Source organism: Sphaerotilus sp. FB-3 (assembly GCF_023706025.1).
Lineage (GTDB): Bacteria > Pseudomonadota > Gammaproteobacteria > Burkholderiales > Burkholderiaceae_C > Sphaerotilus > Sphaerotilus sulfidivorans.
In genome coordinates, this window is sequence record NZ_BQWE01000034.1 from 110,845 (window position 1) to 161,669 (window position 50,825).

The following is a 50,825-nucleotide window of genomic DNA, read 5'->3' on the forward strand; positions in this document are numbered from 1 at the left end:
GCACCAGCAGCTCCCGCTGGCGGAAGCTGTGACCGAGACGCTGCGAGAAGGCTTCGAGGGACGGATTCAAGGTCAGGACCTTTTTACTTCGATCGACCGCTGTACTTGATCAGCAGCGCCACCGGACCGAAGAGTTCGATCTCCTTGGCATAGGCGAAGCTGATGACGATGCGGTCATTGTCCTTCGTCACGTCCAGATCCTCGCCACTGATCGTGCTGATGGCGTACTCGACGGACTTGATCTTGTCAAATTCCGCGCGGATGCCCGGTACGGTGCTGGCGCCGCTGTCGGCGATGCGGCTGACCACCCGCTTGATCGTCAGGTATTCGTTGACGGTCGGGATCACGCGCATGGCCAGCAGTGCGGCCGAAGAGATCAGCACGGCCCAGAAGACCAGGCCGATCAGGGTGATGCCGCGCTGGCTGCGGGCGTGCGGGAGACGGGCGTTCATCGGATGGCGTCCTCGATGGCGGCGGGTCGCCGCGGCCGCAGAGCCGGCCGCCGTCCCGCGGGATGGCTGATAGGGCGGATGGACGGGGGTCAGTGGAAGGGGCCGATGCGCTTGACGTTGCCGAAGTTCATCCACACGAAGAAGGCCCGGCCGACGATGTTCTCGTCCGGCACGAAGCCCCAGAAGCGGGAGTCCTCGGAGTTGTCGCGGTTGTCGCCCATCATGAAATAGTGTCCGGCCGGAACCTTGCAGGTCACACCTTCTGCGGTATAGCTGCAGTTCTCCGAGCCGGGAAACTGGCGCGCACGCATGCCGTAGCTCGACGGCAGCGAGGGATCGACCAGGATGCGGTGGCTGTCCTCGCCGACCTGCTCGCGGAACTGGCGCGAGTAGGTGCGGCGGTCCTCGTCGTAGTAGTCCTCGAGCTGCTCGAGCGGCACCAGCTTGCCGTTCAGGTAGAGCTTCTGGTTGATGTAGGCGACCTCGTCGCCGGGAATCGCCACCACCCGCTTGATGAAGTCGATCGCCGGATCGACCGGATAGCGGAACACCATCACGTCGCCGCGGCGTACCGGCTCGTTGTCGATGATCTTCTTGTTGATCACCGGCAGGCGCACGCCGTAGTGGAACTTGTTCACCAGGATCAGGTCGCCGATCTCCAGCGTCGGGATCATCGAGCCCGACGGGATCTTGAACGGCTCGAACAGGAAGGAGCGCAGCACGAACACCATCAGGATCACCGGGAACAGTCCGGCGGTCCAGTCCAGCCACCAGGGCTGGGCCAGGATCTTCTGGCGCGCGCTCTCGACCTGGCTGTCGACCTGCTCGATGCCCTGGCGGGCGAGCTGGGCGCGGCGTTCGCCGTCCTCGCGGGTCAGCGCCGCGGCCGCGGCCAGCCGGCGCGGCAGGAAGACGAAGCGCTCGGCCAGCCAGTAGGCCATCGTCACGACGGTCAGCGTGAACAGCAGCAGCGAGAAGTTGCCGCTCCACTTGCCCAGATACCAGCCCGCGCCGTAGAGCGCAAGCAGGCCGTAGAGAATGCCGGTGAGGGGTCCCATCGATCGTCCGGTTCGGGTTGTTCGGGCGCGAGGCGGCGGGCCGGGCGCTCAGTCGTCCACCTGAAGGATCGCCAGGAAGGCCTCCTGCGGCACCTCCACCGAGCCGATCTGCTTCATGCGCTTCTTGCCCGCCTTCTGCTTCTCGAGCAGCTTGCGCTTGCGGGTGATGTCGCCGCCATAGCATTTTGCCAGCACGTTCTTGCGCAGCGCCTTGACGTCCTCGCGGGCGATGATGTTGGCGCCGATCGAGGCCTGGATGGCCACGTCGTACATCTGGCGCGGGATCAGCGTGCGCATCTTGGCCGCCACCGCGCGGCCGCGGAACTGGCTCTGCGAGCGGTGCACGATCATCGCCAGCGGATCGACCCGGTCGCCGTTGATCAGGATGTCGACCTTGACCACGTCGGCGGCGCGGTACTCCTTGAACTCGTAGTCCATCGAGGCGTAGCCGCGGCTGACGGACTTCAGCTTGTCGAAGAAGTCCAGCACGATCTCGGCCAGCGGCAGCTCGTAGGTCAGCATGACCTGCTTGCCGTGGTAGGCCATGTTCATCTGCACGCCGCGCTTCTGGTTGGCCAGCGTCATCACCGGACCGACATAGTCCTGCGGCATGTACAGGTGCACCGTGACGATCGGCTCGCGGATCTCCTTGATGCGGCCGACCTCGGGCATCTTGCTGGGGTTCTCGACCTCCAGCACCGTGCCGTCGTTCAGCTCGACCTCGTAGACCACGCTCGGGGCGGTGGTGACCAGATCCTGGTCGAACTCGCGCTCCAGACGCTCCTGCACGATCTCCATGTGCAGCAGGCCCAGGAAGCCGCAGCGGAAGCCGAAGCCCAGCGCCTGGCTGACCTCGGGCTCGAAGCGCAGCGAGCTGTCGTTGAGCTTGAGCTTTTCCAGCGCATCGCGCAGCTGCTCGTACTCGCTCGACTCCGACGGATAGAGGCCGGCGAAGACCTGCGGCTGGATCTCCTTGAAGCCGGGCAGGGCCTCGCTGGCGGGGCCGGCGTTGTTCGGCAGCTTCTTGTCCAGCGTCACCGTGTCGCCGACCTTGGCCGAGGCCAGCTCCTTGATGCCGCAGATCAGGAAGCCCACCTCGCCGGCGCGCAGGCAGTCGCGGTTCTCGCTCTTGGGGGTGAAGACGCCCAGGTGGTCGATCGGATAGACCGTGTTGGTCGCCATCAGGCGGATGCGCTCGTTCTTGTGCAGCGCGCCGTCGACCACGCGCACCAGCATCACCACGCCGACATAGTTGTCGAACCAGGCGTCGATGATCATCGCGCGCGGCGGGCCGTCCGGATCGCCCTTCGGCGGCGGCATGCGGGTGATGACCGCTTCCAGGATCTCGTCGATGCCCATGCCGGTCTTGGCCGAGCAGGGGATGCCGTCGGTCGCGTCGATGCCGATCACGTCCTCGATCTCGGCCTTGGCGTTGTCCGGGTCGGCGCTGGGCAGGTCCATCTTGTTCAGGACCGGCACCACCTCGACGCCGAGGTCGAGCGCGGTGTAGCAGTTGGCCACCGTCTGTGCTTCCACGCCCTGGCTGGCGTCGACCACCAGCAGCGCGCCTTCACAGGCCGACAGCGAGCGGCTGACCTCGTAGGAGAAGTCGACGTGCCCGGGCGTGTCGATCAGGTTCAGGTTGTAGGTCTTGCCATCCTTGGCCTTGTACTGCAGCGCGGCGGTCTGGGCCTTGATGGTGATGCCGCGCTCGCGCTCGATGTCCATCGAGTCGAGCACCTGGGCTTCCATCTCGCGGTCGCTCAGGCCGCCGCAGCGGTGGATCAGTCGGTCCGCCAGCGTGCTCTTGCCGTGGTCGATGTGGGCGATGATGGAGAAGTTTCTGATGTGATCCATGGCGTGCAGGTGCAGTGCGCTTCTTCGACGCTGGCCGGCAGCGGCAGGTGTGGCGGAAACATGTCGCGCGGACCGACAGGCTTCGGCGCAACGAAAAAAGGCGCGTCGTCCGAGCGATGACGCGCCTTCCGGCAGGCATTCAAGGGGCGGTCAGCCCGGTCAGCCCGGCATTGTAGCCAAAACCCCTCTGGCTGGCGGTTCAGCGGGCGGGGTTGGGGCGGATCAGCACGAACTGGGCCTCGCTGCCTCGCCGCACCAGCAGGCTGGCCGGGCGGCTGCGGTCGAGGCGGGCCACCAGCGCATCGAACTGGCGCGCGTCGGTCACTTCCGCCTGACCCAGGCCCAGGATCAGGTCGCCCTCGCGCAGGCCGGCCCGTGCGGCCGGGCCGTCGACCGCCTCGACCCGCACGCCGGCCTTCACGCGGGCCTCGCGGCGCTGTTCCGCGCTCAGGTCGCTCACCGTCAGGCCCAGCACGCTGGCGGCGACACCGGCGGCCGGTGCCTTGGGCTCGGCCTTGCCGCTGCGCGCGGCGGCCGGCTTCGTTTCCGGCTCGAGCTCGGCCACCGTCACGCCCAGGTCGCGGGTGGTGCCGCGGCGCCAGACCTGCAGCGTCGACTTGGTGCCCGGCTTCGTGTTGCCGACCAGACGCGGCAGGTCGTTCCACTTCTCGACCGCCTTGCCGTCGAAGCGGGTGACGATGTCGCCGGCCTCCAGGCCGGCCTTCTCGGCCGGGCTGCCGGGCTCGACCGAGCGCACCAGCGCGCCGGCCGCCTTGGCCAGGCCGAGCGATTCGGCCACGTCCTTGGTCACCTCGCCGATCTGCACGCCGATGCGCCCGCGCACCACCCGACCGCCGGCCTTGAGCTGGTCGGCCACGCGGTTGGCCTCGTCGATCGGGATCGCGAACGAGATGCCCATGTAGCCGCCCGAGCGGCTGTAGATCTGCGAGTTGATGCCCACCACCTCGCCGCGCAGGTTGATCAGCGGGCCGCCCGAGTTGCCGGGATTGATCGCGACATCGGTCTGGATGAAGGGCAGCATCTCGCCGGTGTCGCGTGCCTTGGCGCTGACGATGCCGGCGGTGACGGTGTTGTCGAGGTCGAAGGGCGAGCCGATCGCGATCACCCATTCGCCCACGCGCAGCCGGTTCACGTCGCCGAAGCGCACGGTGGGCAGGCCGCTGGCCTCGATCTTCAGCACGGCCACGTCGGTGCGCTTGTCGGCGCCGACGACACGCGCCTTGAACTCGCGCTTGTCGGTCAGGCGCACGATCACCTCGTCGGCGCCGTCGATCACATGCGCGTTGGTCATCACCAGACCGTCGGCCGAGACGATGAAGCCCGAGCCGACACCGCGCGGCGTGTTGCCGCCGCTGTCCTCGTCGTCGGGCTGGGGCTGACCGCGGCGCGGCATCGGCACGCCGAAGAAGCGGCGGAAGAACTCCTGCATCTCCTCGTCGGGGCCGGCCTGTCCGCGCGCGGCGGTCGCCACCTTCGCGGTGGTGCGGATGTTGACCACCGCCGGGCCGACCTGCTCGACCAGATCGGCGAAGTCGGGCAGGCCGCGGGCCAGTGCCGCGCTGCCCGACTGGGCGGCGGTCGCGGTCACGCTGGTCGGCGTGCCTTGTGCGGTGGCGTCATGGGACGAGGTCAGCGCCGCGACGAGCGCGGTCGCGCCCAGCAGCGCGGAGCCGGCCATCAGCCAGCGTCGCGACGGGCGGGTGATCGGGTGCGGTGCGGAAGTGTCGGACATCGTGGATCGCTGTGAAGGAAGGATCAGGGCTTGCGCTTGCGCTCGAGGCTGCCGGTGAACTGCTGCAGCGTGGCCGGCGGCACGGCGCCGACCGCGGTCACCCACCAGTCGCCCAGCCGCCGGCTCAGCGCACTGGTGCTGCCGACGGTGGCGGGTGTCTCGCGGCGGCTCACGCCGGCGACATGGGGCTCGATGAAGAGGGAGACATTGGCCAGGCCGTCGCTGTAGACCGCCTGCAGCACGCTGGCGCCCGCGCCCGGGGGCTGCGAGACCGGCTGGGGCTCGGCCGTGGAACGTGGCGTCGGCCACGGCGTGATCGGTCGGCGCAGCACCCGCTGGGCGACGAAGCCCGACACCGGCGCGCGCAGGCTCCAGCCTTCCGCGCCCAGATCGGTCGGCTGGTAGCTGGGCCGGCTGATCTGGTAGCCCTCGAGCTGGTTCATCTCCTGCAGCAGCTGCTGGGGCTGCAGCTTGCCGCCGATCTGGAGCTCGCTGAAGGCGGTCGACTCGAGCACCTCGCCCTGCGGGCCCAGCAGGTCGGAGCGCAGCAGCAGGCCGGTGCGGCGCTCCAGCCAGAGGCGCCGGGCATAGCGCATCGTGTCGCGCGGCCGCAGCGTCACGACCTGGGCCTCGAGTCCGGCCACCCGGTCGTCCGCTTCCAGCATCAGCTCGTAGGAGTCGGCCAGCCGGCCGGAGTCGCCGGGCGGCAGTGGCTGCGGGAAGCGGCCGAGCAGGTCGCGCTGCTCGATCAGCGCGCTGCGACGGGCGGGCCAGAGCACATGGATGGTGTCGTTGTGGCGGAACACCCGGCGCATCTGGCCGTCGAGGGCCTCGATGCGCTCGATCTGCTCGCGGCCGTCGCAGTAGTGGGTGATGCGCGAGCTGCTGATCTGGCCGCCGCTGCTGGTCACATAGGTGCCGACATAGCTCTGCTGCAGGCCGGCATCCTGGATGCGGCGCAGCAGCGTGCCGAGATCGGCGGTGGCGGTGCTGCCGATGGTGGGGCTCGCCGGGTGACCGGGGGCCGCCGCATGCGCCCCAGGCATCAGCAGCGCGCCACCGAGCAGGGTGGCCGCCGCGGCGCGGGACAGGCCCGCCTGAAGGTGGATCCTCATGGATGCGTGCCGACGGGGGCGCTCAGCGTGCAGGCACCGTCTCGAAGGAGGTGCTGCGCAGATAGCCCGGAGCCGGGCCGAGGCTGGCGCCGTCATGGAGATGCTGGTGGTGGGCATTGACATAGCGGATCAGGTCGGCTGCATCGCCCTCGGGGCCGGTCGGGGTCTGCACCCGCACGGTCTGCACCTCAGGCGCCGTCGGTGCGGGCGTGCTGACCGCCAGCTGGCCTGCGCCGCTGGTCAGTGCATCGGGCCGGGTCACCAGCACGGCACCGGCCACCAGCGCCACGCCGGCCGCCATGCCGACCGGCGCGACCCAGCGGCGCATGCGCATGCCCAGACTGCGCTGCACCGGCAGGCCGACGACCTGGGCGGTGTGCTCGACCTGTTCGCGGGGCGGCTCCGGCTGGAGCATTGGCTGGGGCGCCAGCACGACCGGCTCGCGGGCCAGCCGCTCGCGCACGCCGGCCAGGAAGGCCGCGTCGCTGGCGCTGCGCTGTCCGAGATCCTCCGAGCGCAGCACGTCGCCGATCAGATGGTAGGCATGCCACTGGGCGCGGTCGTCCTCGTCCTGGCGCCACTGGCGGCAGACCGCCTGGACCAGGTCGCGGTCGGCCTCGCCGTCCATCAGGGCTGACAGTCTCTCGCGCGAGCGGACACGCTCCGCAGGCAGATCAGATTCGCTCATCACTCGCTCCAGGCCGGGCTGCAGGATTCACCAGCGCCGACCCTGTTGGGTATCCAGAAGAGGGCGCAGCCGCGTGGCAATCGCCTCCCGCGCACGAAAGATGCGCGAGCGCACGGTGCCGATCGGACACGCCATCACCACGGCGATCTCGTCGTACGAGAGCCCTTCGATCTCGCGCAGCAGGATGGCCTGGCGCAGGTCGTCGGGCAGGGCCGCGATCGCGGCGTTGACCGTGTCCGCGATCTCGCGGCTGGCCATCAGCGCTTCCGGCGTCTCGTCATGGCTTAGTTCATGTTCACGCCGTTCGGTTCCCTCGTCATCCTGGCTGGCGGAGGCCAGCGCGCTCTCGGTCATGACCGGATCGCGCTTCAGGTCGGCCAGCGCCTTCTTGGCGGTGTTGACCGCGATGCGATAGAGCCAGGTGTAGAAGGCGCTTTCCCCCCGGAACTGGGGGATGGCCCGGTAGGCGCGGATGAAGGTTTCCTGCGCGATGTCGGGCACCAGGTCGACATCGCGGACAAATCGGCCGATCAGGCGCTCGATCCGGCGCTGGTACTTGACCACCAGCATCTCGAAGGCCTGCATGTCGCCCTGGCGGACCCGTTCGACCAGTTGTTGATCGGCGTCGTCGCTCATCGCTCAGCAGGGGGCAAGGGGGTGGGGGAGGACGGCAGCGGCGCCGTGGCCGCCGGCCGGGCCTGCAGCGTGCAGCGCAGCCGATGCCACTCGTCGGGCTGATCGCGGCGAGCCAGCGCGAGCCAGCGTGGCCGCTCGGTCCGGAGCCTGATGCGCAGCAGCAGCCAGTCTCCGGCATCGACGTGGCAGACCGGTTCGCCGGGCCGGCCGTCGAGATGCCAGTCGGGATGGCTGTCCGTCGGCGGCTGCAGCTGGACGATCCGGCCTGACGGCAGCTCGCGCAGCATCCGGCGCACCAGAAAGAGCTGCCCGGCCAGGGCCGACAGCGCGGTCAGCAGCGGCAGAACGGGGAGTGCCGGCGGCACGGTGTCGACCGCGAGTCCGTGATGCCAGAGCAGCCAGCCCGCCACCAGCAGTGGTGGCGGCAGCAGACTGGCGCGCAGCAGGCCGGACCAGCGCGGGTCCGGGCGCAGCATGAAGGTCGCCGGCTCCAGCAGGGTCCGGGCCATCGCCGCCTGACGTCTTCGGCAACGGGGTGCGGCTCAGACGCGGCGGATGACCAGGGTGCCGTTGGTGCCGCCGAAACCGAAGTTGTTCTTCACGGCGACATCGATGCGCATCTCGCGCGCGGTGTTCGCGCAGTAGTCGAGATCGCACTCCGGATCCTGGTTGAAGAGGTTGATCGTCGGCGGCGAGATCTGGTGATGCAGACCGAGCACGGTGAACACCGACTCGATGCCGCCGGCGCCGCCCAGCAGGTGGCCGGTCATCGACTTGGTCGAGTTGACCACCAGCTTCTTCGCGTGATCGCCGAAGGCCAGCTTGATCGCGTTGGTCTCGTTGACGTCGCCCAGCGGCGTCGAGGTGCCGTGCGCGTTGACGAACTGGACCTCGTCGGCATTGACGCCGGCATTGCGCAGCGCCATCTGCATCGAGCGGCGCGGGCCGTCGACGTTCGGGGCGGTCATGTGATAGGCGTCGCCGCTCATGCCGAAGCCGGCGATCTCGGCGTAGATCTTGGCGCCGCGCTTCTTCGCGTGCTCGTACTCCTCGAGCACCATCACGCCGGCGCCTTCGCCGAGCACGAAGCCGTCGCGGTCCTTGTCCCACGGGCGCGACGCGGTCTTCGGATCGTCGTTGCGGGTGGACAGTGCACGCGCCGCGGCAAAGCCGCCCATGCCCAGCGGCGAGACGGTGGACTCGGCGCCGCCGGCCACCACCACGTCGGCGTCGCCGTACTCGATCATGCGAGCGGCCATGCCGATGCTGTGCAGGCCGGTCGTGCAGGCCGTCACCAGCGCCAGATTCGGGCCCTTGAAGCCGCACTGGATGGAGACATGGCCGGAAATCATGTTGATGATCGAGGCCGGGACGAAGAACGGCGAGATGCGGCGCGGGCCACGTTCGCGGTATTCGTCGTGGGTGTTCTCGATCATCGGCAGGCCACCGATTCCCGAACCGACCATCACCGCGATGCGCTCGGCGAATTCCTCGCTCAGCGCCTCGCCGGTGGGCAGGCCGGCATCCTTCACGGCCTGCAGCGAGGCCGCGATGCCGTAGTGGATGAAGGCGTCCATGTGACGCGCTTCCTTGGCCGGGATGTAGTCCTCGATCCGGAAGCCCTTGACCTCACCCGCGAAGCGCACCGACAGGTTCGATGCGTCGAAATGGGTGACATGGTCGATGCCGGACTTTCCGGCGACGATGCTGGCCCAGGACTCGTCCACGGTGTTGCCCACCGGGGTGACGAGGCCCAGACCGGTCACGACAATGCGGCGACGGGTCATGCGGATGCGGAGTGCGGTCGGTTGGGAATGGTGCGCGTCAGGCTCAGGCCTGGTTGGCCTTGGCGTAGTCGATCGCGGCCTGGACGGTGGTGATCTTCTCGGCTTCCTCGTCCGGGATCTCGATGCCGAACTCGTCTTCCAGGGCCATGACCAGCTCGACGGTGTCCAGCGAGTCGGCGCCCAGATCGGCGACGAAGGCCTTCTCGGCCGTCACTTCTTCCTCGGCCACACCGAGTTGTTCGGCAATGATCTTCTTGACGCGTGCTTCGATGTCGCTCATTTCTCTCCTCCGAGAGGGTTGGTGCAAAAACAGCCTGCGATTCTAAGGGCTTCGTGAGGCAATTCACTGAAAGCCCGTCCCGATGATCCGCGCAGGGCAGACGGATCACCCGGACATCAGTTCATGTACATGCCGCCGTTGACATGCAGCTCGGTGCCGGTGATGTAGCCGGCGGCCGGCGAGGCCAGGAAGGCCACCGCCTCGGCGATGTCCTGCGGCGAGCCCAGGCGGCCCAGCGGGATCTTGGCCAGCAGCGCGTTCTTCTGCGCTTCCGGCAGCACTTCGGTCATGTCGGTGGCGATGAAGCCGGGGGCCACGCAGTTGACGGTGATGTTGCGGCTGCCCAGCTCCTGGGCCAGCGAGCGGGTCATGCCCGCCACGCCGGCCTTGGAGGCGCAGTAGTTGGCCTGGCCGGGGTTGCCCGCGGCGCCCACCACCGAGGTGATGTTGACGATGCGGCCGAAGCGCTGCTTCATCATCGGCTTGATCGCGGCGCGGCAGGCGCGGAAGACCGACTTCAGGTTGGTGTCGATCACCGCGTCCCAGTCGTCGTCCTTCAGGCGCATGGCCAGCGTGTCGCGGGTGATGCCGGCGTTGTTGACCAGCACATGCAGGCCGCCATGCTGCTTGACGATGCCGTCGATGGCGGCGTCCAGCGCGGCGGCGTCGGTGACATTGAGCGTCAGGCCCAGGCCGCCGAACGGGGCCAGTGCCTCGCCGATCGCGGCCGAGCCGCTGTCGCTGGTGGCGGTGCCGATGACCTTGAAGCCCCGCTCGGCCAGCAGCAGCGCGATCGCGCGGCCGATGCCACGGCTGGCGCCGGTGACGAGAGCAACCTGTTGAGCTTGGGCGGGAGCGTTCATGCGAGCAGGGTCTTGACTTCGGCCAGGGTGACCGGATCGAGGATCGTGGCGGAGGCGAGTTCGGCGTCGATGCGCTTGACCATGCCGGCGAGCACCTTGCCGGGGCCGCATTCGACCACATGGGTCATGCCGCGCGCCTTCAGCGCGCCCACCAGCTCGACCCAGCGCACCGGGCCGAAGGCCTGGCGGTAGAGCGCGTCGCGGATCGCGTCCGCGTCGGTCGGCGTGGCGACGTCGATGTTGTTCAGCACCGGGATCTGCGGCGCCTGGATCGTGATCGAGGCCAGACGCTCGCGCAGCCGCTCGGCGGCCGGCTTCATCAGGCTGGAGTGGAAGGGCGCGGACACCGGCAGCGGCAGCGCACGCTTGGCGCCCAGGCCTTTCAGCACCGCGCAGCCCGCTTCGACGCCGGCCTTGGAGCCGGCGATGACGGTCTGCTTCGGGTCGTTGAAGTTGACGGCCTCGACCACTTCGCCCGATTCGGCCGCTGCCTTGGCGCAGCCCTCGCGCACCGTGGCGGCGTCCAGACCCAGGATCGCGGCCATGCCGCCGGTGCCGACCGGCACCGCGTCCTGCATCGCCTGGGCGCGCAGGCGCACCAGCGGCAGCGCATCCATCAGCGTCAGGCTGCCGGCCGCGACCAGCGCGGTGTACTCGCCCAGCGAGTGGCCGGCGACGATCGCCGGTGCGCCGCCGCCCTCGGCCAGCCACGCGCGGTAGTTGGCGATGCCGGCGGTCAGCATGACCGGCTGGGTGTTGGTGGTCAGGTCCAGCGCCTCCTTCGGGCCCTCGCCGATCAGGCGGGCGACATCCTCGCCGAGGGCGGCACTGGCTTCTTCGAGGGTGGCACGCACGGCGGGGTGGTCGCCCCAGGCCGAGAGCATGCCCACCGACTGCGACCCCTGGCCGGGGAACACGAAGGCGAACGCGGTCATGTGAGATCCGTGAGTTGTCGTGGAGGGAGCGGGGTGGTGCCGGGCAGCGGACTCAGAAGTCCAGCAGCACCGAGCCCCAGGTGAAGCCGCCGCCGACGCCCTCGAGCAGCAGCGTCTCGCCGCGGCGGATGCGGCCGTCGCGCACGCCGGCGTCCAGCGCCAGCGGGATCGACGCCGCCGAAGTGTTGCCGTGCTGGTCGACGGTGACGATCACCTTCTCCAGCGGCAGCTTCAGCTTGCGGGCGGTGCCCTGCATGATGCGGATGTTGGCCTGGTGCGGGATCAGCCAGTCGATGTCGGCCTCGGTGCGGCCGGCCTTCTCGAGGCTGGCGCGCGCGGTCTTCTCCAGCACGCCCACGGCGAGCTTGAAGACGGCCTGGCCGTCCATGCGCAGCAGCGGCACGCCGCTGATCCGGCCGCCCGAGACGGTGCCGGGAACGCACAGGATGTCCAGATGGCGGCCATCGGCATGCAGGTCGGTGGCCAGGATGCCGGGCGTGTCGGAGGCCGACAGCACCACCGCGCCGGCGCCGTCGCCGAACAGCACGCAGGTGGTGCGATCCTTGAAGTCGAGAATGCGCGAGAACACTTCCGCGCCGATCACCAGCGCATTGCGGGCGCTGCCGGCGCGCACCATGGCGTCGGCGACGGTCAGCGCATAGACGAAGCCCGAGCACACCGCCTGCACATCGAAGGCCGGGCAGCCGTGCAGGATGCCGAGCTTGCGCTGCACGATGGTCGCGGTCGACGGGAAGACCATGTCCGGCGTCGAGGTCGCGACGATGATCAGGTCGATGTCGGCGCCGGTGAGCTGCGCGGCCTCGAGCGCGCGCCGTGCCGCCTCCACCGCCAGATCGCTGGCGTTCTGGGTGTCGTCGACGAAGTGGCGGGCGCGGATGCCGGTGCGCTCGACGATCCAGTCGTCCGAGCTCTCGATGCCGTCAGCCGCCAGGCGGGCGACCAGATCGGCGTTGCTCAGGCGTTGCGGGGGCAGCGCACTGCCGGTGCCGGAAATGCGCGAATGGCGGGGTGTGGGGGTGGTCATGCAGCGTGACGGGCTGCCGGGGGCTCGTTCGCCGCCGACGTGCCGGCACCGGGCAGGGCCTGCAGCGTGGCGAGGATCCGATCATGCACCCGGTCGAGCAGGCGGTTCCGGGCGGCATCATACGCCCGATTCAGCGCGTTCTCGAAGGCGAGCGCATCGGCCGAGCCGTGGCTCTTGAACACCAGGCCGCGCAGGCCCAGCAGCGCCGCGCCGTTGAAGCGGCGGTGATCGAGCCGCCGCGAGAAGCGCTTGAGCATCGGCATCGCCAGCATCGCCACCATCTTGGTCAGCGGCGTGCGGGTGAACTCCTGCTTCAGGAAGCTGGTGATCATGCCGGCCAGGCCTTCGGCGGTCTTCAGCGCGACATTGCCGACGAAGCCGTCGCAGACGACGAGGTCGGTCGTGCCCTTGAAGATGTCGTTGCCCTCGACATTGCCGTGGAAGTTGATGTGACCGGCCGCGGAGACGGCGCGCAGCAGTTCGCCTGCACGCTTGATCGTCTCGTTGCCCTTGATCGCTTCCTCGCCGATGTTGAGCAGGCCCACGGTCGGGGCCTCCTTGCCGTCGACGGCCGAGACCAGCGCGCTGCCCATGACCGCGAACTGCAGCAGATGTTCTGCGCTGCAGTCCACGTTCGCCCCGAGGTCGAGCATGGTCGTGAAGCCGTCGTGCTGGTTGGGCATGACGCTGGCGATGGCCGGCCGATCGATGCCGTCCAGGGTCTTCAGCAGATAGCGGGCCACCGCCATCAGTGCGCCGGTGTTGCCTGCGGAGACGCAGGCGTCGGCCATCGTCACGCCATTGCCGTCGGGCTTGACCTGCTGGATGGCCACACGCATCGACGAGTCGCGCTTCTTGCGCAGGGCGACTTCCACCGGGTCGTCCATCTCGACGACTTCGGAGGCGATCACCATGCGGCAGCGCGCCCAGCCGGCGGCGGGCGCGAGCGCCTGTTCGGTGCCCACAAGCACCAGCTCGGCATCGGGATGCCGGTCAAGAAAGGAGCGGCATGCGGGCAGCGTCACGGAAGGGCCGTGATCGCCCCCCATGCAGTCCACCGACAGCCGGACCGTGCGGGTCGTGTCGTTCAAGGCAGGGCAGATTGGGTGTCAGTGCCGGCAGGCATGCCGGCAACCGGCAAGACTCAGGCGTCGGCCTTGGTCTTCAGGACCTTGCGGCCACGGTAGAAGCCGGTCGGGCTGATGTGGTGACGCAGATGGATTTCGCCGGTGGTCGACTCGACCGCGGTGCCCGGGGTGGTCAGGGCATTGTGCGAACGGTGCATGCCACGCTTGGACGGCGACTTCTTGTTTTGCTGGACGGCCATGTTGAGACTCCTGAATCCTGGTTTTCCGATTGGAAAAGCTTTCGATTGTAGCACGACCTCCCGCCGGGTTCCGAATGCTCCCGGACTCGAGGGGCATCGGGGTGGCCGGGTGTTGCTGTCGCGCCGCGTCAGCCGGTGCTGCCGCCATCGTCCGTGCCCGGATCTCGGCGCAGCCGGGCCAGCACCGCGAACGGGTTCGGGCGCCCTGAGGCGCTTTCCTCCGCGGCGGCATCGCCTGCCGGCGCGGGCGCCGCAGGCTGGCCGTCAGGCAGGGCTTCACCCCGGTCGAGCCGGACCTCGACTGGGCAGGTCTCATGGCGAGCCACCGGGGGCAGTTCCATCAGCAGTTCGTCCTCGACCAGCTCGAGCAGGTCGAAGGTGCGGCTCAGCGCCAGCACATCGTCCTCGCTGTCGGCGTCGAGTTCGGCCGCCTGGGTCTCGTTGGCGACGAACAGGAAGCTGCGCTCGAAGGCCAGTGCGGTGGCCACCGGCTCGAGACAGCGCTGGCAGGGCAGGTCCAGCTCGGCCGAGCCGCTCAGGTGCAGCCACAGTTCGGGCTCGGCGCCGCGGCGCGGGCGCAGTTCGGGCTCGGCATGCCAGCGCACTGCCGGCTGGTGCGCCGCATCGGCGTTCTCGTGCAGGCACTCGACCAGGCGCTCGAAGCCGGCCAGCGGCTCGTCGCCGCCCAGCGTCTCGCCCGACTCGATGAAGGCCCGCACGTCGAGGCGGCGGGGCTTGAATTCGCGTGCTTTCATGACGCGAAGTATGACGCGAAGTGTCGGGGCCGGCCTTCGGCGCGGCCACAATCCGGCCATGTCCGACACTGTCCTTCATCCCCCCCGCATGGCACGGCCGCCGCTGGTGCTGGCCTCGACCTCGCGCTATCGGCGCGAGCTGCTGGCCCGGCTGCGCCTGCCTTTCGAGGTCCGCGCGCCCGAGGTCGACGAGACGCCGCAGCCTGGCGAGACGCCCGCCGCCCTGAGCGAGCGGCTTGCGCTGGCCAAGGCGCGTGCGGTCGCCGCTGCGCATCCGCAGGCCATCGTCATCGGCTCCGACCAGGTCGCCGAGCTCGACGGCCAGCCGATCGGCAAGCCCGGTCACCATGAGGCCGCCGTCGAGCAGCTGCGTGCGATGCGCGGCCGCAGCGTGGTCTTCCACACCGCGGTGGCGGTGCTGCGCCACGACACCGGCTTCGAGGCGGTGCGCCGCGTGCCGGTCACGGTGCGGGTGCGTTCGCTCAGCGAGGTCGAGATCGAGACCTACCTGCGGCTGGAGCAGCCCTACGACTGCGCCGGCAGCGCCAAGTGCGAGACGCTGGGCATCACGCTGCTCGACGCGATCGAGTCGGATGATCCGACCGCGCTGGTCGGGCTGCCGCTGATCGTGACCTCCGCGCTGCTGCGTGCGGCAGGGCTCGATGCGCTGGCGGTGCTGGCCGGTCATGGAGGTGGCGCATGAGCACGACGACGAAGAGCGGGCCGAAGGGCCGTCTCTGGCTGGTGCCTAACACGCTGGACCTGGGCACGCTGCGCGAGGGCCAGCCGGTGCCCGACCTGCAGCAGGTGCTGCCGCTGGGCGCGATCCGCGTCGCCGCAGGCCTGTCGCACTGGGTGGCGGAGAACGCGCGCAGTGCGCGGGCGCTGCTCAAGCGGGTCGATGCGGTGGTGCCGCTGGCGCAGCCGCTGCAGGCGCTCTCGATCCGCGAGCTGCCGCGCCCGCCCAAGGGTCGAGCTGACCCGAAGGCCCCGGCGCCCGACTGGGCCGGGCTGCTGGCGCCGGCGCTGACCGGGCACGATGTCGGCCTGGTGTCGGAGGCGGGCCTGCCTGCGGTGGCCGATCCCGGCGCCGAGCTGGTGCGGGTCGCGCATGCGCAGGGCATCACGGTGATGCCGCTGTCGGGGCCCAGCTCGCTGATCCTGGCGGTGGCCGCCAGCGGCCTCAACGGCCAGAGCTTCGCCTTCGTCGGCTACCTGCCGACCGACGCGGCCGAGCGCACCCGGCGCCTGCGCGACCTGGAGGCGCACTCCAGGCGCTGGCAGCAGACGCAGCTGCTGATCGAGACGCCCTACCGCAATGCCGCGATGGCGCAGGCGCTGCTGGCCGCGCTCAGCCCGCAGACCTGGCTGAGCATCAGCTGCGGGCTGACGCTGGAGGGCGGGTCGACCCGCACGCTGCGGGTCGCGCAGTGGCGCGTGTCGCCGCCGGAGCTGCCCGGCGACGTGCCGGCGGTGTTCGCCTTCCTGGCCTGAACGGTCCGGGCCGCGGCGCGGGCGGCCTCAGGTTTTCAGACCCTCAGGTCGGCACCTTGCCGCCGAGCAGCGCGGCGACCTTGCGCCGCGGCTTGATGAAGCGCGAGATCGAGCTGCGCGAGCCCGGTGCGGCCGGCACCGCGGCCTGCTTCTCCCAGACTGGCGAGGCGTTCGGATCGGCCTCGTAGGGCTGGTCGAAGAAGGGATCCTTCGGCGCCTGGCGGGGCGCACGCACGGGCGGCGCCGACGGCACGAAGGCCGGGCGGCTGCCGTCCTCGGCGAACTCGCTGCGGGGCGCGGTGCGGCGAGGTGCGCGCTCCTCGTCGTCGTCGCGGTGGCGACGGCGCGGCCGGTCGTCCTCGATGACGAAGGGCTCCAGATCGATCTTGCGCTTGATCAGCTTCTCGATGTCGCCCACCAGGCGCGCGTCGTCGCGGGTGGCCAGCGTGATCGCGATGCCCGAGGCGCCGGCGCGGCCGGTGCGGCCGATGCGGTGCACATAGTCCTCGGCGTTGAAGGGCACGTCGAAGTTGAAGACCGCGGGCAGGTCGGCGATGTCGATGCCGCGCGCGGCGACGTCGGTGGCCACCAGCAGGTCGACCTCGCCGGCCTTGAAGGCGGCCAGCGACTTCAGGCGCTCGTCCTGCGACTTGTCGCCGTGCAGCGCCGCGGTGCGCAGGCCGTCGCGCTCGAAGGAGCGCGCCAGCCGGGCCGCGCCGAGCTTGGAGTTGACGAAGACGATGGCCTGGCGGATCTCGCGCTGGCGCAGGATCTGCACGATGGTGCGGCGCTTGTCCTCGTCGGCGACTTCGTAGAAGCGCTGCTCCACCGTCGAGGCGGTGGCGTTCGGGCGCGCTACCTCGACCAGGATCGGATCCTGCAGATAGCTCTGCGCCAGCTTCTTGATCTCGGGCGAGAAGGTGGCCGAGAACAGCAGCGTCTGGCGGGCCTTGGGCAGGAAGCTCAGGATGCGCTGCAGGTCGGGCAGGAAGCCGATGTCGAGCATGCGGTCGGCCTCGTCGAGCACGACGTACTCGACCTGGCCGAGGTTGCAGTTCTTCAGCTGGATGTGGTCGAGCAGCCGGCCCGGCGTGGCGATCAGCACCTCGACGCCGCGCTTGAGCTCGGCCGTCTGCGGGTTCATGTCGACGCCGCCGAAGACGCAGGCCACGCGCAGCTGGCTGTGCCTGGCGTAGGTCTTGACGTTGACCGCGACCTGGTCGGCCAGCTCGCGCGTCGGGGCCAGCACCAGCGCGCGCACCGGGTGGCGTGCGGGCGAGGCGCTGGCGTTCTCGTGGCGCATCATCTTCTGCAGCAGCGGCAGCGAGAAGGCGGCCGTCTTGCCGGTGCCGGTCTGCGCCGCGCCCATCACGTCGCGGTTCTCCAGCACGATCGGGATCGCCTTGGCCTGGATCGGGGTCATCGTCTCGTAGCCGGCGTCGACGATCGCCCGCAGCAGCTTGGCGTCCAGCGGCAGGGTGTCGAAACGGGCGGGTGCGGCGACGGCCTCGGGGGGCGGGGCGGTCACGGCGTCTTCGGGTTGGTGCGTCATCACCTCGCGATTATCCTGCGGTTGAGGGGCCTGCCGGCACCGGCGACGTGAATTGCCCACGACCGGGCCCTGCCGCTGGCCGTCGGCCGCGCGCGGAATCGGCAAATTGACACGCGATGCCCGCTCCGGCGCGGGGCCGGCCGCCCTGGGCACGATGCGTCACGGAAAACCCTAAGCACAATCCGGGAGAATCGACCGTGCAGGGCCGATGGGGCGGTGCCGCCGCCCGCTCGATGCCTTGCTCGATTGCTTTCTTGCGCCTTCTGAACCTTCTTCAACTTCCTTCTGATCCTTCGCGAGATCCTTCACCCATGAGCCAGACCTCTTCTTCTCCCATCGTCGTGCAGCCGGTGATCATGGCCGGCGGCAGCGGCACGCGGCTGTGGCCGCTGTCGCGCGCGGGCTATCCGAAGCAGTTCCTGGTGCTGGGCGACAGCAACCGCAGCCTGTTCCAGGAAGCGGCGCTGCGCCTGGCGGGGCTGGCGGCGGCGGACATCGCGCCGGCCGCACCGCTGGTGGTGGGCAACGAGGAGCACCGCTTCCTGGCGCTGGACCAGCTGCGCGAGGTGCGCCAGATGCCCTCGGCGGTGGTGCTGGAGCCGGCCGGGCGCAACACCGCGCCGGCGCTGACGCTGGCGGCGCTGCAGGCGCTCGAGGGCGGTCAGGATCCGGTGCTGGTGGTGACGCCGGCGGACCAGACGGTGACCGACGAGGCGGCGTATGCGGAGGCGCTGCGCCAGGCGGTGCGGCTGGCGGCCGACGGTCTGGTGGTGATCCTGGGCATCACGCCGGACGCGCCGGAGACGGGCTACGGCTACATCCGCACGTTGCCGGAGCTGGGCGCGGCGCGGGTGGCGCAGTTCGTCGAGAAGCCGGACCTGGCGACCGCCGAGCGCTATCTGGCCGAGGGCGGCTACTTCTGGAACAGCGGCATGTTCGTGCTGCGGGCCTCGGTGTGGATGAAGGCGCTGCAGACCTTCCGGCCGGACATCGCCGAGGCTGTGAAGGCGGCCTGGGCGCCGCGCCAGTGCGATGCGCAGTTCGTGCGGCCGGGCAAGGCGGCGTTCATGGCGGTGCCGTCGGAATCGGTGGACTACGCGGTGATGGAGCGCTGCCCGGGCAGCGAGTTCGACATCCGCATGGTGCCGCTGAGCGCGGGCTGGAACGACCTGGGCGCCTGGGAGGCGGTCTGGCAGGTGTCGGGCAAGGACGAGAACGGCAACGCCTGCGTCGGCGACGTGATCGCCAAGGACAGCCGCGACACGCTGGTGCACTCGAGCGGGCGGCTGGTGAGCGTGGTGGGCGTCGAGAACCTGGTGGTGGTGGAGACGGCCGATGCGGTGATGGTGGCCGACCGCAGCCGCAGCCAGGAGGTCAAGCAGATCGTCGCGCAGCTGGACAAGGGCGGGCGCACCGAGCACACGCTGCACCGCAAGGTGCATCGGCCCTGGGGCTGGTACGACTCGATCGACGCCGGCCCGCGCTTCCAGGTCAAGCGCATCATGGTCAAGCCGGGTGCCTCCCTGAGCCTGCAGATGCATCACCACCGCGCCGAGCACTGGATCGTCGTGACCGGCACCGCCGAGATCACCAACGGCGACAAGGTGCTGCTGCTGAGCGAGAACCAGTCGACCTACATCCCGCTGGGGCAGGTGCACCGCCTGGCCAACCCGGGCAAGGTGCCGCTGGAGATCATCGAGGTGCAGTCGGGCTCCTACCTGGGCGAAGACGACATCGTTCGCTACGAGGACACTTACGGCCGCAACTGACCTCCTTCATCCATGATCCTCATCACCGGCGCCGCAGGTTTCATCGGCGGCAATTTCGTTCATCACTGGTTCGAGCGCAGCGAAGAGCCGGTGGTGGTTCTGGACAAGCTGACGTACGCGGGCAATCCGGCGACGATCCAGTCGCACCTGGACGCGGGGCGCTGCACGCTGGTGCAGGGCGACATCGGCGACCGCGCGCTGGTGGCCGGACTGCTGACGGAGCACCGCCCGCGCGCGGTGCTGCACTTCGCGGCCGAGAGCCATGTCGACCGCAGCATCCACGGCCCCGGCGAGTTCATCCAGACCAACATGGTGGGCACCTTCGAGCTGCTGGAGGCCGTGCGGGCCTACTGGAGCGCGCTGGAGGCCGAGCCCAAGGCGGTGTTCCGCTTCCTGCATGTCTCGACCGACGAGGTGTACGGCTCGCTCTCCGAGACCGACCCGGCCTTCAGCGAGACCACGCCGTACGCGCCCAACAGCCCGTACTCGGCCAGCAAGGCCGGCAGCGACCACCTGGTGCGGGCCTACCACCACACCTACGGCCTGCCGACGCTGACGACCAACTGCTCGAACAACTACGGGCCCTATCACTTCCCCGAGAAGCTGATCCCGCTGATGATCCTGAATGCCCTGGAGGGCAAGCCGCTGCCGGTGTATGGCGACGGGCAGAACATCCGCGACTGGCTCTATGTGCGCGACCACTGCGAGGCGATCCGCCAGGTGCTGGCCAAGGGGCGGCTGGGCGAGACCTACAACGTCGGCGGCAAGAACGAGATCAGGAACCTGGACGTGGTGCAGGTGATCTGCGCCAAGCTCGACGCGCTGCGCCCCAAAGCCGACGGCACGAGCTACGCCAGCCAGATCACGTTCGTGGCCGACCGCCCGGGCCATGACCGCCGCTACGCGATCGACCCGACCAAGATCGAGGCCGAGATCGGCTGGACGCCTGCCGAATCCTTCGAGACCGGCATCGACAAGACGGTGAAGTGGTACCTGGAGAACACCGCGTGGATCGACTCGGTGCGCACCGGCGCCTACCGCGAGTGGGTGTCGAAGAACTACAGCACGCGCGACTGACGCCGGGGGCCGCAGACATGAAGATCCTTCTTCTGGGCCAGGGCGGCCAGGTCGGGTGGGAGCTGCAGCGCGCGCTGGCGCCGCTGGGCGAGGTGGTCGGGCTCGACCATGACAGCGCCGCCAACCCCGGCGGACTGCACGGCGACTTCAGCCGGCCCGAGGCGCTGGCGGCCACGGTCGCGGCGGTCAAGCCGGACCTGATCGTCAACGCCGCGGCGCACACCGCGGTCGACAAGGCCGAGAGCGAGCCCGAGCTGGCGCGCGCGATCAACGCCACCGCCCCGGGCGTGCTGGCGCGCTGCGCGGCCGAGACCGGCGCCTGGCTGGTGCACTACAGCACCGACTATGTCTTCGACGGCTCGGGCGATGCTGCCCGCGACGAGGAGGCCGCCACCGGCCCCTTGAGCGTCTACGGCCAGACCAAGCTGGAGGGCGAGCAGCTCATCCGCGCCAGCGGCTGCAAGCACCTGATCCTGCGCACCAGCTGGGTCTACGCCGCGCGTGGCGGCAACTTCGCCAAGACCATGCTGCGCCTGGCGGGCGAGCGCGAACGCCTGACCGTCATCGACGACCAGATCGGCGCACCCACCGGCGCGGACCTGCTGGCCGACTTGACCGCGCAGATAGTGCGCCAGGTCATGAACAGCGAGATCGACCTCTCCGGTGTCTACCACGCGGTGGCCGCCGGCGAAACCAGCTGGCACGGCTACGCCAGCTTCGTCATCGAGCAGGCCCGCCAGCGGGGCCGCGAACTCAAGGTCCAGGCCATCGACCCGGTTCCCACCAGCGCTTTCCCGACGCCGGCCAAGCGCCCGCACAACTCGCGCCTGTCGACGCAGAAACTCCAGCAGGTCTTCGGCCTGCGACTGCCGCCGTGGCAGCAGGGCGTCGAGCGCATGCTCACCGAGATCCTCTGACATGAACACTCCTCGCAAGGGCATCATCCTGGCCGGCGGCTCCGGCACCCGGCTGCACCCGGCGACGCTGGCCATCAGCAAGCAGCTGCTGCCGGTGTACGACAAGCCGATGATCTACTACCCGCTGACCACGCTGATGCTGGCCGGGATCCGCGACATCCTGATCATCTCGACGCCGCAGGACACGCCGCGCTTCGAGGCGCTGCTGGGCGACGGCAGCCGCTGGGGCCTGAACCTGCAGTACTGCGTGCAGCCCAGCCCGGACGGCCTGGCGCAGGCCTTCATCCTGGGCCGGGACTTCGTCGGCGGCGCGCCCAGCGCGCTGGTTCTGGGTGACAACATCTTCCACGGCCACGACCTGCAGCAGCTGCTCAACAGCGCCACCAGCCGCGAGACGGGCGCCAGCGTCTTCGCCTACCACGTGCATGACCCGGAGCGCTATGGCGTGGTCGCGTTCGACGACAAGAAGCGCGCGCTGAGCATCGAGGAAAAGCCCAAGGCGCCCAGGAGCAACTACGCGGTGACCGGCCTGTACTTCTACGACGAACAGGTCTGCGACATCGCCGCGAACATCGCGCCCAGCCCGCGCGGCGAGCTGGAGATCACGGACGTCAACGCCGAGTACCTGCGCCAGGGCCGCCTGAGCGTGGAGATCATGGGCCGGGGCTACGCGTGGCTGGACACCGGCACGCACGACAGCCTGATGGAGGCGGGGCAGTTCATCGCCACGCTGGAGAAGCGCCAGGGCCTGAAGGTGGCGTGCCCGGAGGAGATCGCCTGGCGCCGCGGCTGGATCGACGACGCGCAGCTGGACAAGCTGGCCGCGCCGATGCTGAAGAACGGCTACGGGCAGTACCTGAAGAAGGTGCTCGCCGAGCAGGTCTTCTGACCCGCGCAGAAAGGACCAGGACATGAACATCATCCGCACCGCCATTCCCGACGTGCTGATCCTCGAGCCGAAGGTGTTCGGCGACGCGCGCGGCTTCTTCATGGAGAGCTGGAACCAGAAGGTCTTCGACGAGGCGGTGGGCCACCCGGTCCGCTTCGTGCAGGACAACCACTCGCGCTCGAGCCGCGGCGTGCTGCGCGGCCTGCACTACCAGCTGCCGCCGCATGCGCAGGGCAAGCTGGTGCGCGTGGTCTCCGGCTCGGTCTTCGACGTCGCGGTGGACCTGCGCCGCGGCAGCCCGACCTTCGGCCAGTGGGCCGGCGTCGAGCTGACCGGCGAGAACCACCGCCAGTTCTGGATTCCGCCGGGCTTCGCGCACGGCTTCGTCGTCACCAGCGAGACGGCCGACTTCCTCTACAAGACCACCGACCTGTACGCGCCGCAGTGCGAGGGCGCGGTGCGCTGGGACGACCCGACGGTCGGCATCACCTGGCCGGACCTGGGCATGGCGCCGCTGCTGTCGGCCAAGGATGCGGTGGCGCCGCTGCTGGCCGACGCGCGGCATTTCGACTGACGCGGGCTTACCCGGCGTTGTCAGGGTCAGCCTCTACAATCTGATCGAACTGCCGGGTACCCGGCCGATTCTTTCAGATCAGTTCAGAACAGATCCATTCCGATGACGCCATCTCGCTCGGTCCTGCCGTTGCTGCGCGGCAGCGCGCTTGTTTTCGCTCTTTGCGGCCTGGGGGCCGGGGTTTCGGCCCAGAGCACCGCTCAACAGGGTGCCTACAGCACGTCTTCCTCTTCCGTCGACGATGGCTCGCAGCAGCAGGGCAGCGCGTCCGGCACGCAGGGCCAGGTCTCCGACACGGTCAATGGCGCCGGCGGCAGCGGCGCGGTGCGGCTGCAGTCGAACGCACGGCGCGGCACCGGCACCCTCGACGAGCGCCAGCGCCGCCTGAACGGTGATGAATTGCTGCAGCAGGACGAGTTGCTGCAGCCGGTCGACGGCCCGGTGCGCCCCGACGAGTTCGAGACCTATCTGCGCAAGCTGGGCTATCCGGGCATTCGCCGCTTCGGTCAGGAGCTGATGTCCGGCCGTGGCGGCTTCGATGCGCCCGAGACCAGCGGCCTGGTGCCGGCTGACTATGTGATCGGTCCGAACGACGAACTGCAGGTCACCATCTGGGGCTCGGCCGATGCCGATCTGCGCCTGCAGGTCGACCGCAGCGGCCGCATCACCATTCCGCGCATCGGTGCCATTCCGGTGGCCGGCGTGAAGTTCGGCGAGGTCGGTGAGGTGATCTCGCGCCGTGTCGGCCAGGTCTTCCGCAACTACCAGGTCAGCGTCACGCTCGGCCAGGTTCGCAGCGTGCGGGTCTATGTGACTGGCCATGTGAAACGTCCTGGCGTCTACAACGTCAGCGCGCTGTCCAGCGTGGTGAGTGCGCTGATGCGCAGCGGTGGCCCGAGCGCGGCCGGCAGTCTGCGCCAGGTCGATCTGCGCCGCGGCAAGGAGCTGGTCACCCGCTATGACCTCTACGAGCTGCTGGTCAAGGGCGATCGCAGCGCCGACCGTGTGGTGCAGAACGGCGACGTGATCCATGTCGGCCCGGTCGGCGCGCAGGTCGCGCTGGTGGGCAGCGTCAACCGGCCGGCGATCTTCGAACTCAAGCCCGGCGAGAAGGTCGAGGACCTGCTGACGATGGCCGGCGGCTTCACCGCGGTGGCCGACCGCACCCGGCTGGCGATCGAGCGTCTGGACGATCGCGCCAAGACCCGCGTGACCCAGCTCGAGATGCCGGCCGCTGCCGGCCAGGCGCCCGCCAGCGGCGATGTTCTGCGCGCCTTCAGCGCTGTCGAGGCCACCCAGCCGGTGGCGCGCCAGAACAAGCGCATCCGCATCGAGGGCGAGGTGGCCAAGCCGGGCGAATATGTGCTGCCGCCCAATGTGACGGTGCGCCAGGCGCTCGGTCTGGCGGGCGGCCTGACCCCGAACGCCTATCTCTACGGCACCGAGTTCACCCGCGAGTCGGTGCGCCAGCAGCAGCAGCTCAGCTATGACCGCGCGCTGCGCGACATGGAGACCGAGTTCGCACGCGCCTCGGCCACCCAGCGCGCGATCAGCGCCGACGAGGCCGCGACCTTCGAGCAGCGCAACACCGCCACCGGCCGCCTGATCGAGAAGCTGCGCCAGGTCCGCCCGACCGGCCGGGTCGTGCTGCAGATGACGCCCGGCTCCGACCAGCTGCCCGATCTGCCGCTGGAAGACGGCGACCGCCTGCTGGTGCCGGCCCGCCCGACCACCGTCAACGTCTTCGGCTCGGTCTTCAGCAGCGGCGCCTTCCTGCAGGAGCCGGGGCGCTCCTTCAGCGACTACCTGAACCAGGCCGGTGGCCCGACCCGTGGTGCCGATGCCGGCGCCGTCTTCGTGCTGCGCCCGAACGGCAGCGTGCTCAGCCAGCTGCAGCGCTCGTCCTTCTTCGGTCTGGTCGGCGACATCGGCGGCACCAAGGCCGAGCCCGGCGACACCATCTTCGTGCCGGAGCGCATGAACAAGACGACCTGGGTGCAGGACCTGAAGGAATGGACGCAGATCCTGTATCAGTTCGGTCTGGGTGCGGCTGCGCTCAAGACGCTGCAGGATTGAGCGGGAGTGCCCATGTCCATGAACGACGCGAACAGCAAGGCCTCCACGCGGGACAGCTCATCGTCCTGGGACGACGAGGATGACGGCATCAGCCTGTCGGAGCTGGCCGGGGCGATCCTGGGCCAGTGGAAGATCATTCTGGCCGGCTCGGTCCTGGCCGGAGCGGCCGGCCTGGGCGCGGCTTCGCTGATGAAGCCGGTCTTCACCGCGCGCACCGTGGTGATGCCGCCGCAGCAGCAGCAGAGTTCGGCTGCTGCCGCGCTCGGCTCGCTGGGGGCGCTGGCGGGCCTGGCCGGCGGGGGCATCAAGAGCCCGGTCGACCAGTACATCGCCCTGATGCAGAGTGCGACCGTGTCCGACCGCCTGATCGACCGCTTCAAGCTGATGGAGGTCTACGAGGAGGAGTTCCGCTCGGTTGCGCGCAAGACCCTGCTGACGAAGGCCATCATCACCGCCGGCAAGAAAGACGGCCTGATCGTCGTCGAGGTCGATGACCATGATCCGAAGCGTGCTGCCGACATCGCCAATGCCTATGTCGACGAGCTGCGCCTGATGACCAACACGCTGGCGGTCAGCGAGGCCCAGCAGCGCCGGCGCTTCTTCGAGCAGCAGCTCGAGGTGACCAAGAAACGACTGACCGAAGCCCAGGTCGCGCTGCAGGAAAGCGGCTTCAGCGCCGGCGTGCTGCGCGCCGAGCCCAAGGCGGCCGCTGACGGCTATGCCCGGCTGCGCGCCGAAGTCACCGCGGCCGAGGTCCGGCTGCAGACGATGCGCCGCACGCTGGCCGACAGCGCGCCTGAAATGCAGCAGCAGCAGGCCCAGCTCGAGGCGCTGCGCTCCGAGCTGGCCAAGCTGGAGCAGCGCGAGGCGGCGCCTTCGTCGAAGGATGCCGGCTACATCGGCCGCTATCGTGACTACAAGTATCAGGAAACCCTGTTCGATCTGTATGCCAAGCAGTTCGAGCTGGCACGCCTCGACGAGAGCCGCGAAGGCGGGCTGATCCAGGTGGTCGATGTCGCGACCGCGCCGGATCGCAAGAGCAAGCCCAAGCGGGGAATGATCGCTGCCGGCGTTGCTGTGCTGGCTGGTCTGTTGCTGGCGGTTCGCGCCATCGTGATTTGGCGGCGCGTTCGGCATTCGGCGTGACTCACGAGGGGGGGGGGCATGTCTCTGGGAACTACCATACAAGGCCGGTCGTTCTTGGCCATTGAGGGTGATGTGAAGAATGAAGAGTTCTTCTTCGCAAATGGCGAAGGAAAACTGGATCAGTTCACCGAATGGAGTCCACAAGTTAGCGCACAGAAAGACGTCTGGCGCGCGCTGGCATGGAGCTCAAGCATGCTTGCTGACATCTGATGAGTTCGAGAACTGCCGTCTTGGCTGGCTGGTTGGCTCGTGCCGTGGTTGTAATCTGTGGGCTTCTGAATACACGGTTACTACTGTCTATCATGGCAGTACCCGACTACGCGGCCTATGCAATCGTCATCTCGCTAGGCCCGTGGGTGAACCTACTCAATTTGGGCCTGCCAAATACGGTACAGAACGAGATTGCTGAGCGCCGTGCCAGGAGTGAAGACTTCGGTGCCCTGCATCAGACCGTCGTGAACGCCACCGTGCTCGGCGCGTTGGTCTTGTGCGTGTTCAGTTGGCCGCTAGGCGAGGTACTTCGGTACACTGTGCTGTCGGGCTACGATGGCCTGTCTGTGACAAGCATCGCTCTGATGTGTGTCGGCTTGAGCCTAAACGGGCTTGGCATGGTGGCCAATCAGGTTCTATTCGCGTTGCACCGCAGTTTCTGGCCTAACGTCATGCCAGGTATTCAAGCGCTGACTACGACGCTGCTACTACAGGCCTTCCGAGCGACTGACCTCACTGGATTTGACTGGGCCGCTCTGAGTTTCGTGTTGCCAGCTGCACTGTCATTCGTGCTGATGTCTCGAGTGGCGCGGGCACGCCCGTTGCACGGTGTCGATCTGACACTGCTACTTGAAATGTTGCGCCGCAGTCGTTCTTTCCTGTTGTTGGCCATTCTTACTGCTGCGACAGTTTCAGTGGACTACGTCGTTATGGCTCGCATGCTCACTGGCCCACAGGTGGTTGAGTACAGTTTGGCTGGAAAAATATTTGCTGTGCCGCTATCGGTGCATTCTGTGTTAATGGCTACGTCTTGGACTGGCCTCTCCGATGCTCATTATCAAGGTAATTATATATTGGTGCGCCGGCGTATCAAGCGGCTGCTGATAGTGGGTATTGTTGTCGTATTGGTTCCGTCGGCTGTAATTCTAATGTTCAAGGAACTTATCTTCGGGATCATCACCGGGCAAAAAAACTTTGCCATCTCGAACTCGCTGCTCGGCGCCTGGGTACTGTACCTAGTCCTGCGCATCTGGTGCGACACTTTCGCAATGGCGCATCTGAGTGCTGGCCGGCAGACGCTGCTCAACGGCTACATCCCGTTCCAGGCGGGGATCAGCATCTGCGCGCAGATTTTCTTTGGCCACCATTTCGGTGCGGTTGGGGTGATGCTGGGTTTATGTGCCTCTTTCGTGCTCACCGCCGCATGGATCCTGCCCATGCGCTTCTTTCAGCAGACCCGGTCCGTTCCATCACTCCCATGACTTGTTGTTCGGCTCGATTATTTCGATTGCAATAATGGCCTACAATTGCTAGCGCCGTCTCGAAGATAAATTATGTGGCTAAGTGAAAATATTGGGATATTCTGTGAATGGGTGAAATATGGCCTTCAGTGAATGCACAGGCAAAGACACAGTGATAAATTTTGGTTGCAACGTCAGCATTGTGCTCCGTTTTATATGGTTGAAATTTTCGGATGGGGCTCCTGTTCCCTCGTGCTGCCGCTGACGCGCTAATGTGTCTGAGTGGCAATTTCTCCAAGCTCTCGGGCTTCGCCTAAAGCCGCCACGTAGGCCGAAAATATGAATCCGCTGATTCACTTCCTGTCGCGCGTGTCTGAACGTGTGGGTCGCTTTTGGGTGCGTGTCGTCTCGCACTGGCATGCGAGACGTTTCGCCGCCTGCGGGCCAGGGGCGCTCATCCGCGCACCGCGTGTGATCGTGGGCGGGCGCCATATCCATATTGGTACCTACTTCGACGCCTTCCCAGGCTTGCGTATCGAGGCATTCGACCGCCACTTGGACAAGCAGTTCACTCCCTGCATTACCATCGGTGACCGTGTCAGTATTAACTATGACTGTCATATCGGCTGCGTTAATAAGGTAACTATCGGAAATGACGTGTTGCTGGCCAGTCGCGTCTACATCTCTGACCACAGCCATGGCGCGCCGGACTATCACGACATCGACGTGCCGCCGTCCGTGCGCAAGGTTTTCACCAAGGGCTCCGTTGTAATCGAGGACGGGGTTTGGATAGGAGAAGGTGCCTGTGTCTTGCCTGGCGTGCGCATCGGCAGCCACGCCATCGTCGGTGCAAACGCGGTCGTAGCCCGCGACGTTCCTCCATACACTATTGTCGGCGGTGTGCCCGCACGGCTCATCAGGACGCTGTCGCCCGGCGAGCGCCCCGCAACGTTGACCACGCCATGATCCATATTTTCACCATCACCGCCAGAAACTACCTCAGTCTGGCACTGACGCTGGGCGATTCGATCGCGTACCATCATCCCGAAGCATGTTTTACGATCTGCGTGTCCGACGGCCTAGATCAGCTCGACGGGCTGCTGCCTGCCACGCATCATCCTGGCCATCGCCTGCTATCTGCTCACGAGCTGATACCGCGTGAGCAACTCGAAGATCTCGCGTTCAAGTACAATATTACCGAGTACTGCACAGCGATCAAGCCCATGATGTTCAAGGCTCTTTTGGCTGAACCGTCCGTGGATTTTGTGTACTACATGGATCCGGATACGCATCTGTATCAGCGGCTGGATCCGATCACCCAGGGCTCACCCGACAAGACACTTTATCTCGCACCTCACCTGATCGACTGCCGACTCGCCGACGATCACCCGTATCCCGAGTACCACCACCTATGGGAAGGTATCTTCAATCTTGGCTTCTGCGCCGTGCGCCGAACAAAGGCTACCGATCGGCTGCTAAACTGGTGGGATGCGCGGCTGCGAGAGTACTGCTACGCCGACCATGTCGATGGGTTGCATACCGATCAGAAATGGATGGACTATGCTCCGGTTTTTTTCCACGACGAGTTGCGAATCGTGCGCCATTACGGCGTCAATACGGCACACTGGAATCTGTCAGAGCGTCCGCTGTCGCTGCGCGACGGGCAGTACCACACCAATACGCAACCGCTGATCTTCTTCCACTTCTCGGGCTTTGACTTCTGTGGCGAAACGCTGACCAAACATGTGCCGGTGGAGCGCCAAGCCAGTTACACGACGGACACTCTGCGCATGTTGGCAGCCGAGTACCGCGCTGCAGTGAAGGCCAACGGCTATGAGTGCTTGCTCGCGGTGCCTTACGCATTCGCAACATTCTCCGACGGCACGCCGATCACACAGTTGCATCGGCGTTTGTACCGCGTGAAGTCCCGAGATGCCGCGATTCCCTCGCCGTTCTCTTCTGACGGGCCCTTCTTTCACATGCTGTCAGAGGCTGGATTGCTAGATCGCAGCCCGGCAGCTAAAGCAAACTACTCAAAAGCAACTGTCAGTGATATCACCGGCAAGCTGCGCACTGTCGAACGTGCAATGCGGTGGATACTCGGAGTGGTCGGTGTACGCCGCTACGTGCAGTTGGTGAAGTTGGCAGCTTGGCTCGGGCGCATTGAGCATCACCACTTCCTGCTTGATAAGCGGAGCTGATATGGCTGAGCGTCTCGCCCCCTCCGTGCCACATCTACTGGTAGATGCACGCTCGCTCAACGGCGCACGCAATGGCATCACAAGGTTCGTCGAGCAGTTGGTAGCGGCATGGCCAGAAGCCCCTGGCTTCCGGACTACGCTCATTTCTAATCGCCCCATACGCAGCAACGCCACGCTGCCTACGAGCGTCGCGTGTCTGCACGATACGCATCAACTGAGTCTACTGCCCGGCACGTTGTGGATGACGCTGAGGGTTCCGGCGCTGGCGCGTCAATTGGGCGCAACGCACTTCCTCGGCACCGAGCACGTGCTGCCGCTCTGGCGCACCGGTAGACTGACGCAAGGTGTCATCGTCCACGATCTTGTTTTCAAACTCTTCCCTGGGACGATGGCGACATCCAACCGGTTGCTCACCGGATTCTTCGCCCCACGCTCGATCCGGCGCGCTGATCGGATCTTCTGCGTTTCCGAAACAACACGTACCGATTTGCGCTACCACTTTGGCAGTACGACAGCCGATGCCCTGGTTTGTTACCCTGGCCGCACGACGATATCTAGTGACGGCGTAGCGTTCCCCGGGTCCATAGATCTGACGCTCGACCGCGGTGCTGGAATCAGGTTGCTTGTGGTGGGTTCAATGGAGCCGCGCAAGAACGTAGCGCGTTTCCTGGAGGCATTTCTGCTGGCGGCCGATCAGGCTCCCCAACTCCGCTTGGACTTGGTGAGCGGCGACGCTTGGGGCAATGTGTTGGGTGAAAACACTTGGGCCAAAGTGCGCCAGCATCCGCGGGTCCGCATCCACCGACGTATTTCAGACCAAGTCTTGCTCAGCCTGTACAACGCCGCGGATTACCTTGTCTTCCCCAGCCTCTATGAAGGGTTCGGCTTGCCCCTCCTAGAAGCCGTCGGCCACTGTGCCGTCCTCGCTAATGACATTCCGGTGTTTCGCGAGATTGCCGGGCAGATAGACGGCGTACATTTGATGAACCTCCAGGCTGAGCCGGTGGCCATCGCCGCGCATCTTGTGGCCTTGGTCGACATTAATCCGCCGAAACCGGCGGATGATCGCGGAAAATTCTCTTGGAACCAGTGCGCCAGTCGCATTCTGGCTGGGCTGGACCTGCCCGCGCCCGCTCTGCGCGTAGCCTGACCCAGAGTGGCCATGTTCCGTATCCTGACACCCGATTCGCCCACGCCCGCGGCGCACCGTCCCTCGCTTGCCGAACGCATTGTCATGGACGAGACCTACCTCGGGTTAGGTGTTGCGACACTGGTCGCAACCCTGCTGATGCAGTTGCTTGTCTGCGGCAGCAACGCGTTGCAGACCGAATTTTTGGTGGCGCTCGGCACACTGTGGGCGATGATGCTGTTCGTGCGAGGACTGTATATCCGCGCCGAGCGTTTCCTTTTTTCGCCCACCTTCTGGTTGCTGATCAACTTTCTCTTCTACTTTGTGCTGAAGAGCCTAGATATCTCCGAGAAGGACGGTCTGACACCCACCCTCGTCAGGGTATTGTGGCTATGCACTTTATTCCTGATGATTTATGGCGTGACCTATGCATTGACGAATGCGTGGCTGCGAGGCTCGGGCGCCGCGCGGGCGCAGCCACGCGTTGAGGTTTTGATTCCAAAACGTGCGCTCTGGCTCCTGCTGGCTATCTACGGCTGTTTCAAGCTCTTTGGCATCGCACTCCTCGCTGTTGCAGGTGGCGGTGACGCACTGGAAGTTTCGGCAGCCACCCAGAATGCCGGCGCCGCCTATCTGTTCCGTATACCGACCGTGGGCAACATAATCCTGCTCGGGCTTATGTTCAATGCATTCAAAAACAACCGTGGATGGACGGTCACCGGGCTGGCTCTGGTGTTCTACCTATTCGAGGCTTTGCTGTCGACGAGCCGCCTTTCATTGGTGCTCGTTGTTATGTGGTCGTCTTTTCTTTATCATCGCTATCGGCATCCTATCTCACTGTGGCACCTGGCCCTGATCGGTTGTCCTCTGATCCTGGTGGTGGTTCTGTTCGGGTATGCGCGCAATATCGAAGTGGGTTCGGTTGCAGCTTACGCGGAAGCCGCTGTAATACTCACTGAGCAGCCCATACTAGTCAGTGACCTATTCCTCCAGCGCATGGATATGCTTCCAGAGATGGTTGAAGCCTTGAACCTTCATGAGGCGGGTGTACTACCAGACCTGTACGGCGGTTCCTACGTCTACACGTTTATGCATTCGATTCCTCGCAGTCTGTGGGAGGAAAAGCCACTGCTGACCGCCGCATTGGTTACCTCGGAGACTCATCCGGGCGCATTCGCCGACGGCGTCAATATCTTTCCATCGATTATCGTCGAGGGGTATCTGAACCTAGCGCTGGCCGGAGTGGTTATTTCTGGCATCTTGGTCGGTTTTTTGTCACGCCAGTTGGAACGCGCCATCGATGCGGATCGCTTAGTGCCTAGTGTGTGGGCGCTGTCAATGCTCACCTTTCCGATGGCGTTGTTCAATGAAGGCTTCCATAGCAACTTCACCGGTGGACTGCTTTACAGCACCGCCCTAAGCGCTGTCCTTTACCAGATCCTTTTGCTCATCGGCGCCGTGAAGCACCGACGCCTTGCTCCGTGATCCACCTCAACGGCAAATTCCTCGCTCAACGAACGACCGGCGTCCAGCGCTTCGCGTATGGCGTTGTCAGCGCCCTGGACCGTAGCCTGCAAACGACCCCCTGCGGGCAGGATGTCGAACTGCTGATGCCACCTGCCGCTACACCCATCGCCGGGCTGCAGGTTATTAGACAGCGTATCGTCGGGCGTCCAGGGCGCCGGCTGACAGCCTGGGAGCAGCTTGACCTGCCAATGCACGCTCGCGCTGGTACGCTGCTGTGCCTGTCTGGATCGGCACCATTGCTGGCCGGCAACTGCATACCGACCATCCACGACGCTGCCGTCTACCGGTATCCGCAAGCGTATTCGCGGGCTTTTGTCACTTGGTACCGGCTGCTTTTCGCGAAACGCGCGAAGCACTCGCCGCTGGTGCTAACAGTCTCCGAATCGTCGGCCCGCGACTTGGCGCCCCATCTACCGCCAACAGCGTTCCGCGTGGTTCCCAACTCTGCAGAACACATCACCGGACACCTCGCCGACCCTTCTGTACTGGACCGGCTGCAGTTGTCAGCGCAGGGTTTCCTACTCGCAGTGGGTAGTCTGAACCCGACGAAGAATTTCGCAGCGCTTATTGAGGCCTACGCGATCTCGCCGCTGGCAGATCGCCTGCCGCTTGTCATCGTCGGCGCAGTCAACAGCCAAGTGTTCAGCGCTGGCGCGCCGCTGGCGCATCACCCCAATGTCCGCTGGGCCGGTCCGGTGCCCGACGCGCAGCTGCGCGCGCTCTACGAGGCAGCGTTGGTATTCGTTTTCCCCTCGATCTACGAAGGGTTCGGTATCCCGCCGCTAGAAGCTATGCGCTGCGGCTGCCCAGTGGTGGCATCCAACGCTTCATCGATACCCGAGGTGTGCGGCGACGCGGTCGCCTATTTTGATCCAACAGATCGCTCTGCAATGATGGCAGCTATCGACACATTGCTGCGTGACGATACACGACGCGGTGAGTTGATCAAACGTGGCTTAGCCCGCGCCCGCACCTACTCTTGGGACCGTGCTGCCGAGCGCTTGCGCGCGGCATTGGCCGAGTTTCGGTTCATCGAACGCTGATCATTTTGAAGACGCTCCAATTCACGAAGTTTTATCCACCTGTCTTCGGTGGGATCGAAACTGCTACATACGAACTCGCCGAAGGGCTGATCGCGCGCGGAATCCCCACCGACGTGTTATGCGCGAATACTGAGCGCCGCACCGTGCACGACACCTACGGCCCAGTGCGCGTGGCGCGAGCGGCGTCATACGCCAAACTGCTCTCCACTTCGATGGCGCCAAGCCTGGTCACCGAGCTTGCCAAGATGCGCGGGCAGCATGACATCGTGCATGTGCACCTGCCCAATCCAATGGCTAATGTGGCTCTCAGACTGGCTCCACCGAAGGCCCGCATCGTGCTGCACTGGCACAGCGACATCATCAACCAAGCCCAGGCGCTCAAGCTCTACGAACCGCTGCAGCAATGGATGCTACGGCGTGCCGATGCGATTCTTGCCACCTCGCCCCCCTACGCCGCGCACTCCCCCTGGTTGAGCGCCTACAGCGATAAGGTGCACGTGGTGCCGTTGGGCATCCAGCCTGACCGCCTTCAGCATCCACCACAAGATCTCGCCGACGTGCGGCGCGCGCTGCGCGCTCGCCATGGGGACCGGCCACTGGTTTTCTCCATCGGACGCATGGCCACGTACAAGGGCTTTGATGTGCTGATCGAGGCGAGCCGCGCGCTACGGCCAGAGGCGCTGGTGGTTGTCGGCGGCGGTGGTGAGTTGCTCGAAACCCATCGCGAGCAGACTCGTCAGCTCGGACTCGACGACCGCATCATCTTCACGGGTCGGTTGTCTGATCTGGAGGTCGCAGCCTACATGGCCGAGGCAGTGCTGTTCTGCCTGCCCTCGACCAATCGGGCGGAAGCCTTCGGCATGGTTCTGCTGGAAGCTATGGTGGCCAGACTGCCCATCGTCAGCACAGAGATTCCCGGCTCAGGCGTGCCATGGGTCAACGTGCATGGCGAGACGGGCCTCAACGTCCCCGTGCAGCAGCCTGCAGCGCTGGCCGACGCCATCAATTGCTTGCTGGACGATCCGGCCCTGGCCGGGCGGTATGGCGACGCCGGCCGACGTCGCTTCGAGACCCACTTCACCGCCGACCGCATGGTTGAGCGGACACTCGATGTGTATCGCCGAGTACTGGGCTGAGACCTCGCCTGGCTGAAATGATCGGCCAGCTCGCCATCGTGGCGCTTGTCAGGGTCGACGGTATTGATCCCGCGGTGTGACTCGAAAACGCTTAGATGCGCTAGGGCTTGCAGCCTCTGTCCTGTTGTGGCAACGGATACGATGTGAATTCTTTCGCACATTCGGCAAGAAAAAACAAGTATTTACACTTGCCTCTTGCGTCCTCCGCGCTCAGCCGCCATCTTCAATGTGTGACCTATTGCTCATGAACACGCCTCCACCTCCCAGGGAGACAAGCGGGGCGGAGCGCCAAGAACATCTCCCAGCAGAAGGATCGACTGCATGCTGTTTTTGATTGTTTCATTTCTGGCCGCCTTCGTCGTGACGCTGCTGGTGGTGCGCTCGTCGGCGCATCACGCGCATCTGTCCGGCGACACCGACAAGGACCAGCCGCAGAAATTCCACGCGCGCGTCGTGCCGCGGGTCGGCGGCATCGGCATCCTGGTGGGTGTGCTGTGCGGCACGCTGCTGGCGATCGGGCGGGGGGTCGACGAGTGGCCGCTGCTGGCGGTGCTGGTCGGCTGCAGCCTGGTGGCCTTCGGCGCCGGCCTGATCGAGGACTTCACCAAGCGCGTGACCCCGAAGCAGCGTCTGCTCGCCACCATCGCGGCGGCGGCGCTGGCGGTCTGGCTGGCCGACGCGATCATCTCGCGCACCGGCATTCCCGGCGTCGACAGCCTGATGCTGATCGCCGGCTTCCCGATGGCGCTGACGCTGCTGGCGGTGGCCGGCGTGGCCAACTCGGTCAACATCATCGACGGCTTCAACGGGCTGGCCTCGATGTGCGTGGCGATCATGTTCGCGGCGCTGGCCTATGTCGCCTTCCAGGTCGGCGACCAGGTGATCATGGTGGCCGCGCTGATCGGGCTGGGTGCGGTGATGGGCTTCTTCGTGTGGAACTATCCGCTGGGCCTGATCTTCCTGGGCGATGGCGGCGCCTATTTCCTGGGCTTCTGGGTGGCCGAGCTCGGCATCCTGCTGGTGCACCGCAATCCGGAGGTCTCGCCGGTCTTTCCGCTGCTGCTGTGCGCCTATCCGATCTTCGAGACGCTGTTCACCATGTACCGCCGTCGCGTGGTGCGCGGCCGTCCGGTCGGGCAGCCCGATGCCACGCATCTGCACAGCCTGATCTACCGCCGGCTGATGCGCTGGGCCATCGGCAAGCGCGATGCGGCCAACATGCTGCGCCGCAACTCGATGACCTCGCCCTATCTGTGGGCGCTGTGCTCGCTGTCGGTCGCGCCGGCGGTGCTGTGGTGGGACGAGGGCCGGGTGCTGTCGATCTGGCTGCTGATGTTCTGCGGCCTCTATCTGGTGCTCTACCGCGCGATCGTGCATTTCCGCACGCCGCGCTTCCTGGTGCGCAAGGCCGATCACTGGGCGGCGCCGGCGGCCGAACACTGAGCCGCGCCGCGCCGTGCCGGCGCCGCCCGGCATGCGGTTACGATCGGAGCCTTTCTGAATCGTGCCCGCCGCCGGGTCTGCTCCCTTGAATCCCTCTCTCTCCGATCTCCAGTCCGCCCGCGTCCTCGTCGTCGGCGACGCGATGCTCGACCGCTACTGGTTCGGCGCCGTCGAGCGCATCTCGCCGGAGGCGCCGGTGCCGGTGGTGCGCGTCTCGCGCGAGGAAGAGCGCCTGGGTGGCGCGGCCAACGTCGCGCTCAACGTCAAGACGCTGGGCGCGCAGTGCACGCTGCTGACCGTGGTGGGCGACGACGAGCCGGCGCGCTCGCTGCGCCGTCTGCTCGAGGCCCAGGGCATCACCACGGTGCTGGGCAGCGACCCGAAGCTCTACACCATCGTCAAGCTGCGGGTCATCGGCCGCTCGCAGCAGCTCATCCGCGTCGACTTCGAGAACCAGCCCGAGCACGAGGTGCTGCAGCAGATGCTGGCCGACTACGAGCGGGTGCTGCCCGAGCACGACGCGGTGCTGTTCTCCGACTACGGCAAGGGCGGCCTGACCCACATCCCGCGCATGATCGAGCTGGCACGCGCCGCCGGCAAGCCGGTGCTGGTCGACCCCAAGGGCAGCGACTACAGCCGCTATGCGGGCGCCACCACGCTCACGCCCAACCGCGCCGAGCTGGCCCAGGTGGTCGGCCAATGGCGTGACGAGGCCGACCTGCACCGCCGTGCGCACGCGCTGCGCGAGGAGCTGGGCCTGGACGGGCTGGTGCTGACCCGCTCGGAAGACGGCATGTCCCTGTTCGAGAAGACGGCCGACGGCCAGCCGACGCATTTCCAGGTGCCGGCCCAGGCGCGCGAGGTCTTCGACGTGACCGGCGCGGGCGACACCGTCATCGCGACGCTGGCGGCGCTGCTGGCCTGCGGCATGAGCCTGCGCGACGCGGTGCCGCTGGCCAACCGCGCCGGCAGCATCGTCGTGGGCAAGTTCGGCACCGCCAGCTGCAGCTTCGAGGAACTCTTCGGAAAGGAAACGGCATGAGAGTCGTCGTCACCGGCGCGGCCGGCATGATCGGCAGCAACCTGGTCCACGGCCTGAACCGCCTGGGCGCCAAGGAGGTCATCGCGGTCGATGACCTGACCGACGGGCCCAAATACCGCAACCTGCTCGGCAGCACGCTGGCGGACTACTTCGACAAGGACGAGTTCTACACCCGCTTCGCCGCCGGCGAGCTGGGCCGCATCGACGCGATCCTGCACGAGGGCGCCTGCTCCGACACGATGGAGCATGACGGCCGGTTCATGCTGGAGAACAACTACCGCTGCTCGAAGACGCTGCTCGATGCCTGTCTCGCGCAGGGCACGCGGCTGCTCTACGCCAGCTCGGCCGCCACCTACGGCGCCAGCGAGACCTTCCGCGAGGAGCCGGCCTTCGAGGCGCCGCTGAATGTCTACGGCTACTCCAAGCTGCTGTTCGACCAGGTGGTGCGCCGCTACCTGCCGACCCTGCGCTCGCAGGGCGGCACGCAGGACGGCCAGGTCGTGGGCTTTCGCTACTTCAACGTCTACGGCCCGCGCGAGCAGCACAAGGGCCGCATGGCCAGCGTGGCCTTCCACCACTTCAACCAGTTCCGCCAGCACGGCCAGGTCAAGCTCTTCGGCGAGTACAACGGCTACGCGCCGGGCACGCAGTCGCGCGACTTCGTCTTCGTCGACGATGTGGTGGCGGTCAATCTGTGGTTCCTGCAGAACCCGGACAAGAGCGGCATCTTCAACCTCGGCTCCGGCCGGGCGCAGCCCTTCAACGATGTGGCGCATGCGACCGTCAACGCCTGCCGCGCGCTCGACGGCCTGCCGGCGCTGACGCTGGACGAGCAGATCGCCCAGGGCCTGGTGAGCTACATCGATTTCCCCGACGCCCTGCGCGGCAAGTACCAGTGCCTGACCCAGGCCGACCTGACCCGCCTGCGCGCCACCGGCTGCGACCACGCCTTCAGCGACGTGGCCGGCGGCGTGGCGAGCTATGTGCGCTGGCTGGCCGGACAGCCCAGCAGCTGAGCCACCACGCTCACCGCCAGCACCGCCGGCTCCTTGCCGGCGATACCGGGCAGGCCGATCGGGCAGGTGAGGCGGCCGAGCTGCGCCGCGCTCAGTCCCCGGGCCTCGAAGCGCGACAGGAAGCGCGCCCGCTTGGTCGCGCTGCCGATCAGGCCGCAGAAGGCGGCGTCACCTCGGCGCAGGATGGCCTCGGTGATCGCCTCGTCGAGGTCGTGGCGGTGCGTCATGACCAGGAAGACGGTGCCCGGCGCCGCCTGCGCGACCTCCATCTCGGGCGCGTCGCTGACGATGGGCGTGATGTGCGGCTGCTCGAATGGATCGTGCAGCGGGAATTCGCCGGGCCGCGCATCGACCCAGTCGACGCGGCAGTCGATGTCGGTCAGCAGCCTCACGATCGCGCGGCCGACATGGCCGGCGCCGTGCAGCTGCAGAGGGAAGCGCGGCGGCGGCAGCGTCCAGCCATCGAGCGCCTCCCGCGTCAGGTGGGAGAGCCGCAGCTTCACCCGCCCGCCGCAGCACTGGCCGAGCGCCGGACCGAGCGGCAGATCGAGTTCCTGGGGCGGCGCCTCCGGGCGGGCGAGCCTCTGCCGCGCCGCCTCGATCGCCTTCCATTCCAGATGGCCGCCGCCGATGGTGCCGAGCACCTCGACGGGCGTGACCAGCATGCGCGTGCCGGTCTCGCGCGGCGCCGAGCCCTGGTGCGCGGCGATCAGCACCTCGACGACCGGCGTGCCTTCGGCGAGCCGGGCGCGGGCCGCGGCCTGCAGGCGCAGCATGATCATCCGCGCTGCACCGCCGCCAGCGCGTCCAGGATGGCTTCCCCTGTCGCCGGCGCCCGCAGCGGCGGATCGACGCGGTGCCCGCCCGCCGCCGATACCGCATCCCGGATCGCCAGGAAGACGCTGAAGGGCAGCAGCAGCGGCGGCTCGCCGACCGCCTTGCTGCGGTGGATGCTGTCGGCCGGGTTGCGGTGGGCGAACAGCCGCACGTCGAGCGCGCCGGGCGCCAGCGGGATGTCGTTGGCGGTCGGGATCTTGTAGGTGCTCGGCGCGTGGGTCAGCAGGAGGCCCGCGGCGCGCGAGCCGTCCATCGGCTGCCAGCGCAGCTCCTCGGTGGTCAGCCAGCCCATGCCCTGCACGAAGGCGCCCTCGACCTGGCCGATGTCCAGCGCCGGGTTCAGCGAGGCGCCCACGTCGTGCAGCACGTCGGCGCGCAGCAGCCGCCACTCGCCGGTCAGCGTGTCGACGATGACCTCGCTGAGCGCCGCGCCGTAGGCGAAGTAGAAGAAGGGCCTGCCCTGCAGCCGCTCGCGGTCCCAGTGCAGGCCGGGCGTGGCGTAGAAGCCGTCGCTCCAGAGCTGGATGCGCGAGGCATAGGCCTGCGCGACCAGCTCGGCGAAGGCCAGCGCCTGCGCGCCCGCCGTCACCTGGCCGCCGGCGAACTGCACCGCCTCGGGCGCCACCTGCCAGCGCGCGGCGACGAAGGCCGCCAGGCGGTCGCGGATCTGGCGCGCCGCGTCCTGCGCGGCCTTGCCGTTCAGGTCGGTGCCGGTGGAGGCGGCGGTGGCGGAGGTGTTGGCCACCTTGTGCGTGTCGGTGGCGCTGACCCGCACCCGCTCCAGGGGCAGGCCCAGCTCGTGCGCGACCACCTGCGCGACCTTGGTGTTCAGGCCCTGGCCCATCTCGGTGCCGCCGTGGTTCACCAGCACCGAGCCGTCGGTGTAGACATGCACCAGCGCGCCGGCCTGGTTGAAGTGCGCGACGTTGAAGCTGATGCCGAACTTCACCGGCGTCAGCGCCAGGCCCTTCTTCAGCACCGGGCTGGCGGCGTTGAAGGCGGCGATCTCGGCGCGGCGCGCGTCGTGGCGGCCGCGCGCGGCCAGCTCGTCGACCAGCGGCGCGAGGATGTTGTCCTCGACCGCCTGGCCGTAGGGCGTGATGTTGCGCTCGGTCGTGCCGTAGAAGTTGGCGCGGCGCACCGCCAGCGCGTCGAGCCCGAGCCGGCGCGCCACCTCGTCCAGGATCACCTCCACCGCCAGCGCGCCCTGCGGCCCGCCGAAGCCGCGGAAGGCGGTGTTGCTCTGCGTGTTGGTGCGGGCGCAGTAGCCGCGCAGGTCGACCGCGGGCAGCCAGTAGGCATTGTCGAAGTGGCAGAGCGCGCGGGTCATCACCGGCGCCGAGAGGTCGGCCGAGGCGCCTGCGTTGGACACCATCTCGACCTCCGCCCCGAGCAGCCGCCCGGCCTCGTCATGGCCGACGACGTAGCGGAACTCGAAGCCGTGGCGCCGGCCGGTGATCAGGAAGTCGTCGTCGCGGTCCGGGCGCAGCTTGACCGGGCATTGCAGCTGCTGCGCCGCCAGCGCAGCGCAGGCCGCGAACAGCGCCGACTGCGACTCCTTGCCGCCGAAGCCGCCGCCCATGCGCCGGCACTGCACCTGCACCTGGTGCGCCGCCAGCCCCAGCGCATGCGCGACGACATGCTGCATCTCGGTCGGATGCTGGGTCGAGCTGTGCACCAGCAGGCCGTCGTTCTCCTGCGGCAGCGCGTAGGCGATCTGGCCCTCCAGGTAGAACTGCTCCTGGCCGCCGAGGCTGAAGCGGCCCTCCAGCCGGTGCGGCGCGGCGGCGATGGCCGCGGCCGTGTCGCCGCGCTGCAGGTGCATCGGCGGCACGACGTACTGCTGCCGGCGGTGCGCCTCCATTGCGTCGAGCACCGCCGGCAGCGGCTCGATCGTGGCGACCTGCGTCGCCAGGGCTGCCGCGCGCCGCGCCTCGCCGCGGGTGCGGGCGACGACCAGGAACATCGGTTGGCCGCGCCAGTTCACCGTGCCCTCGGCCAGGATCGGGTCGTCGTGCACGATCGGACCGCAGTCGTTGACGCCGGGAATGTCGGCGGCCGACAGCACCGCGACCACGCCGGGCATCGCGCGCACCCGCGCCAGGTCGAGCGCGACCAGCCGCCCGTGCGCCAGCGGCGACAGGCCGAGCGCGCCATGCAGCGTGCCGGCGACCTCGGGCAGGTCGTCGATGTAGGGCGCGCGGCCCGTGACGTGGAGCGTCGCGGATTCATGCGGGCGCGAGGTGCCGATGACGGGCGAGGTCGTGCTCGTGCTCATGCTCGGGCTCATGCGCGGAACTCCCGGACCTGGGTGGCGCTGGCCGGCAGCGGATCGTCGGGCCGGGTCTCCAGCCAGAGCCGGCGCAGCAGGTTGGCGCTGACCGCCAGCCGGTAGCTGGCGCTGGCGCGCAGGTCGCTCAAGGGGCGGAAGTCCTGCGCCAGCGCGACCTGCGCCGCCTGCAGCGTGGCCTCGTCCCAGCGCCGGCCGCGCAGCGCTGCCTCGGTCTGCGCGGCGCGCTTCGTGATCGCCGCCATGCCGCCGAAGACCAGCCGCGCGGCGGCGATCCGGCCGTCGGCGTCCAGCCGCAGCGCCGCGGCCATCAGCACGGTGGAGATGTCGCTGTCGAAGCGCTTGCTGATCTTCCAGGCGCGCAGCTGCGTGCCCTCAGGGGACGGCGGCACGACCAGCCGCTCGACGAACTCGCCCGGCGCGAGCGCGTTCTTCATGTAGTCGAGGTAGAAATCCTCGAGCGCCAGCGTGCGGGTGTCGGGCCCGCGGCGCAGCACGATGCGCGCGTCCAGCGCGATCAGCACCGGCGCGCCATCGCCGATCGGCGAGCCGTTGGCGATGTTGCCGCCCAGCGTGCCGGCATGACGCACCGGCGGCGAGGCAAAGCGCCGCCAGACTTCGGTGAGCGCCGGCCAGCGCGCCGCCAGCGCCGCCCAGGCGTCCTCCAGCGACGCGGCGGCGCTGATGTGCAGCGTGCCGTCGGCGTCGGTCGCGATGCGGCGCAGCGCGGGCACGCCGCCGGTCCAGATCAGCCGCCCGAGTTCGCGGAACTGCTTGTTGACCCACAGCGCGATGTCGGTGCCTCCCGCCAGCAGCCGCGCCTCGGGATGGGCCAGGCGCAGGGCAGCCAGCTCGTCGAGGGTGCGCGGGGCGTGGAACGCTGCACCGGCATGGACGTGACTTCGTGGGTCCCCGCCTTCGCGGGGATGACGGCTGTCCATGTCGTCACCCTCGCGCAGGCGAGGGCCCACGCCCGCCTGCAGCGCATCGAGCTGCGCGCGCAGCGCGGCGCGGTCGATCGGCGCGTCGGGCATATCGAACATGCGCTCGGCCGCGTCGACGATCGGGCGGTAGCCGGTGCAGCGGCACAGGTTGCCGGCTAGCGCGTCGGCGATGGCCGGGCGCTCGGGGCGGGTGCCGGCGGCCGCGTGCGCCTCGCGCAGCGCGGTCATCGTCATGACGAAGCCGGGCGTGCAGAAGCCGCACTGCGAGCCGTGGCACTCGACCAGCGCCTGCTGCACCGGATGCGGCTGCGGCAGGTCTTCCACGGTGAGGACGGCGCGGCCGTCGAGCGTGGGCAGGAAGCTCAGGCAGGCATTGACGTTGCGGATCGCCACGCCGCCGGGCGCGGTGTCGTCGCGCTCGGCCACCAGCACGGTGCAGGCGCCGCAGTCGCCCTCGTTGCAGCCTTCCTTGGTGCCGGTGCAGCGCGGGCGGGCGTCCTCGCGCAGCCAGTCGAGCAGCGTGCGGGTGGGCGGCACGCCTTCAAGCGCGATGGCGTGGCCGCGGTGGACGAAGCGGATCGGTCGGGGCGAGATCTCGGGCATGGGCCGGAACATACCCCAGCAGACGCGGCATGACATGCGCCAGACGTGATGATCTGCATGAGAATGAACGTATGACACAGCGAGCCGTTTTCGACACCATCGAGCTTCATCTCGTCAGGGTCTTTCACACCGTGATTTCCGAACGCAGCGTCTCGCGTGCCGCGATGCGCCTGTCCTCCACGCAGCCGCAGGTCAGCGCGCAGCTTCGCCGGCTGCGTGCGCTGATCGGCGACCCGCTGCTGGTGCGCGCCGGCGCCGGCATGGTGCCCACCGAGATCGCGCTGCAGCTGATGGCGCCGGCCGAGACGCTGCTGCGCAGCGCCGAGCAGCTCTTCGGCGGCAAGGCCGGTGCCCGCGCCTTCACGCCCGGCGCGGCCGAGATCGAGTTCCGCATCGCCGCCAGCGACTACCTCGATCCGCTGTTCCTGCCGATGCTGGTGGCGCGGCTGCGCCAGCAGGCGCCGCGCGCGCGGCTGACCATTCACGCGCTGTCGGCCGAGTTCGACTACCGCGCCCGGCTGGCGCGCGGCGAGGTCGATCTGGTGATCGGCAACTGGCTGGAGCCGCCGGCCGAGCTGCACATCGGCCGGCTGTTCTCCGACGAGATCGTCTGCCTGGTCAGCGCCGGCCATCTGGCGGCGCGCCGGCCGCGCGAGTGGACGCTGGAGCGCTATCTCGCCGCCGACCATGTCGCGCCGACCGCGCTGCACACCGGCGGCCACGGCGTGATCGACGAGCATCTGACGCGCCAGGGCCTGCACCGGCGCATCGTCGTGCGCAGTCCGCATTTCGCGCTGGTGCCGACGATGCTGGCGCACAGCGACGCGCTGGTGCTGACCACCGGCCGGCTGTTCTGCCAGCGCCATCTGGGCACGCTGCCGCTGCGCATCGTGCGCTGCCCGGTCGACTTTCCCTCGCTGACCTACTACCAGCTCTGGCATGAGGTCACGCACGGCGCGGCCTCGCTGCGCTGGCTGCGCGAGACGGTGCGCGATGTCGCGCGCCGGCTGCCGGCGCCGGGCCTGTCCGCGGCCGCCGATCCCGTCCCCATTCCTGTTCCCGCCTCTCCGTCCGCATGACTGCTGTTCCCGACCGCCTGGCGCTGCGCGCCGACCTGCTCGACTTCGACGCCGATCCCGGCTGGGCTGCGCCTGACCCGGCCACCGGCCTCGTGCCGGGCGTGCGCTGGCGGCCCGACCACTGGCTGCTGGTCGAGGCCGGGCGCATCACCGGCGTCCAGCCGGCTGCGGCCTTCACGCCGGATGCCGCGGTCTGGTCGGTCGAGGACCAGCGCGGCCGGCTGCTGATGCCCGGCTTCATCGACACCCATGTGCACAGCCCGCAGCTCGACGTCATCGCCAGCTACGGCACCGAGCTGCTCGACTGGCTGGAGACCTACACCTTTCCCGCCGAGATGCGCCACGCCGATCCGGCGGTGGCCGCCGCCGGGGCCGAGCTGTTCCTCGACGCGCTGCTGGCGCACGGCAGCACCAGCGCGGTGGTGTTTCCGACGGTGCATGTCAGCTCGACCGAGGCGCTGCTGGCCGGCGCGCACCGCCGCGGCATGCGCCTGGTCACCGGCAAGGTGCTGATGGACCGCCACGCGCCCGAGGGCCTGAGCGACGACGTGACGGGCGCCGAGCGCGACAGCCGCGACCTGATCCGCCGCTGGCACCAGCGCGGCCGGCTGGCCTACGCGATGACGGTGCGCTTCGCGCCGACCAGCACGCCCGAGCAGCTGGCGATGGCCGGCCGGCTGATGAAGGAGGTGCCCGGCCTCTACATGCAGACCCATGTGGCCGAGAACCGCGCCGAGGTCGCCTGGGTGGCCGAGCTCTTTCCCGAGGCGCGCAGCTACCTCGACGTCTACCACCGTGCCGGGCTGCTGAACGAGCGCGCGGTGCTGGCGCACGGCATCTGGCTCGACGACGCCGACCGCGCGCTGCTGGCCGACACCGGCGCGCAGATCGCGCACAGCCCCAGTTCCAACCTCTTTCTCGGCAGCGGCCTGATCGGCTGGCCGGAGCTGGAGGCCGCGGGCGCGCGCGTCTCGCTGGCCAGCGATGTGGGCGGCGGCACCAGCCTGTCGATGCTGCGCACGCTGGCCGATGCCTACAAGGTGCAGGCGCTGCGCGGCGTGCGCCTGACTGCCTGGAAGGCGCTGCACGGCGCCACGCTGGGCGCGGCCGAGGCGCTGGGTCTGAGCAACGAGATCGGCCGTCTCGAGCCCGGTCGCCTGGCCGATCTGGCGCTGTGGGACTGGGCGGCCGGTCCGGTGGCCACGCACCGCGATGCGCGGGCGCGACAGTTGCATGAGCGGGTCTTCGCCTGGATGACACTCGGTGACGAGCGGAACCTGGCGGCGACCTGGGTCGCCGGTCGCGCGCTTTTCCGGCGCACTCCGACCCGCTGACGACAGTTTTTGTGACAATGCGCACCGTTTTTGTGCCGCACGCCTGACCCGACCCGGAGTCCTCCCCCGATGACCGCCCCACCTCGCCTGGAACTCCTGGGCATCACGAAGCAGTACCCCGCGGTGCGCGCCAACGATGGCGTGGCGCTGACGGTCGCGCCCGGGCAGATCCATGCCGTGCTGGGCGAGAACGGCGCCGGCAAGTCGACGATGATGAAGATCATCTACGGCGCGGTGAAGCCCGACGCCGGCGAGATCCGCTGGAACGGCCAGCCGGTGCAGATCGCCAGTCCGGCGCATGCGCGCCAGCTCGGCATCAGCATGGTCTACCAGCACTTCTCGCTGTTCGACACCCTGACCGCGGCCGAGAACGTCTGGCTCGGCCTGGACAGGTCGATGTCGCTGGCGCAGGTGAGCGAGCGCATCCGCGCGGTCTCGGGCGAGTACGGGCTGGAGGTCGATCCGCTGCGGCCGGTGCACTCCTTGAGCGTCGGCGAGCGCCAGCGCGTCGAGATCGTGCGCGCGCTGCTGACCGATCCGAAGCTGCTGATCCTCGACGAGCCGACCTCGGTGCTGACGCCGCAGGCGGTCGAGAAGCTCTTCGTCACGCTGCGCCGGCTGGCCGGCACCGGCTGCTCGATCCTCTACATCAGCCACAAGCTCGACGAGATCCGGGCGCTGTGCCATCACTGCACCGTGCTGCGCGGCGGGCGGGTCACCGGCGAGGTCGATCCGACGCGGGAGACCAACGCCTCGCTGTCGAAGCTGATGATCGGCGCCGAGCCGCCGGCGCTGCGCAGCCGGCCGGCCACGCCCGGCGAGGTGGTGCTGGCGGTCGACGGGCTGGACCTGCCGCAGGCCGATCCCTTCGGCACCACGCTGTCGCGGCTGGCGCTGCAGGTGAGGGCCGGCGAGATCGTCGGCATCGCGGGCGTGTCGGGCAACGGCCAGCAGGAGCTGATGGCCGCGCTCTCCGGCGAGGACCGGCGCGCGCCGGCCGGCTCGGTGCGGCTCTCGGGCCAGGACATCGCGCGCGCCACGCCGGCGCAGCGCCGCCGCCTGGGGCTGCACTTCGTGCCCGAGGAGCGCCTGGGCCGCGGCGCGGTGCCGACGCTGTCGCTGGCGCACAACCTGCTGCTGACCCGCACCGAGAACGTCGGCCCCGGCGGCTGGCTGAAGATGGGCGCGATCCGTGCGCAGGCGGCCGAGCTGATCGGGCGCTACAACGTCAAGGCCGGCGGCCCGGACGCGGCGGCGAAGTCGCTCTCGGGCGGCAACCTGCAGAAATACATCGTCGGCCGCGAGATCGACGCGCGCCCCAAGCTGCTGATCGTCAGCCAGCCGACCTGGGGCGTGGACGTCGGCGCGGCGGCGCAGATCCGCCAGGCGATGCTGGCGCTGCGCGACGCCGGCTGCGCGCTGCTGGTGGTCAGCGAGGAGCTGGACGAGCTGTTCGAGATCAGCGACCGGCTGGTGGTGATCGCGCAGGGGCGGCTCTCGCCCTCGATCGCCACCCGCGACGCCACCATCGAGCAGATCGGCGCCTGGATGTCCGGCCTGTGGCAGGACGGCGCCGACGAAACGAAGAACATCGACAACACCAGGAACACCAAGGAGGGCAGCGATGCTCAGGCTTGAGGCACGGCCGCAGCCGTCGAAGGCGATGTCGCTGGCGTCGCCGCTGATCGCGCTGGTGCTGACGACGATCATCGGCATCGCGCTGTTCGCGCTCCTGGGCAAGGATCCGGTCAAGGGTCTGCAGGTTTTCTTCGTCGAGCCGCTGAAGAACGCCCGCGCGCTGTCCGAGCTGAGCGTCAAGGCGGTGCCGCTGGTGCTGATCGCGCTGGGGCTGGCGGTGTGCTTCCGCTCCAACCTGTGGAACATCGGCGCGGAGGGCCAGTTCATCGTCGGTGCGCTGGCCGGGGGCTGGGTGGCGCTGCAGGCGCAGCCCGACTCCTCGCGCGGAATCGTGGTGCTGATCCTGGCCGCGGGCGTGCTCGGCGGCATGGTCTGGGCGGGCATCACCGCGCTGCTGCGCGACCGGTTCAACGCCAGCGAGATCCTGGTCAGCCTGATGCTGGTCTATGTCGCCGAGATGCTGCTGAGCTATCTGGTCTACGGCCCCTGGAAGGATCCGAAGGGCTTCAACTTCCCGCAGACCATCACCTTTCTCGAGCCGACGAAGATTCCGCGCCTGGTCGACGGCCTGCGCGCCAACATCGGCGTGCTGATCGCGCTGGTGGCGGTGGGCGGCTTCACCGCCTTCCTGTTCCGCACCTACCGGGGCTTTGCGCTGCAGGTCGGCGGCCTGGCGCCGGCCGCGGCGCTGTACGCGGGCTTCTCGTCGCGCGGCGCGCTGTGGACGGCGCTCCTGGTGTCGGGCGGCATGGCGGGCCTGGCCGGCGCGCTGGAGGCCGCCGGGCCGCTGGGCCAGCTCACGCCCTATGTGCCGGTGGGCTACGGCTTCGCGGCGATCATCGTCGCCTTCGTCGGCCGGCTGCATCCGGTGGGCATCGTCTTCTCGGCGCTTCTGATGAGCATGTTCTACATCGGCGGGGAGCTGGCGCAGTCGCGCCTGGGCCTGCCGAAATCGCTGACCGGCGTGTTCCAGGGGCTGCTGCTGTTCACGCTGCTGGCCTGCGACACGCTGATCGCCTATCGCGTGCGCTGGGGCGCCGCAGGAAAGGGTGCCCGATGAACGAGTTCGCGCTGCTGCTGGCGGCCACGCTGAATGCCGGCACCGTGCTGGCGATCGCCGGCCTGGGCCTGCTGATCAACGAGCGCGCCGGCGTGCTCAACCTCGGTGCCGAAGGCATGATGCTGGTGGCGGCGATCGCCGGCTTCGCCACCTCGGTTCACACCGGCAACGACTGGATCGCCTTTGCCGCCGGCGCGGGCGCGGGCGCGCTGATGGCCGCGGCCTTCGGCGTGCTGGTGATCTGGCTGAACACCAACCAGTACGCCACCGGCCTGGCGCTGAGCCTGTTCGGCGCGGGCTTCTCGGCCTTCGTCGGCATCCGCTACACGCAGGAAAAGCTCGCCGAGCGGCCGAAGTTCGAGATTCCCGGCCTGGCCGACATTCCCTTCGTCGGCCCGGCCTTCTTCAAGCACCACCCGATGGTCTATCTGACGATCGTGCTGATGCTGGCGCTGGCCTGGTTCCTGTACCGCTCGCGCGCCGGGCTGGTGCTGCGCGCGGTGGGCGAGTCGCCGGAATCGGCGCATGCGCTGGGCTATCCCGTGCGGCGCATCCGGCTGCTGGCGGTGATGGCGGGCGGTGCGCTGTGCGGCCTGGCCGGCGCCTACCTGTCGGTGATCTACACCCCGCTGTGGGTCGAGGGCATGACCGCCGGCAAGGGCTGGATCGCGCTGGCGCTGACCACCTTCGCGACCTGGCGGCCGGCGCGCGTGCTGATGGGCGCCTACCTGTTCGGCGGCGTGACGATGCTGCAGTTCCACCTGCAGGGCGAGGGCGTGCAATTGCCCAGCCAGCTGCTGACCGCGCTGCCCTATCTGGCCACGATCGTGGTGCTGGTGCTGATCTCGCGCAACCCGGCGTGGATCCGCGCCAACATGCCGGCGTCGATCGGCAAGCCTTTCTTCCCTGGCAGTTGACCGCCCGGCGCTGAATCAGCCGCCGGGTGGGGGTCAACTCAGATTAGATCTCGATCGACTGCACGTTCGGATCGTGCATCGCCAGCATGATCTCTTTGGCTTGCGCCAGTGGAGACTGGTTGGCGATGTTCAGGATAGCTGTCATCGAGTGGTTGATGAGCTGGTCATCCCCTTTCTCGATGCCTTTGTCGAGGGTGTCGAAAAAACCCTGGATCATGCCGGCACGCTCCTTGAACGTCTCCTTGAGATACAGCTCCAGAAGATCCTTCTTGGCTTGGATGTCCGCAAGCCTGGTATCGCGCCACGCATCAATCGACGTACGTTTGGTGGCCTCGACTTCCACCGTCTTCTTGTAGTCCGACCAGGCGTGAATGATCTCGCTAATGGCGGATCCGGATGTCGCAAGTGGCAGTTTGTTTGCCAGCGGGATGAGCTTGGTGATGGCCATGGGTTCTGCGGGTTTTTCAGGCGATGGACAGCAGGCCAGAGCACTTGGCCTTGATGTTCTCGATGGCTACGCCTTCCTTGTTGAGGATGGCCACTTCCAGAGCTTTCTTGAGCGACGTGCCGACAGCCAGCATGCGCTGGAATGCCGTCGGGTCGCTGTCGTCGTGTACCTTGACCTGTTCGAAACGCTTGACAAGTTCGATGATAACGGTCGAAATTTCTTGGGCGTTGGTCACGATTCCACCCATGGCGGTCTCGGCTGCCTGCATCTTGGCCACGGCTACCGCCACCTCGGCTTTGTACTCATTTGCTTGCGTCAATGCCTCTTCAGCTTTGCTGGCCATCATGAAACCGCCGATGGCCAAGGCTGGGCCTAGCACGATCCCACCCAGGGCTAGCGTGCCGCCGGCAATTCCGAAGCCGCCTGCACTCAGCGCGCCGCCGCCCAGCCATGCCAGCGTGGCATTGGTCGCAGCAGCGCCCGACAGGCCCGAGATGGCTGCACCTGTGGAGGCGGTTGCCAGCGTGCCCACAGCACCGTAAGCCCCCATGGCAGCCAGCGCACCACCCGCGGCGCCGGACGCAATTCCTTTTTCCAGTTCCAGTGAACTGAGGATCATCTTCTCGTAGCTATGGAGCTTCTCGATGCTGAATTCTTCCTGAAAGCCCTTCAGCGTGCTGCTGGCAGTCTTGGTGCGCTTGATGGCTTCGATCAGATGCCGGATCTGCTGCGTGAAAACCGAAACCTTCAACTTGCCCAAGTTTTCTAGGCTGTCTTGGGTGTTGTTGCGGGCGGCCTCCAGAGCGGCTGCTGCGCGTTGGTGCTGGCGTTCAGCTTTTTCGCCGATTTCCTTGGCTTCATCCATCATGTTGGACGCTTGCACGCCCTTCACGACGCCCGTGGCGGCCAGGGCGGCTGCAGCGCCCCAAAGCAGAAGAGGGATGGGCATGTTGAATTTCCTTTGTTGGTTTGAGGTGAGTAAAACGTGCGATGCACTCAGATGGCCTGTATCAACCGATAGCGTTCGGACAAGCCGGCGGCCTGCTGTGCCTGGTTGCACAGGCTGGCGTTGATGCGGTGGAATTCCTCTGGCGACAGCATCGGGAAATGCTGTCGATGCACGGTCTCTGTTCTGCACAGATCGGGCCGGTCGGCATAGATTGAGCAGAGACGCCCGACTGTGTCGAAGTGTCTGCAGGTGCCATCGCCCCGGTCTAGTGCCCGGTATGCCGGGTTCTTGTCCAGATGGGTGCAGCACAGGCCGCAGCGTGTGCAGGGGAAGGCTGGTGGTTCGATGTTGTCCCCCGGTTCGGGTTGTATTCTGGGGACGAGTGTGCAGACTCACTGCGACAGGGTGTGTCGCGTCTGGCTCGAAAAATAGTGGAATGCGGGAAAAGTACGCTTTTTCGGGGGGCTGTGCGACCGCTGGTTGGTGCGGTTGATCGCGACGGGGCGACAACTTCGGTGGCCTGTCCCGTAACGTCCTGCAAGCGTGATAATTGCTCACCTCGTTGATGACAATGGAGAATCCATGTCCAAGCTCTCGAAGCACACCCTGCTAAGAGCGGCTAACACAACCTGCGCAGAGTGCGCAGGCAGATGATGGAGCAGGCCAGGGACAAAAGCGCCACATGGGTGGTGA

At 67.6% G+C, this 50,825-nt stretch carries 48 protein-coding genes and 1 pseudogene (1 of these 49 running past the window's edge); 25 read left to right on the plus strand and 24 right to left on the minus strand.

Annotation, left to right across the window (positions count from 1 at the left end):
* From rnc to NFT33_RS13920, 17 genes are all read right to left on the minus strand, one after another.
* A protein-coding gene (gene rnc / locus NFT33_RS13840) for a ribonuclease III (protein WP_149504491.1) crosses the window boundary here: on the minus strand, positions 1-70 show its 5' portion. 614 nt of this gene lie to the left of the window's left edge; the window shows 70 of its 684 coding nt (coding positions 1-70); its start codon is at positions 68-70; the stop codon falls past the left edge of the window.
* Between the two features lie 13 nt (positions 71-83).
* Complete coding sequence (locus NFT33_RS13845) at positions 84-452, minus strand: DUF4845 domain-containing protein (RefSeq protein ID WP_149504490.1); 369 nt, start codon at positions 450-452, stop codon at positions 84-86.
* A gap of 89 nt (positions 453-541) precedes the next feature.
* Positions 542-1,510 (minus strand): signal peptidase I, encoded by a 969-nt coding sequence (gene lepB / locus NFT33_RS13850; RefSeq protein ID WP_220785864.1) that lies wholly within the window; start codon positions 1,508-1,510, stop codon positions 542-544.
* 48 nt (positions 1,511-1,558) lie between these two features.
* Entirely contained in the window at positions 1,559-3,367 is a 1,809-nt protein-coding gene (gene lepA, locus NFT33_RS13855) for a translation elongation factor 4 (RefSeq protein WP_251676169.1), read from the minus strand.
* Positions 3,368-3,566: 199 nt separating this feature from the next.
* On the minus strand, positions 3,567-5,120 hold the full coding sequence (locus NFT33_RS13860) for a DegQ family serine endoprotease (protein WP_376744162.1): 1,554 nt from the start codon (positions 5,118-5,120) through the stop codon (positions 3,567-3,569).
* Positions 5,121-5,143: 23 nt separating this feature from the next.
* Positions 5,144-6,235 carry a MucB/RseB C-terminal domain-containing protein gene (locus tag NFT33_RS13865; RefSeq protein ID WP_251676171.1) on the minus strand — a complete coding sequence of 364 codons (1,092 nt, stop codon included), beginning with the start codon at positions 6,233-6,235 and terminating at the stop codon, positions 5,144-5,146.
* 22 nt (positions 6,236-6,257) lie between these two features.
* Positions 6,258-6,923 carry a sigma-E factor negative regulatory protein gene (locus NFT33_RS13870; RefSeq protein ID WP_251676175.1) on the minus strand — a complete coding sequence of 222 codons (666 nt, stop codon included), beginning with the start codon at positions 6,921-6,923 and terminating at the stop codon, positions 6,258-6,260.
* 27 nt (positions 6,924-6,950) lie between these two features.
* Positions 6,951-7,559, minus strand: a complete 609-nt coding sequence (gene rpoE, locus NFT33_RS13875; RefSeq protein ID WP_037481758.1) for an RNA polymerase sigma factor RpoE — start codon at positions 7,557-7,559, stop codon at positions 6,951-6,953.
* A complete protein-coding gene (locus NFT33_RS13880) occupies positions 7,556-8,068 on the minus strand; it encodes a hypothetical protein (RefSeq protein WP_251676179.1) in 513 nt (170 codons plus the stop codon). The genes rpoE and NFT33_RS13880 overlap by 4 nt, the downstream gene beginning before the upstream one ends.
* A 33-nt stretch (positions 8,069-8,101) precedes the next feature.
* Positions 8,102-9,346, minus strand: coding sequence for a beta-ketoacyl-ACP synthase II (gene fabF / locus NFT33_RS13885; protein WP_251676181.1), 1,245 nt, complete (start codon positions 9,344-9,346; stop codon positions 8,102-8,104).
* 43 nt (positions 9,347-9,389) lie between these two features.
* Positions 9,390-9,626, minus strand: a complete 237-nt coding sequence (gene acpP / locus NFT33_RS13890) for an acyl carrier protein (protein WP_037481750.1) — start codon at positions 9,624-9,626, stop codon at positions 9,390-9,392.
* Positions 9,627-9,742: 116 nt separating this feature from the next.
* The gene (fabG, locus tag NFT33_RS13895) at positions 9,743-10,489 is read right to left on the minus strand and encodes a 3-oxoacyl-ACP reductase FabG (RefSeq protein WP_251676183.1); all 747 of its coding nucleotides are present in this window, start codon (positions 10,487-10,489) and stop codon (positions 9,743-9,745) included.
* Positions 10,486-11,424: an ACP S-malonyltransferase gene (gene fabD, locus NFT33_RS13900; protein WP_251676185.1), complete on the minus strand. Its 939-nt coding sequence runs from the start codon at positions 11,422-11,424 to the stop codon at positions 10,486-10,488. The genes fabG and fabD overlap by 4 nt, the downstream gene beginning before the upstream one ends.
* 52 nt (positions 11,425-11,476) lie before the next feature.
* A complete protein-coding gene (locus tag NFT33_RS13905; RefSeq protein ID WP_251676187.1) occupies positions 11,477-12,469 on the minus strand; it encodes a beta-ketoacyl-ACP synthase III in 993 nt (330 codons plus the stop codon).
* The gene (gene plsX / locus NFT33_RS13910) at positions 12,466-13,560 is read right to left on the minus strand and encodes a phosphate acyltransferase PlsX (protein WP_259373342.1); all 1,095 of its coding nucleotides are present in this window, start codon (positions 13,558-13,560) and stop codon (positions 12,466-12,468) included. The genes NFT33_RS13905 and plsX overlap by 4 nt, the downstream gene beginning before the upstream one ends.
* Positions 13,561-13,613: 53 nt before the next feature.
* Entirely contained in the window at positions 13,614-13,796 is a 183-nt protein-coding gene (gene rpmF, locus NFT33_RS13915; protein ID WP_149504480.1) for a 50S ribosomal protein L32, read from the minus strand.
* Positions 13,797-13,924: 128 nt separating this feature from the next.
* On the minus strand, positions 13,925-14,551 hold the full coding sequence (locus tag NFT33_RS13920; protein ID WP_220785855.1) for a YceD family protein: 627 nt from the start codon (positions 14,549-14,551) through the stop codon (positions 13,925-13,927).
* Positions 14,552-14,609: 58 nt separating this feature from the next.
* On the opposite strand from NFT33_RS13920, the gene NFT33_RS13925 reads away from it, so the two are divergent.
* Together NFT33_RS13925 and NFT33_RS13930 are read left to right on the plus strand one after the other, a co-directional pair.
* Positions 14,610-15,254 (plus strand): Maf family nucleotide pyrophosphatase, encoded by a 645-nt coding sequence (locus NFT33_RS13925; RefSeq protein WP_246607147.1) that lies wholly within the window; start codon positions 14,610-14,612, stop codon positions 15,252-15,254.
* The gene (locus tag NFT33_RS13930; RefSeq protein WP_251676189.1) at positions 15,251-16,045 is read left to right on the plus strand and encodes an SAM-dependent methyltransferase; all 795 of its coding nucleotides are present in this window, start codon (positions 15,251-15,253) and stop codon (positions 16,043-16,045) included. Before NFT33_RS13925 ends, NFT33_RS13930 begins: the two co-directional genes overlap by 4 nt.
* Before the next feature lie 43 nt (positions 16,046-16,088).
* Here NFT33_RS13930 and NFT33_RS13935 read toward each other — a convergent pair whose 3' ends face one another.
* A complete protein-coding gene (locus NFT33_RS13935; RefSeq protein WP_376744163.1) occupies positions 16,089-17,597 on the minus strand; it encodes a DEAD/DEAH box helicase in 1,509 nt (502 codons plus the stop codon).
* A 311-nt stretch (positions 17,598-17,908) separates the two neighbouring features.
* On the opposite strand from NFT33_RS13935, the gene NFT33_RS13940 reads away from it, so the two are divergent.
* The 18 genes from NFT33_RS13940 to rfaD all read left to right on the plus strand — a co-directional run bounded on the left by NFT33_RS13940 (position 17,909) and on the right by rfaD (position 38,033).
* On the plus strand, positions 17,909-19,366 hold the full coding sequence (locus NFT33_RS13940) for a mannose-1-phosphate guanylyltransferase/mannose-6-phosphate isomerase (RefSeq protein ID WP_251676194.1): 1,458 nt from the start codon (positions 17,909-17,911) through the stop codon (positions 19,364-19,366).
* Between the two features lie 12 nt (positions 19,367-19,378).
* On the plus strand, positions 19,379-20,443 hold the full coding sequence (gene rfbB, locus NFT33_RS13945; RefSeq protein WP_251676196.1) for a dTDP-glucose 4,6-dehydratase: 1,065 nt from the start codon (positions 19,379-19,381) through the stop codon (positions 20,441-20,443).
* Between the two features lie 17 nt (positions 20,444-20,460).
* Positions 20,461-21,360, plus strand: coding sequence for a dTDP-4-dehydrorhamnose reductase (rfbD, locus tag NFT33_RS13950; RefSeq protein ID WP_251676198.1), 900 nt, complete (start codon positions 20,461-20,463; stop codon positions 21,358-21,360).
* A gap of 1 nt (position 21,361) precedes the next feature.
* Positions 21,362-22,249, plus strand: coding sequence for a glucose-1-phosphate thymidylyltransferase RfbA (rfbA, locus tag NFT33_RS13955; RefSeq protein WP_251676200.1), 888 nt, complete (start codon positions 21,362-21,364; stop codon positions 22,247-22,249).
* Between the two features lie 22 nt (positions 22,250-22,271).
* Positions 22,272-22,823, plus strand: a complete 552-nt coding sequence (rfbC, locus tag NFT33_RS13960) for a dTDP-4-dehydrorhamnose 3,5-epimerase (protein ID WP_149504148.1) — start codon at positions 22,272-22,274, stop codon at positions 22,821-22,823.
* Positions 22,824-22,925: 102 nt separating this feature from the next.
* The gene (locus NFT33_RS13965) at positions 22,926-24,899 is read left to right on the plus strand and encodes an SLBB domain-containing protein (RefSeq protein ID WP_251676201.1); all 1,974 of its coding nucleotides are present in this window, start codon (positions 22,926-22,928) and stop codon (positions 24,897-24,899) included.
* Between the two features lie 18 nt (positions 24,900-24,917).
* Positions 24,918-26,045 carry a Wzz/FepE/Etk N-terminal domain-containing protein gene (locus NFT33_RS13970; protein ID WP_251676203.1) on the plus strand — a complete coding sequence of 376 codons (1,128 nt, stop codon included), beginning with the start codon at positions 24,918-24,920 and terminating at the stop codon, positions 26,043-26,045.
* A gap of 18 nt (positions 26,046-26,063) precedes the next feature.
* The gene (locus tag NFT33_RS13975) at positions 26,064-26,255 is read left to right on the plus strand and encodes a hypothetical protein (protein WP_251676205.1); all 192 of its coding nucleotides are present in this window, start codon (positions 26,064-26,066) and stop codon (positions 26,253-26,255) included.
* A 92-nt stretch (positions 26,256-26,347) separates the two neighbouring features.
* Complete coding sequence (locus NFT33_RS13980; RefSeq protein WP_251676207.1) at positions 26,348-27,517, plus strand: lipopolysaccharide biosynthesis protein; 1,170 nt, start codon at positions 26,348-26,350, stop codon at positions 27,515-27,517.
* Between the two features lie 318 nt (positions 27,518-27,835).
* Positions 27,836-28,462 carry an acyltransferase gene (locus tag NFT33_RS13985; RefSeq protein WP_251676209.1) on the plus strand — a complete coding sequence of 209 codons (627 nt, stop codon included), beginning with the start codon at positions 27,836-27,838 and terminating at the stop codon, positions 28,460-28,462.
* Positions 28,459-29,697, plus strand: coding sequence for a hypothetical protein (locus tag NFT33_RS13990; protein WP_251676211.1), 1,239 nt, complete (start codon positions 28,459-28,461; stop codon positions 29,695-29,697). Before NFT33_RS13985 ends, NFT33_RS13990 begins: the two co-directional genes overlap by 4 nt.
* A gap of 1 nt (position 29,698) precedes the next feature.
* The gene (locus tag NFT33_RS13995; protein WP_251676213.1) at positions 29,699-30,847 is read left to right on the plus strand and encodes a glycosyltransferase family 4 protein; all 1,149 of its coding nucleotides are present in this window, start codon (positions 29,699-29,701) and stop codon (positions 30,845-30,847) included.
* 12 nt (positions 30,848-30,859) lie between these two features.
* On the plus strand, positions 30,860-32,311 hold the full coding sequence (locus NFT33_RS14000) for an O-antigen polymerase (RefSeq protein ID WP_251676215.1): 1,452 nt from the start codon (positions 30,860-30,862) through the stop codon (positions 32,309-32,311).
* A complete protein-coding gene (locus NFT33_RS14005; RefSeq protein WP_251676217.1) occupies positions 32,308-33,396 on the plus strand; it encodes a glycosyltransferase family 4 protein in 1,089 nt (362 codons plus the stop codon). The genes NFT33_RS14000 and NFT33_RS14005 overlap by 4 nt, the downstream gene beginning before the upstream one ends.
* 5 nt (positions 33,397-33,401) lie before the next feature.
* Positions 33,402-34,532, plus strand: coding sequence for a glycosyltransferase (locus NFT33_RS14010; protein ID WP_251676219.1), 1,131 nt, complete (start codon positions 33,402-33,404; stop codon positions 34,530-34,532).
* A 321-nt stretch (positions 34,533-34,853) separates the two neighbouring features.
* Positions 34,854-35,975, plus strand: coding sequence for an MraY family glycosyltransferase (locus tag NFT33_RS14015; RefSeq protein ID WP_251676221.1), 1,122 nt, complete (start codon positions 34,854-34,856; stop codon positions 35,973-35,975).
* Positions 35,976-36,060: 85 nt separating this feature from the next.
* Positions 36,061-37,017: a D-glycero-beta-D-manno-heptose-7-phosphate kinase gene (gene rfaE1, locus NFT33_RS14020; RefSeq protein ID WP_309296151.1), complete on the plus strand. Its 957-nt coding sequence runs from the start codon at positions 36,061-36,063 to the stop codon at positions 37,015-37,017.
* Positions 37,014-38,033, plus strand: coding sequence for an ADP-glyceromanno-heptose 6-epimerase (gene rfaD, locus NFT33_RS14025; protein ID WP_251676223.1), 1,020 nt, complete (start codon positions 37,014-37,016; stop codon positions 38,031-38,033). The genes rfaE1 and rfaD overlap by 4 nt, the downstream gene beginning before the upstream one ends.
* On the opposite strand, the gene xdhC is transcribed toward rfaD, so the two are convergent.
* Genes xdhC through xdhA form a run of 3 tightly spaced genes read right to left on the minus strand, consistent with a single transcriptional unit; the run spans position 37,997 to position 42,707 of the window.
* Entirely contained in the window at positions 37,997-38,815 is an 819-nt protein-coding gene (xdhC, locus tag NFT33_RS14030; protein WP_251676225.1) for a xanthine dehydrogenase accessory protein XdhC, read from the minus strand. The genes rfaD and xdhC overlap by 37 nt on opposite strands.
* A complete protein-coding gene (gene xdhB / locus NFT33_RS14035; protein ID WP_251676227.1) occupies positions 38,812-41,148 on the minus strand; it encodes a xanthine dehydrogenase molybdopterin binding subunit in 2,337 nt (778 codons plus the stop codon). Before xdhB ends, xdhC begins: the two co-directional genes overlap by 4 nt.
* A gap of 8 nt (positions 41,149-41,156) precedes the next feature.
* On the minus strand, positions 41,157-42,707 hold the full coding sequence (gene xdhA, locus NFT33_RS14040; RefSeq protein ID WP_251676229.1) for a xanthine dehydrogenase small subunit: 1,551 nt from the start codon (positions 42,705-42,707) through the stop codon (positions 41,157-41,159).
* Positions 42,708-42,778: 71 nt separating this feature from the next.
* Between xdhA and NFT33_RS14045 the strand changes: the two genes are divergently transcribed.
* The 5 genes from NFT33_RS14045 to NFT33_RS14065 all read left to right on the plus strand — a co-directional run bounded on the left by NFT33_RS14045 (position 42,779) and on the right by NFT33_RS14065 (position 48,735).
* Positions 42,779-43,786 (plus strand): LysR family transcriptional regulator, encoded by a 1,008-nt coding sequence (locus NFT33_RS14045; RefSeq protein WP_251676231.1) that lies wholly within the window; start codon positions 42,779-42,781, stop codon positions 43,784-43,786.
* The gene (gene guaD, locus NFT33_RS14050; protein ID WP_251676233.1) at positions 43,783-45,120 is read left to right on the plus strand and encodes a guanine deaminase; all 1,338 of its coding nucleotides are present in this window, start codon (positions 43,783-43,785) and stop codon (positions 45,118-45,120) included. Before NFT33_RS14045 ends, guaD begins: the two co-directional genes overlap by 4 nt.
* Positions 45,121-45,189: 69 nt before the next feature.
* Positions 45,190-46,758 carry an ABC transporter ATP-binding protein gene (locus NFT33_RS14055; protein WP_251676235.1) on the plus strand — a complete coding sequence of 523 codons (1,569 nt, stop codon included), beginning with the start codon at positions 45,190-45,192 and terminating at the stop codon, positions 46,756-46,758.
* Positions 46,745-47,818 carry an ABC transporter permease gene (locus tag NFT33_RS14060; RefSeq protein ID WP_251676237.1) on the plus strand — a complete coding sequence of 358 codons (1,074 nt, stop codon included), beginning with the start codon at positions 46,745-46,747 and terminating at the stop codon, positions 47,816-47,818. Before NFT33_RS14055 ends, NFT33_RS14060 begins: the two co-directional genes overlap by 14 nt.
* Positions 47,815-48,735, plus strand: a complete 921-nt coding sequence (locus tag NFT33_RS14065; protein WP_251676239.1) for an ABC transporter permease — start codon at positions 47,815-47,817, stop codon at positions 48,733-48,735. Before NFT33_RS14060 ends, NFT33_RS14065 begins: the two co-directional genes overlap by 4 nt.
* Before the next feature lie 43 nt (positions 48,736-48,778).
* On the opposite strand, the gene NFT33_RS14070 is transcribed toward NFT33_RS14065, so the two are convergent.
* The 3 genes and pseudogenes from NFT33_RS14070 to NFT33_RS19340 form a co-directional block, all read right to left on the minus strand.
* Positions 48,779-49,183 (minus strand): hypothetical protein, encoded by a 405-nt coding sequence (locus tag NFT33_RS14070; RefSeq protein WP_149504449.1) that lies wholly within the window; start codon positions 49,181-49,183, stop codon positions 48,779-48,781.
* Positions 49,184-49,199: 16 nt separating this feature from the next.
* Positions 49,200-50,132 carry a hypothetical protein gene (locus NFT33_RS14075; protein WP_149504448.1) on the minus strand — a complete coding sequence of 311 codons (933 nt, stop codon included), beginning with the start codon at positions 50,130-50,132 and terminating at the stop codon, positions 49,200-49,202.
* Between the two features lie 179 nt (positions 50,133-50,311).
* Positions 50,312-50,503: pseudogene (locus tag NFT33_RS19340) on the minus strand (YkgJ family cysteine cluster protein); the annotation flags it as partial.
* Positions 50,504-50,825: the final 322 nt, after the last annotated feature.

Bases quoted from the DNA above. Each gene is read 5' to 3' on its own strand.
- NFT33_RS13845 (WP_149504490.1), bottom strand. From the start codon at position 452: ATGAACGCCCGTCTCCCGCACGCCCGCAGCCAGCGCGGCATCACCCTG.
- lepB (WP_220785864.1), bottom strand. From the start codon at position 1,510: ATGGGACCCCTCACCGGCATTCTCTACGGCCTGCTTGCGCTCTACGGC.
- lepA (WP_251676169.1), bottom strand. From the start codon at position 3,367: ATGGATCACATCAGAAACTTCTCCATCATCGCCCACATCGACCACGGC.
- NFT33_RS13860 (WP_376744162.1), bottom strand. From the start codon at position 5,120: ATGTCCGACACTTCCGCACCGCACCCGATCACCCGCCCGTCGCGACGC.
- NFT33_RS13865 (WP_251676171.1), bottom strand. From the start codon at position 6,235: ATGAGGATCCACCTTCAGGCGGGCCTGTCCCGCGCCGCGGCGGCCACC.
- NFT33_RS13870 (WP_251676175.1), bottom strand. From the start codon at position 6,923: ATGAGCGAATCTGATCTGCCTGCGGAGCGTGTCCGCTCGCGCGAGAGA.
- rpoE (WP_037481758.1), bottom strand. From the start codon at position 7,559: ATGAGCGACGACGCCGATCAACAACTGGTCGAACGGGTCCGCCAGGGC.
- NFT33_RS13880 (WP_251676179.1), bottom strand. From the start codon at position 8,068: ATGGCCCGGACCCTGCTGGAGCCGGCGACCTTCATGCTGCGCCCGGAC.
- fabF (WP_251676181.1), bottom strand. From the start codon at position 9,346: ATGACCCGTCGCCGCATTGTCGTGACCGGTCTGGGCCTCGTCACCCCG.
- acpP (WP_037481750.1), bottom strand. From the start codon at position 9,626: ATGAGCGACATCGAAGCACGCGTCAAGAAGATCATTGCCGAACAACTC.
- fabG (WP_251676183.1), bottom strand. From the start codon at position 10,489: ATGAACGCTCCCGCCCAAGCTCAACAGGTTGCTCTCGTCACCGGCGCC.
- fabD (WP_251676185.1), bottom strand. From the start codon at position 11,424: ATGACCGCGTTCGCCTTCGTGTTCCCCGGCCAGGGGTCGCAGTCGGTG.
- NFT33_RS13905 (WP_251676187.1), bottom strand. From the start codon at position 12,469: ATGACCACCCCCACACCCCGCCATTCGCGCATTTCCGGCACCGGCAGT.
- rpmF (WP_149504480.1), bottom strand. From the start codon at position 13,796: ATGGCCGTCCAGCAAAACAAGAAGTCGCCGTCCAAGCGTGGCATGCAC.
- NFT33_RS13920 (WP_220785855.1), bottom strand. From the start codon at position 14,551: ATGAAAGCACGCGAATTCAAGCCCCGCCGCCTCGACGTGCGGGCCTTC.
- NFT33_RS13925 (WP_246607147.1), top strand. From the start codon at position 14,610: ATGTCCGACACTGTCCTTCATCCCCCCCGCATGGCACGGCCGCCGCTG.
- NFT33_RS13930 (WP_251676189.1), top strand. From the start codon at position 15,251: ATGAGCACGACGACGAAGAGCGGGCCGAAGGGCCGTCTCTGGCTGGTG.
- NFT33_RS13935 (WP_376744163.1), bottom strand. From the start codon at position 17,597: ATGACGCACCAACCCGAAGACGCCGTGACCGCCCCGCCCCCCGAGGCC.
- NFT33_RS13940 (WP_251676194.1), top strand. From the start codon at position 17,909: ATGAGCCAGACCTCTTCTTCTCCCATCGTCGTGCAGCCGGTGATCATG.
- rfbB (WP_251676196.1), top strand. From the start codon at position 19,379: ATGATCCTCATCACCGGCGCCGCAGGTTTCATCGGCGGCAATTTCGTT.
- rfbD (WP_251676198.1), top strand. From the start codon at position 20,461: ATGAAGATCCTTCTTCTGGGCCAGGGCGGCCAGGTCGGGTGGGAGCTG.
- rfbA (WP_251676200.1), top strand. From the start codon at position 21,362: ATGAACACTCCTCGCAAGGGCATCATCCTGGCCGGCGGCTCCGGCACC.
- rfbC (WP_149504148.1), top strand. From the start codon at position 22,272: ATGAACATCATCCGCACCGCCATTCCCGACGTGCTGATCCTCGAGCCG.
- NFT33_RS13965 (WP_251676201.1), top strand. From the start codon at position 22,926: ATGACGCCATCTCGCTCGGTCCTGCCGTTGCTGCGCGGCAGCGCGCTT.
- NFT33_RS13970 (WP_251676203.1), top strand. From the start codon at position 24,918: ATGAACGACGCGAACAGCAAGGCCTCCACGCGGGACAGCTCATCGTCC.
- NFT33_RS13975 (WP_251676205.1), top strand. From the start codon at position 26,064: ATGTCTCTGGGAACTACCATACAAGGCCGGTCGTTCTTGGCCATTGAG.
- NFT33_RS13980 (WP_251676207.1), top strand. From the start codon at position 26,348: ATGGCAGTACCCGACTACGCGGCCTATGCAATCGTCATCTCGCTAGGC.
- NFT33_RS13985 (WP_251676209.1), top strand. From the start codon at position 27,836: ATGAATCCGCTGATTCACTTCCTGTCGCGCGTGTCTGAACGTGTGGGT.
- NFT33_RS13990 (WP_251676211.1), top strand. From the start codon at position 28,459: ATGATCCATATTTTCACCATCACCGCCAGAAACTACCTCAGTCTGGCA.
- NFT33_RS13995 (WP_251676213.1), top strand. From the start codon at position 29,699: ATGGCTGAGCGTCTCGCCCCCTCCGTGCCACATCTACTGGTAGATGCA.
- NFT33_RS14000 (WP_251676215.1), top strand. From the start codon at position 30,860: ATGTTCCGTATCCTGACACCCGATTCGCCCACGCCCGCGGCGCACCGT.
- NFT33_RS14015 (WP_251676221.1), top strand. From the start codon at position 34,854: ATGCTGTTTTTGATTGTTTCATTTCTGGCCGCCTTCGTCGTGACGCTG.
- rfaD (WP_251676223.1), top strand. From the start codon at position 37,014: ATGAGAGTCGTCGTCACCGGCGCGGCCGGCATGATCGGCAGCAACCTG.
- xdhC (WP_251676225.1), bottom strand. From the start codon at position 38,815: ATGATCATGCTGCGCCTGCAGGCCGCGGCCCGCGCCCGGCTCGCCGAA.
- xdhB (WP_251676227.1), bottom strand. From the start codon at position 41,148: ATGAGCACGAGCACGACCTCGCCCGTCATCGGCACCTCGCGCCCGCAT.
- xdhA (WP_251676229.1), bottom strand. From the start codon at position 42,707: ATGCCCGAGATCTCGCCCCGACCGATCCGCTTCGTCCACCGCGGCCAC.
- NFT33_RS14045 (WP_251676231.1), top strand. From the start codon at position 42,779: ATGACACAGCGAGCCGTTTTCGACACCATCGAGCTTCATCTCGTCAGG.
- guaD (WP_251676233.1), top strand. From the start codon at position 43,783: ATGACTGCTGTTCCCGACCGCCTGGCGCTGCGCGCCGACCTGCTCGAC.
- NFT33_RS14055 (WP_251676235.1), top strand. From the start codon at position 45,190: ATGACCGCCCCACCTCGCCTGGAACTCCTGGGCATCACGAAGCAGTAC.
- NFT33_RS14060 (WP_251676237.1), top strand. From the start codon at position 46,745: ATGCTCAGGCTTGAGGCACGGCCGCAGCCGTCGAAGGCGATGTCGCTG.
- NFT33_RS14065 (WP_251676239.1), top strand. From the start codon at position 47,815: ATGAACGAGTTCGCGCTGCTGCTGGCGGCCACGCTGAATGCCGGCACC.
- NFT33_RS14070 (WP_149504449.1), bottom strand. From the start codon at position 49,183: ATGGCCATCACCAAGCTCATCCCGCTGGCAAACAAACTGCCACTTGCG.
- NFT33_RS14075 (WP_149504448.1), bottom strand. From the start codon at position 50,132: ATGCCCATCCCTCTTCTGCTTTGGGGCGCTGCAGCCGCCCTGGCCGCC.